This window comes from bacterium, assembly GCA_037147175.1.
In the GTDB taxonomy this organism is placed as follows: Bacteria; Cyanobacteriota; Vampirovibrionia; order Gastranaerophilales; family UBA9971; genus UBA9971.
Map to the genome: position 1 here is coordinate 1 of JBAWVS010000021.1, position 43,733 is coordinate 43,733.

A 43,733-nucleotide genomic window follows, 5' to 3' on the forward strand; every position below is an offset into this window, starting at 1 on the left:
ATTTCTTCATGAAGTTATGTAACCTATGATTGCAAAATATTAAAACAGGCATCATCCATGCAAATAAAGCTTTTCGGTGATTTTTTAAAGTAAAAGTTGGTTTATTAAAGTAAAATTTTGAACTATTCAACAAAACTTGTTACTATAGATTTGTTGAGTAAATTTATTAATTAGATTTTGCACTCAATTTTTTTATTCTTATTTTGATTTTGAAAAGGATATAAAAACTCAGTAGCGAGGAAATATTTTGGTTGGAGAGGGTTGTTTTTCTATGAAGTGGTCTTTCACAAAGTTTGATGATTATTGCATTATTAATTTGCCAAAAGATGTGTTTGAAAAAGAAAATATTGATAAATTAAAAAGTTTAATGGAAGAGCTGGCAGATGACGGAAGTAAGACATTTCTTTTAAATATGGGACAGCTTTCAAAAATCAATGATGTGGGGCTTGGAATGATTTTAGGACTTTATAAATTTTCTTTTTATAATGAAGTTGGTCTTAAGCTTTATAATCTTCAACATCATGTTTCTCAATTAATATTTCAGACCCGTTTAAATATCATATTTGATATTTGTGAGCCAAATGATGAAATTTTGACGAGAATAGAATCTAAAGTTGCGCTTGTTGCTTAATTAGGTAGGTTCTTCCGTTGAGTTGGAAATAATTTTTATTATGGGTTGATTGTGTGCATCTATAAAGTGATTGTATCTCTCCATGCGCAATTTTAGCCAGCCTATCATTGTGGCAGAACCATAAACTTCGATAATTCTTGTTCTTAAATAATTATTAAAACTTTTATTATGGGATTCTTCGAGATAAGTGTTACATCTGCAATTCAATTCGTCGATTAAGTCATAAAGAGTTCTTAGCCATGCGGCTTCTGTGCTGTTTTCGTTTACTCTGAATTCAATAATCATGCTCTTCCGTATCCTCAAGTTTTATTTTGCTGTTTTTATTATATATATTATTATCGATCATTTTTGAAGATACTTTAGACTAATTATGCAGTAGAAGAAAAAAATAATTATTTAAAGTTATAGTGCTTCTATTACTCTCTTTTTTACTATATTATAACAAATTGTTATTGTGATTTAAATCTGTATTTTGTAGAGTATTTATTATGAAATTATTAAATATTAAAAATGAAAAAATACTGGCAGATAAACTGGAAATTGCCAACAATCCTTTTACCAGAATGAAAGGTCTTTTAGGCAGGAAAAGTTTTGCTAAAGGCGAAGCTTTGCACATAATTCCCTGTACAGGCATTCATTCTTTTTTTATGAAATTTAAATTTGATGCTGTTTTTCTAAATAAAAAAAATGAAGTTGTTTATTTGATAGAAAACATGCCGGCATGGCGTGTTTCTGAGATTTGTTTTTCAGCTTACAGCGTTGTGGAATTAAACGAAGGCGTCATAAAAGACACAGAAACTGATATTGGTGATTTTTTGGAATTTGTTAACTAAGACCTATCTCGTTAAAAATATATAAATTAAAAGAGGCAAAGAGTTTTCTCAATGCCTCAGGAGTCTTAGTCTTTATAATAGCCGGTTAAGCATAGCTTAAATCAAATTTATTTGCTCCTTCTTCAGAAAGGTTTCTGTTAATAATATACTGCTGCATTTTTCGCATTAGTATATTTTCTAAGCTCATCTACAGTAAATATATTATCGTTAAGAGTTCTTCTGCCTGAGTTTAAGTTTTCCATTGTGTGAAATTCATTTGGATGGTTATCAAACCATTTTATGGCTGCTCTAAGTTGAGGGTCTGAAGTCTGGTCAGAAACATACTGCATTTCATTCCAACTTGATTGACCATCTACACCGTCTCCCATAGGGCTGTCTATAAGATCAAAGTTATTCATCAAAGTTGATGAAGCCTTAGCAGCATTCATTCTGCCTGTATTATATGGTTGTTGTTGTCCGTTTAAAAGTGTAGAGCAAAGCATCATAACAAGTTTTTGCAAAAATCCTGATGAATTATCCTGTTGTTGCTGCTGTTGATACATCGGTGACGGATATGCAAAAGCATTATTATTAAAAATATTTGTAATGTTTGAATAATTTGATAAAGAATCATAATTTGATCCGGAATTGTTGTAGTTCTTTTGATAAACTGGTGAATACTGTTGGAAAGTTGGAAAATTAATCATAATAAAGACTCCTCCTCTTATTTTTAAAAACCCCTACTCATAATCAACTTGTCATTTTAAAATTCGCATTGTTTTCAGCATTAATAAAGCAATTCTTTAATTTTGAATTAATCATTACAGCTGTTCGTTTTTTAAATCTTGTTTAGACTCCTCCACATAAAATATTTTTTTGTTTTTATCAAACACCCTCTATATTAATATAAAAACAAATAGAAGCTTTCTGATTCAAAAAATAAAAAAAATTTAATATTTTGTAATATTTCACTAAAACCCCGTTGGTCGTTAGTTCAAGCTCTTATTAATCGTTATTGAAAGAAGTATATTTAACTCGAGTTGCTAATTAAATTTACGGGTTATTGAGAGGAAAGGCTTTAGACTCGACGCGGAAATCCATTTTGTTTTTATATATTGCTTCTCTGCGCTCGCAATGACGATTTTTGCGATTTAGCAATTCGAGTTATTTAGTTTTAAAGTTTGCATTTTTACAAAAAAAAAGACCGAGCTCTATGCTCGGTTTAATAGCTGGATCGTGTCTGGGTAAGAGTCGAATATATGCGTGTGTTGATATTATAAAACCAAGTTTGCGTTCAAAGATAAATTCCCCGATTAGGCTATTTGTTACTAACCTTATAACCTAGATAAGCCTGTATATATTGATTTGATGGACGTTTTAGCAAATGTGCAGGCTTTGTCTGTTTTATCAAAAATAAATTCGTTTCAGTATAAAAGGCAACGATTTCGTCTGATACTGGTATAATATTTTTAATTTCTACTCAAGAAAAAGTAGTTTTCTGATTAACTAAAATATGAAAAAATTTGAAAGATAAAAGATGGAATTATTTTTAAGAAAGCTAAAAAGAACATTTGAAAAGCTATTCGGTGTTTCTTTTTTTGTAGGACTGCTGGTTGTTCTTTTTATGTTTTCAGGAATTATTTTACTTAACTTTAAGCGCGTAGGGGCTTTTTGTTATGTTTATATGGGAGATAAGTTCTCGCAAAAACATGAATATCAGGAATCTATAAATTACTATAAACGCGCGTTAGAACTTTATCCGGGGCATGTTAAAGCCAGATATAATTTAGGCAATATATATGTAGCTTATGAAGATTATGACAGTGCTATTGATTGTTATAATAAGGCGCTTTTATATGACCCGAATTATCTTAATGCAAGGATAAATCTCGGCATACTTCTTTCAGAAGAAAGATCTGATATTGATGCGGCTATATATGAGTATAAAAAAGTTACTATGGTGAAAATCCCGTTTATAAGAATCCCTTTTATCTATGATAATGCCGCGTTAATAAAAGATGAAAAGGCAATAGCTTATTATAATATGGGTTTGGCGTATAGAGACAAATCATTGCTTTATGGCTTAGATTCTGTTGAAGCGCATGATTTTCTTATGAAATCGGTTGATTGTTACAAGCAAGCACTTGCTCTTAAGCCAAAGAATTATGATGCTCAATACAATCTTGCTTTGACTTATCATCTTTTGGATATGTATTCGGAAGCACTTGGCGGGTATTGCCATGCTATGCTTATTGCCCCGCTTAATTATGAATCTTATTACAACTTTGCCATTCTTTTAAGACAGAAAGGCAAGTATGATGAAGCGGTCGATGAATTCAGAAGAGCAGGAAATTTATCGAGTTATAATGGAGATACATCCAAGGCAGCGTTTATTTATGATGTTTTAAATGAAGTTAGTGCAATGGCGATAGCACAACACGGTTTTGAGTCTGAAAAAGTAATGGACAGACTAAGCTCTGATTTGACTAAAGAGGCGAAGGATCTTCAAATTGCCGAAGATAAAGCTGTAACTGTAGAGGAACTGGAAAAAATCCTTATTAAGAGCATAAAAACCAACAGTATCTGCAAAGATTATCTTGAAAATAAATAAAAAATATCTTTTTATTTAAAAAGTTGTTCTCTAAAATCATAAATGCGATTATAATAAAAGTTAATTGTTTAATGGAGAAGATTATATGCGTTTGAAAATATTTTTAGTTTTAATTTCAGCAGTAGCTATAGGAAATTTTAACAGCAGTCCGTCATTTGCTTTAGGTTCTGTAGATTATACATCGGAAAAATATTTAATAGATCATGGACATTCTCCGGAACTTGTAAGAATGATAAATCTTCAAAAAGATAGAACTGAAGGTAAGACTGTTGCGCTAAGTAAACCTCATTGGAAAATTGTAAAGTTTTTGAAAAATCTCTGGTTTGAGCAAGATGCAACTTTGCCTTTAACTGATTTTGGTTATAATGAAGTCAAGTCCCCTGAAGCAGCTAAAAGCACAATCCCTGCAACATTGGACTTAATAGAATCCAAGTGTGACCAAATACATAATGATAAAAAAGATTCTAATGAAATTGATATAAAAAATGTTAACGTAAGATAAACAAGATAATAAAAAAAAAGAGGCTACAGCCTCTTTTTTTTATGTAACTCTGATCTTTTTTATACAAGACCTTCTTTCATAGCTGTCACTGCTGCTTGAGTCCTGTCATCAACACATAACTTTTGTAAAATACTGTGTACATGTGCTTTTGCAGTTGCGCGGGTTATAAATAACCGTTCGGCAATCATGGCATTTGAAAGACCTTCCACTATCAAGCCTAAAACTTCCATTTCTCTTTCTGTTAATCCTGCCGCGAGAGCAGCTTTGCTCGGATTTTTTGACGGATAATTAGTGGTTTGGGATTTTTGTGTTAGTTTTCTTAAAACAACTTTTGCTATTGCGGGATCAAGCCATGCTGTACCTTCATTGATAGCACGTATAGAAGAAACAATCTGCTCAGGACTTGCGCCTTTCATTATATAACCTGTTGCACCTGCTCCCAGTGCTGCAAAAATATCCTGCTCATTATCTCTTGATGTGAATACAAGGATATTTGAGGGAATTTTTAAATCTTTTATTTTTTGAGTTGCTTCAATTCCGTCGATTCCCGGAAGTCCTATGTCCATTAAAATTACATCAGGGGTCAATTCTTTTGCCATTTCAACGGCTTTTTCTCCGTCGTCAGCTTCTCCTATAACATTTATGTCTTCAACTTTCTCGAGAACAAGCTGAAGTCCCATTCTTGTCATAGTATGATCTTCTACAAGCAAAACTTTAATAGACATTTGTTAATTTCCTTTTTTTTTGTATTTACCTTGATTATGTTATTTTAATCGACTCGAAGAACTTGTCTCTTTTATACGCAGGATAAAATTACTGCTGCGCTTCGCAGGGACATGCGGCATTTTGTGTTTCTTCGAAAGATTCTCGCGGAATGCTGAATTTGAATTTGCTTCCAACGTTAACTTCACTTTCCAGCCAGACTTTTCCTCCATGCGCTTCAATAATTTGACGGCTTAGATATAGACCAAGCCCTGTGCTGGTTGAACGTTTTGTTCCTGTACCTTGCGAAAAACGTTTGAATAGTTTTGGAATATCATTTTTGGGTATCCCTATACCTGTATCTTCTACGGAAATTATTGTGTTTTCGTCATTAAAATCAGCTATTATCCTGATTTCACCATTTTGATGAGTATGTTTTATTGCATTTCCTAAAAAATTGGCGATAACTCTTTTGATTTCCTGTTTATCTCCGTATATTCGTTCATTTGAAAAACCGTTGATAATTAATTTAAGATTTTTTTGGACTAACAAAGACTCAACTTCTCTAGAACACTGGTCAACTAAGTCTGCAAAAACAAAATTGTCTTTGCAGAGAAATAACTGCCCTGATTCGTATTTGTAAACTTCCAGAAGGGCATTTACAAGTCCGAGCATGTCTTGATTGCTTAGAATCATAGTTTCGAGGAATGTTCTTTGTTTTTCTTTGAGTTCTCCGAGAGTCCCGTCCACGAAAAACTTTAATGTCTGTATAGCCGCTAAAAGCGGAGTTCTTAAGTCATGCGTAAGAGTAGCGATAAAATCATCACGTAATCGTTCAAGTTCCTGCTGTGCAATAAAATCGCTTCTTTCAAGACCATTTTTTATACATAACAGCAGGTCTTCGTTATCCCATGGTTTTTCGAGGTATCTGTACAGCCCGACTTCGTTTATAGCCTTAATAGCATTTTCTTTGTCCGCATAACCCGTGAGTAAAATTAATGTTGAACGTGGAGATGTTTTTTTAACTTCTTTAAGAAATTCGATGCCGTTCATTTCGGGCATAAAAAAATCAGAAATTACTAAGTCTATCTTATTATTTCTGATATATTCAAGCGCTTCTGTCGGAGAATTAAAAGTATTTGGCGACGGATAATTCTCCAGCCTCAATAATGTTTTCAGATTAGACGTTACAATGGGTTCATCGTCAACTATCACAATATTATAATTCTGAGAAATCTTATCCATGACCTATCCTGTTATTTTAGCATTTGGCTTCAATCGACCTTGTAATTGTAGAATATAGGATTTTTTCAGTAAACACAAAAATTTATCAAAATCTTTACAAAAAACTCATCTTCCGAATTATCTAGAGATTCGGGTTAATTAAATAAATGTTTTTACTTATAATTGACAACTGTAAATTTACAGTTTAATATATTAATCATGATAAAAAGTTTTAAAAACAACAAATTAAAGAAAGCCTTTTTGAAAGATGATTTTTCAGGAATACTGCCTGAACATATCGAAAAATGCAGGCTTATACTTTCTTCTATAAATATGGCTACCGATATTGCAGATTTAAATAGACCAAGCTTTAGCCTTCATCGACTTAAAGGCAATAGAGAAGGAATATGGGCTATAACTGTGAGAGCAAACTGGAGAATAACTTTCAAATTTGAAAACGGAAGCGCATATATTTTAGATTACGAAGATTATCATTAATGGAGGTATAAATATATTATGCAAATGAAGAATCCTGCACACCCTGGATTATTAATTAAAGAAGATATTGACGCACTTGAAATAAGTGTTGCAGAATTAGCTTTGAGAATAGGTGTAAGCAGGCAAATATTATTCAGGATAATAAAAGGTCATGCTGGAATAACAGCAGAAATGTCATTAAAACTTTCTAAAGCCTTTAATACTTCTCCTGAATTTTGGGTAAATATGCAAACACAGTATGATTTAGCACAAGCAAAATTAAAAGTTAATGTTGACAATATTCAGGCTTATGGGTAAAGCGATATGAAAAAGTAAAAACCAGAAACACTTTTAGAAGGATTTTTAACACACAATCTAAATAGTCGAAATTTACATGAATAAATGTTTTGAGATTAGACGTTACAATGGGTTCATCGTCAACTATCACAATATTATAATTCTGGGAAATTTTATCCATGACCTGTCCTGTTATTTTAGCATTTGGCTTCAATTGACCTTGTAATTGTAGAATATAGGATTTTTTCAGTAAACACAAAAATTTATCAAAATCTTTACAAAAAACTCATCTTCCGAATAGAAGATGAGTTTTTAATTGTTCGGTTATTTTTATTTTTATGCTTTATATGGAGCGATTTTTGCATCTACTTCAGCTAATTCAGCTGCCTGTTTAGCTACGAGGTTTTGTCTTTTTTGTAATAATTCTAAACCTTCGAATTTTGTACTAGGCTGACCGATTTGAGCTTCATAAACAGCTTGTTTTCCTGCTATTTTTAAGTTGTCTAATGTTTGTGCTCTTTGTTGACCTTTAATTTCGTTTTGTATGACTTTAGCTACTTTAGCAGCACCTTTTAATTGCGCTTTAGCTTCTTGTCTTGCTGCTTTAGCTTCTTGAACAACTTGACGGCCTTGATTATAAGCAGCAACTAATGGTTCTACAACTGCTTTCAGTCCTGCTGTTAAAGTACTTGTTCTTTGTTCTTTAGCTATTGCAACGGCACCATTTGATGATTGCAAAGCTTTAGCTGCGTTTTCAACAAGTGCGCTGGCTTGTTGAAGTGTAGCTTTTTGTCCGTCTCTCAATGCAGGTTTAAAACCGCCTGCGGTAAAAGAAATTGAGTTCATGTTTTTTGTGTCCTTTCTGTGATTTTACGTAAACAATACTAATTAAATTAACTATGAATTTAATTTTTTATTTCTAACTATATAAATGTCCGTAAAAAAAAATGTTGATAGTAACTTTGATAAAAAAAATCAATTTTTTTTAAAAAGATAGAGCGTAAATAGTAATAATAGAAAATTTTTTTTGTTACATTCTTAACATTTAAGATTTCAGATTTGGTTATACCCGAATTGCTTGTAGTCGAAATCTAAATGAATATTGGTATTGTCATTCTGAGGGCTAAAGCCCGAAGAATCTGTCCAAAAAAGTATTTAAGCTTAAAACCCAAAAGGGACAGATGTTTCGCTTTGCTCAACATGACAATAAGAAAATTAATTGGCAATTGAAGTGTTATGTCTAACAAAAAGAAGCTGACGTATTGGCAGCCTCTTTTTATTTTTATTTTAATTTCAAGTTAATCTTGTCTGTGAGTCATCTCTTGTAATGAACTGCCATCAGGTATAGTTTTTGCGATTTTAGATAATAAACCTTTAAAGTTCTTGCTATACACTGAAATACTCTCGCCGTTAACACCAAAATAGTTGTGTATTCCTTTTAATAATCCTCTCCATCCGCCGCCTTTGCATGGCACCGCTTCAATATAATCTGATCTTCCAGTGCGTCTGTAGATATACCAAATCCGAGCTGTTGTTTTCCGTTGTTTATCAATTTAAGGTTTTGAGTGCTGAGTTGAGGAGTGAATCCAACGTTCATATTTTTGCCTTTCCGGGGGTTGCCCTGATTAATAATTAATTTTAGTTTCTTTCTGATACAAGTTTCGTGAAAGAAAAAACAAGCATTTTTTTCTTTAGATTTTTCACATAACTTCATAGAAATTCCAACTGGATAATATCCTTGCTAACAGGGGAATTAGCTCGTTACATTTATTAATAATTAGGGTTTTTCTAAGTATTTGTCTTGTTTTTGTGTTTAATTGGTATCGTACTTATAAATTAAAAAGCTTAATATTTTAATAAAATTTTTAATAAAGGAGAGATATTATGAGAGTTTTACCGCAGGATTTAATGTGGAAAGCTAGAGAAGGCAGAGGCTATATAGATCAGATTAAACAAATGGGAAGCGAATTTGTTATCGGACAAATTCTTAATTTGATAGGGACTTCAAGTAAAAATAATTTAATAGGTTTAACAAAATTATTCGAAAAAATTGCCGGTTCAGAAGGATCAGTAAGACATGCCAGAAGAATGAGATGGCTTTTTGAGACAGAACATGCTCATTTGGGCTGGTGGCAAAAAATTATTAACGAATTAGATCCAAACTGCAGAAATAAATTTCTTCTGAATTTCTTTGTTCATGGCTATTATGGCGATAATCAAAGAAAAAGAGCGCAATTCTTCAAGAAAAATGATTTCTATCCGCCTACTGTTTTGCTGGCAAGCATTACACAGCATTGTAATTACAACTGCGCAGGTTGTTGGGCGCATAATTACGAAGTAAAAGAAGATATGTCTTTTGAACAATGGAAAAAAGTCTTTGACGAAGCCAGAAATGAAATGGGTATCCACATGTTTCCTATAGTTGGCGGAGAACCTTTTATCAGAAAAGATTTTCTGGAATTGTGCGAGCAGTATCCTGACTGCATTTTCCTTGTTTTTACAAACGGTGCTTTGTTAACGGAAGAAAAAATTAAACAAATTAAAAAACTGGGCAACGTTGCGCCTATGTTCAGTCTTGGCGGATGGGAAGAAGCTACAGACAAAGTCAGAGGCGAAGGTGCTTATAAAACAGTAATGGAAAAAATGGATTTACTCAAAAAAGAAGGAGTTTTCTTCGGAGTAAGTCTTGCCGCAACAAGAGAAAGCGCAGAAGAAATAGTTTCTGATGAATATATGAAGATGCTTAGCGATAAAGGAAGCCTCTGGACCTGGGTTTTCCACTATGTTCCTGTTGGAGAAAATCCTGATCCGTCTTTAATGCCTACAGCAGAACAAAGAGAAATGATTAAACAGGCTGTATATAACACAAGAAATACACTTCCTATGATGACAGTTGATTTCTGGGGCGACGGTCCTGAAATGATGGGCTGTATCGCAGGAGGAAGACAATATTTCCACGTTAATGCAAAAGGTGATTGCGAACCATGCACATTTGTTCACCTTGCGACTCATAATGTTAAAACTTCTACTCTTACCGAGGCTCTTGCGAGTCCTTTTATGAGCGCAGTCAGAAAAGGCGCACCTTATGACGGCAATTCACTTCGTCCGTGTATGATTGTTGACAGACCATGGGTGTTAAGGGGCTATTACAAAAAATTCAAGCCTTATGAAACCCATAGAGGCGCGGCTGATTACTTGACAAAACCTGAAATTATGCAACAAATCGATGAATATTCCAAAGATGTTGCCAGAGTTATGGATAAGAATTGGCAAGAAGATTATTATATGACATTATTTCCGCTCCCCGGTGAATATTACCACGACAGAAAGATTCTTTGCAGCAGCAATGTCCCTGTAGATGGCGTTCATGGCGGATGTGAAAGTAATGGAGGCTGTAAATGCGGAAAAGATTTGACAGCGCTTCAAAAAAATGTTGAAGCCGTAAGGGATCTGACAGAAGAAAAATTAGAAGTGTAAAATTTTTCGTTACATTTCAGGTGTTAATTTTTTCTTAGTTTGGTTTTTATATAATCGTAATCAATAATTTGTTTTTCTCAAAAACGTAAAAATAAATAAACGAAAGGTACTTAAAATGCCAAGAAGTATAATTCAGGATAGATGCGTTTCATGCGGAGTTTGCTATAATTCTTGCCCTGTAGACGCTGTTGTAAAAAATGAAAATAAATATTCAATCGTACAAGAAGAATGTGTAGATTGCGGAACATGCAAGCGTATCTGCAAAGCAGAAGCTGTAGAAGGTCAAGATCCTATTTATGCCGATATTAGATAACAATAATAAAACTGAAAAAGAAAAAATCGTAGCATTTCCTCAAATGGGAAATATTAGGATTCCTGTAACCGCTGTTTTAAAGGCTATGGGGGCCAATCTTTATCTTTCACCCGAAAATAATAAAGAAGCTCTTTCTCTGGGAACCAGACACAGCACCGAAACAGTTTGCCTGCCTTATAAACTCAATTTAGGAAATTATATTCAGGCGTTGGAGGGCGGAGCTAATGTTTTGTTGATGTTTTCCGCGCCGGGAACCTGTCGTCTAGGAAATTATACAAAAATGGCTGAAGCCAAGTTAAAAGAGCTTGGATACGATTTTGAAATGGTCGTTTTTGATATGTATAAAGGAAAATTTCTGGAAATCGTCAAAAAATTCGGTTATGCGACTGGAAATAAAAGTATTTCCAATGCATTTAAGGGCATAAAAATTGGTTTGGCTAAATTTGATGCTATGGACGAAATTGAAAGAAAACTTTTTTATCTTAGACCACGCGAAATAGAAACAGGAATGGCAGAAAAGATTTATTTCTCCGGCAGAAGCTCAATAGACAGTGCTGTTACTGTCGAGGAAGTTAAAAACGCAGTTCAGGAAACGATGAACAAATATAATTCAATAAAAATTGATTCTAATAAAGAGGTTTTAAAAGTTTATATAACCGGAGAATTTTTTGTTCTCCTTGATCCGTTTACAAATATGAACATTGAGAAGGAATTGGGGCTTTTAGGCGTTGAAGTCGAAAGGCAGATAATGCTTTCTGACTGGACAAATCAGACACTTATTCCTAAATGGTACAGAAAAACCGAAACCCACAAAGAAAGAGCAATTCGTACCGCAGGTAAATACCTGACAAGACCTATTGGCGGTGAATGCATAGAAACAGTCGGAGATACTGTATATGCAGCCGAACGCAATATCGACGGAGTGGTTCATGTCGGACCATTTAACTGCATTCCGGAGATTGTAAGTCAATGTATACTTCCGAATGTGAGTAAAAAAGAAAATATTCCCGTAATTTCCCTTCTTATGGACGAACAAACAGGAAAAGCGGGTCTGGTTACAAGACTTGAGGCTTTTGTAGACCTTATTCGCAGACAAAGAAAAAACAAGTCATACTGTCATTCAAGCATTGCGTTATGCGCTTGCACAAAATGACAAATAATTTAAACGTAAAATACAGCCGTACAAGGAGAATATATAAATGAAAATTGGTATCCCCAGAGCGTTAGGTTATTATAATTACTACCCGTTCTGGTTCGGGTTTTTTGGAAGTCTCGGCATTGAGATTGTTTTATCCGATAATACAAACAAAAAGCTTGTTTCAGAAGGAAGTGCGCTTGTTGTTTCCGAGACATGTCTTCCTGTAAAGATATATATGGGGCATGTGCTTAATTTAATAGAAAAAAAAGGTGTGGATATTATTTATTCACCGAGTATTCAGTCAATAGACCATAAAATTTATAATTGCTCAAAACTCAGAGGTCTTCCTGATCTGGTAAGAAATGTTGTCAAAAAGGATTTTCTGCTTATTGAGCCGACTTTAGATAAGTCAGAAAAGAATCAGGGGCTTTATCAATATTTGTACGAATCAGTTGCGCCTCTTGGAATAACTGATAAAAAAGCTATTAAGCAAGCTTCAAAGGTTGGATGGTCATATCAAAATAATTATGTCGGTATGGCTAAAGACGGAATGCATCCGATGGAAGCAATGGAAACTGCTATAAAAGGAAAAGTCGTAATTAAAAGCCGTAAAAATGACTATCCTATAAGTATTGCTGTTCTTTCACACGGATATAATCTTTATGATGACCATGTGAGTATGAAAATATTTAAAAAACTTGAGAATCTCGGAGTAAAAGCTTACGTTTCAGAAAATCTTTCAAAGGCGCAGATGCAAGAAGGCTTAAAAGTTTTAAATACCAATCTTTACTGGGCAAATGAGCTTGAAATCTCAGGAGCGGCAGGCAGTTTTATGAAAAATAAAAATATTGACGGTATTCTTACACTTACCGCATTTGGTTGCGGGCCGGATTCTTTGATGATTGAAAGAATTACAAGATATTCAAAACGCCTTCAAAAACCGCTTCTTAACCTTACAGTTGACGAGCATACAGGCGAAGCAGGGTTTATAACGAGAATAGAAGCCTTTACCGATATGCTTTTCAGGAAGAAAAGAACCAGTATCATTGATAATCTTAATAGACAGGTTCAAATCGACATTGACAGACACGAAATTGATACACAGGATTCAATTATAAAAGTCGGATAATATTTTGTAAAATTGAAAATTCTTTGTTATCAAGAGATTTTTCGGGTTAAAGCACTCGGAAAAACAATTAAATAATAATAGGTGTTAACCGGAGGTTTAATTGAAAATTTCCTTTCCTCATATGGGAAATCTCGCAATTGGAGTATCAGGAGCCATTAGGGTTCTTGGTGGCGAAGTTGTGCTGCCTCCTTATACAAGCAAAAGGACTCTGTCTTTGGGGGCAAAATACAGTCCTGAAGCTATTTGTCTTCCTTACAAATTAGTGCTTGGAAATTATATCGAAGCAATAGAGGCCGGTGCTGAAGCTATACTTATGATAGACAGCCCGGGAACGTGCAGGCTGGGGCAGTATAGTGATATTGCAAGAACCGCTTTGACCGATCTGGGATATAATAATGTCGAATTTGTTAATTTTGATCTTTACAAAGGAAAATTATTTGAGATTTATTCCGGATTTAAATACGTAACAGGCAACGGAAACCCTTTAGATCTTATTTATGCAGTAAGAGTAGGTGTTTTGAAGATTAAAATTGCTGATAAATTTGATAAATTGCTCAGTTATTACAGGGCCAGAGAAGTTATAACAGGCAGTGCCGACAAACACTATAAAAAGGCTATAAATCTTGTTGATCAGGCTCTAACTATTAAAGAATGCAATGAAGCCCTTAAATTTGGTGTTGAATCCATTTCAAGTGTAGAAATAGATTCAACAAAACAAGTTTTGAATGTTGATATAACAGGCGAAATTTATATTGTACTGGATAGATTTTCCAATATGGAAATAGAAAAAGAACTTGGCAGGCTCGGTGTGCAGGTTCACAGGCAAATTAATTTATCAGACTGGATTGACAGAAGTATATATCCGTCCATATTGAAGTTTAGTGAGTCACACAGCGAAAAAACCCATAGATTCGCTCAGGAATTTATAAAAAGAGATATTGGCGGTGATGCTGTTGAATCTATAGGTGATGCCTCTATAGCCGCATCGTCAAATACTGACGGCATAATTCATCTTTCCCCGTTTACCTGCATGCCGGAAATAATTGCTCAAAATATACTTCCAAATGTAAGAAGAGAAAAGGATATTCCTATTTTATCTCTTGTTATGGATGAATATACAGGAAGAGTCGGTTTTGTAACCAGACTGGAAGCTTTTGTTGATTTGATAAAAAGAAGAAGCCCCTCGAAACAACTTTTATGTCCGTCATAATAAACTTTTAAAATTATAAATAAGCTTGTTTTATTGTTGTTTGACTTGTTGTTCTGTAGTTTTGCTTGATGCTTGCTGTTTTTGGTAGCTTCTTAAGAAATCAACTATATCAACAGCTTCGTTTGCACCGATTACAACTTCCCAATCAGGCAATTCGTCTTCAATTTCTTCTTTTAAAGAATAAACATAGCCGGGAATTATAAGTTTTCTATGTTTAACAATATTTTCAATTTCGTAATTTTTTATGGCTTTTGCTATTATTTCACCGTTGAATTTGTCGGCAGACCACGCTGTAAGTACGCTCATCCCGTCTGATGGAGTAATTACAAGATATGACGGAATATTCGAAGCTTCAATTTCGCCAACCACGGTAAAATAGGTCAAAGCAAAGTTTGTTGTAGCTATTACCGGAGAGTTTTCATCAGTTTCGCCTATTGGGTAGAGTTTTGCGTCTATTTGAAGTGGTTTTTCTGGGTCTGTGTAGATATTTTGTCTTAGCGTAAGCAAAGAATAAGCTATAGCTTCATCAAAGTTTTCTAAAACTATTAAATTTGCGTATTTACAAAGTAAAGCAGATGCCCATATACCCTGCTCTATCAAATCGTCTGATAAATCCGTAATATCTTCTGTAAACATCATTACAGGGAAGCCTAATGGTTTAAATTTGTCATCAATAGCAGACCGTCTTATATGAGTAAGATTTTCTATAAGGCTTTTCTGTGACTGGTTGTTAAGGCTTAAAACTATGTTTTGTGCATTGACTTCAACAAGTTTAGAAGAAATATCTGCTAATTCCTGTATAGAACTTCCCGATACAACTACAGGAACATTATATTTTTTTTCTATTTCGGCTATTTCCTGAGGTAAAGCGTTTTTTATTGAGATTAATGGTTTTGAATCCTTAATCTCATCGAGTATTTTTTTTATTTTTTCAATATTTTCACTCACCAAAATCATCGGAAATTTGGATTCAGCAAGTTTTTTAGCTTTGTTTTCATAAGTTTCATCGGAGTCAATAAGAGCTACAGCGCTTATTTTTAAATCTTCTCCAACCCGTTCAACGCAATAATTAGAAATTTTATTAAGTTTTTCATCAAAATTTTCATCTGAACTTTCAAGCTTTACAGCTATACAGGTGGAATTTACAAATTTTTTGTCATGCCGGAACATTACTGTTTCATTTCCGATTTTAAGAAGGTTCTCTGAGCTTCCAAACTCTATTTCTGCCTGTTGTATCTGATTTGCTTCTTCAAAAGTTGAACGCAATTCGTCTGTTATAAATTCGCATTTATCGATAGACGTTTCGTTTTTGGCAAGCTTCATCGCAAAAGCCATACAGGTCGGGAAGCTGCATTTTTTGCAGTTTGCATTCGGTTCTTTTTTTCCGCCTGGCAGGTATTTAAATATTTGTAATCCTGTAAGTTTCATCGTTTTTAGTCCTGATATGTTTTGTCAATAAAGCCTTGAACATAATTAATTGCTTCAGGATGACGCATAACGGTAATATTTGCTCCTGAAACCAGCATTGATGTTGCTGTTATGCTTTCCCAAGATATAGCCCTTGTCGTTAAGTCGCCCCATTCTGAAGGAACGTTATTTGATTTCGCTTCTTTAGTTTTCCAGGCTTCTTCTCCGACAAATGCAATTACCGGCATGTTGAGCATTGTATCGCCCTGGAGCGCTGCCTGTTTAATTCTTTCAATAATACTGTATGCATAATCTAATCCGTAGCCAAGACCGCCTGTATTTGGATCAATTATTATTTTATCAGCATCAAACCCAAGTTCTGTAAGAAGAATATTGAGCTGTTTTGTCAAATTTATGTCTATTGGGGTTCTTGCAATAATATTGTGACCGCATTCTTTTATAATAGGGGCGATTTGCCTGAAATTTTCTTCTTCTACAGCGCCTATTGTGCATTTTCTGTCGGCAGTTTTTGCGAGCTCGGGTAAAAGCTTTGCATCTACTTCACGCCTGAATGTTCCGATTAAAAATAGCGGCAAATCTGTCAATTTTAGGATTTCTTTGAGCTGTTCTTTACTTTTTTCGATCTCAAAATCAATATTCTCGCAGTTTTCTATATTAAATTTAACAGCGAGTGCAGAAAAATCTTTTTTTAAAGCTGATTTAACGCATTCAACGGGATTATAGATATTTTCTCCCCAGAAATTTTTTAATAAAGTCGGATAATTTGGAAGGATATTAGTCGGAATTTCGCAAACTATAAGAGGCTTGGAGGTGTTATTAGTTTCCGAATGCAAAAAATTCAGAGAACTTTCTCCTCCGACTTTCAAGCCGTTTAAATCAACTTCTCTTATAGCTGTTTTGTATTCTTTTTTAGTTGGAGTGTAAGTGTTCATAATATATATTTTACTACACTGAAAAAATTTGCATGAAAAAATATATAAACAATTTTTTTGATAAGCTTAATTATTTAATTCGAATTGCTAAATCGCCAAAATTGTCATTGCGAGCAGAGCGAAGCAATCTATAAAAAATAAAATGGATTGCTTCGTAGAGTGCTTTGGCTGCCCCCTCCTTTTTTGATAATTAATCAAAAAAGTGGGTACCCTTCGCAATGACGTGTAAATTTAATTAATCACGGTCGCCAATTAATTTATCTATACAAATTGTCATTCTGAGGGTTTTAACCCGAAGAATCTGTCCAGCAAGCATTTTTAGCTAAAATCATAAATTGGACAGATCCTTCGCTTTGCTCAGGATGACATTCTCAAAAATCAATATTTGCAATAATTTTAGCTAAGCAGGCGACTCGAGTTAATTGGCAATTCGAGTTATTTGATTTTCGCACCCATGCTTTGACGGTATTTTTCGTATAAATATTGCGGCATAATGCGGAAGAGTTTTCCGTTTGTATCCGTAGTTACTATGGTTGAGGCTGCCGAAAGTATAACCATGCCGGTATTTAAGTTTTTGATTTCATGTCCAAAGACAGCGCTTGTTTTTTTGAGGTCTTTTAAAGTTGTTTTTATTTCCAGTTCATCAAAAAGCACTGCGGGGTGTTTGTATCGTATATTAAGCTCTACCACAGGAAGTTTGATATTCATTTTTTCCAGTTCCTGAAATTTTATGCCTATTTTCTCGGAAAACTCTATGCGTCCTGATTCCAGCCATTTTGCGTAGGCACCATGCCAGACCACATTATAGCAATCAGTATCACTGTGATAAATTTTTACTTTTTGTAAGAATTCCATGTCTTTCATTAATTTTTCCTCATGCGTTTTTTCTTTATTTTAAGTGAAGATGTTAGAAAAAATCTATAAAATTTTCTCATCATAACTTTTTTAATTATGGACAATATCCGCTTGGCAAGTGTGAAGTTAAGTAAATATTAATGTAAAAAAATTTTATATTTAAGCCTTCTTGAAAATACTTATTTTACTGGTAAAATTCTAATAACTGTCATGTAACAGCTAATAATTTGTTAAATGCGTTAATGCGCAAAAAATTTAATTAAATGGTAAACTGTCTTTAGTAATAATAGTGAAAGAACAATTTATGGTATTCGCCCCTTTAAAATTTAATAATAATTTAATAGCTCAAAAACCTATAATTCAAGGGGGAATGGCAATCAGAGTAAGTAGAGCGCCATTGGCAGCAGCGGTTGCTAACTGTGGTGGTGTTGGTGTAATAGCCGCATCAGGATTGCCTGAGACTGAATTAAGAGAACAGATCAAACTTGCAAGAAGCTTGCAGACTAATAAAAGCGGTTTAATTGCAGTAAACATAATGTTTGCCGCAACTGAATTTCGTAAGCTTATTGAAATATCCGTAGATGCCGGCATTGACCTGATAATTTCAGGTGCTGGATTTTCCAGAGATCTTTTCAGTATTGGCAAGGAGGCTGGTGTTCAAGTCGTCCCTATCGTAAGTTCTGTTAAACTTGCGAGAATTTCAAAAAAACTGGGTGCTTCCGTCATCATCGTTGAAAGCGGCGAAGCCGGCGGACATCTGGGAACAGATGAGCCTATCAGAAAATTAATACCGGAAATAAGACATGTTTTGGACTCAGAACCTGATTTGCCGGGAATTGGCAGAGTTTCTCTTGTGGCAGCAGGCGGAGTTACATCCGGCGCTGATATTATGGAAATGATTTCACTCGGTGCAAGTGGCGTGCAAATGGCAACAAGATTTGTGCTTAGTAAAGAATGCGATGTACACGAGAGCTTTAAAAACCTGTTTTTAAATAAAGAAGAAAAAGATGTAATAATGATGCAAAGCCCTGTAGGTCTGCCTGCAAGAGCTTTGATGACACCTCTTATCGAGAGGCTTCAAGACGGAACTATCGAAAAACCTAAAACTTGTGACAGCTGTTTAAAACACTGCTCGCATGCTTTTTGTATTATCAAAGCACTTGAAGCTGCAAGAGTAGGTGATATTGAAAATGGTCTTTTCTTTACAGGTGCAAATGTTAAAAAATATACAGAAATCCTTTCTGTAAAAGAAATATTTGATAAATTAGAATCAGAAGTACAAGAATATATTAAAAATAATAATATTAATTGCGGAAAAGAAAGCTGTGTTTTCTAAAAGATAAAATACTTAACACTTTTCCTGATTTTGAAACAAAATTTAAGAAGTTCAATATTTATCAATATTGAGCTTCTTTGTTTTGCAATGACAAAACAAAATCAAATTAACCTAATCGAATTGTTAAATCGTCAAAATCGCCATTGCGAGCATAGCTAAGAAATAGATTGCCTGCGTCGAGTCTAAGCCTCTCATCGAAAAGATGCGTAAATTTATTTATAACCTGTTTCTAGTAAGGAATCATTTTTTATCCAAATTGGTTAGGCTAGTCGAATAATATTCGGATAGCCATATATATTTCTTAATAAAGGCTTTCAGCTTTTTTATTTTGTTGTTACAATTGAAATTGGTTATAGAAAGAGAAAGGTAAAATTTATAATGAACAAATGTGAAATGTTAAGAGAAAATCATGGAATGGAAGTTGACAACTGCAATATGTGTATTAATTCCGATGAAATGCAGATGCTTTATTGTTGCAAAATGATGATGAATAATTGCGAATCTATTATGAAATCAATGAGAATGGATGACTGTTGTCCTGAAATGATTTCACACCAATGTGAATTGATGGTGTGCAGTTGTGAAATGATGATGAAAAACTGCGAAATGATGATGAATTGTCCTGAAAAATCAAAAAATTGTGATCTAATGTGCAATTGTCAAAATATGATAAGAAATTGTCAAATTATTATGAACTGTTGCGAAATGATGATGAAAAATTGCGAAATGATTATGAATTGTCCTGAAAAAATGAAAAATTGTGAAATGATGATGAATTGCTGCGAAATGACGGCAAAAAATTGTCAGATCATGATGTGTAATTCTGAACAAATGATGAAAAATTGCAATGTAACAATGAAGAACTAGTTTTATTTAAAAAAATTAGTTCTTTTTGTTTAAAGTGTCCTAAAAAAGAAATCAATCAATAAAAGCTTTGTTTTTGTTATAAAACAAAGCTTTTATATTTTAGTTTATAAATAACTCGAATTGCCAATTAATTTTCCTATTGTCATGTTGAGCAAAGCGAAACATCTGTCCCTTTTGGGTTTTAAGCTTAAATACTTTTTCGGACAGATTCTTCGGACTAAATCACTTGGAATGACAATAACAGTATTCATGTGGATTTTTGCTATCCGGCGATTTACTTTAAGCGGCAATTTGTGTTAACTAATATAAAAATTATTTTGTCATTCCGCAGCAATTTTTATTGCTTAATTCAGGTTCTTCCCGTTTTTTACTGATGCAATTTACGCATTTTTCGCTCAGTTTTTCATTTTGGGAAAAATGTTTAAAACTTTTTGTCCATTTCGGTTCTTTGCAGGAGCATGTGTCCATAAAAGTTAAAAACATAACAAATTTTTTCATAACTTCATCAGGGATTACATGCTCGACCTGAGAAGCACTCTCTTCGGATAGTTCAGAGCTTACAGACAGAACGTTTTCAAAAAAATTTTTAATAATGTCATGTCTTTTTAATAGAGCTTCAGCTTTATCAAGTCCTTCCTCTGTTAATGTAATTATTCCGTAAGGTTCATAATTAATTAAATTTCTTTCTGAGAGGGTTCTTAATGCTTCAGATACAGAGGAAGCTCCAATATTTAGCTGTTTTGAAACATCTTTAACTCTTGCAGCTTTTTTTTCTTTAACAATGTTAAAAATAGCTTTTAAATAATTTTCTAAACTTGCTGTTAAATTTTTGTTGTTTTGCATAAGCTTACCTATTGACTTTCTGTAATTTTTTGGATTAACTATAAACATACGGGAAGCCGAAGTTATTTTTAATCCCCAAATATATAGTGGAGTTCCTAATGAATAATTTTATCATTAAAACACAAAATAGTTCACAGAAACATTCAACAACAACAATGATGATGTGTTGCTGCTGCATGATGCGAATGAGGTCTGCCGGTAACTTTTGTTGTTTTTAAATAAGGATAGAATTATTCAATAAAAAACCCGCCGGATCTTAAATGAACAGGCGGGTTTTTTATTAGAGAAAGATATAAAAATGATAGATATTTATAATAATACAAACCATAATAAATCAAGAAACATAGCTTTTAAGGGCAACTTACTAACCAAAACAGCCGATGTGGTGAGTAAAGGAATTAAAAAAATAGAAACAGGCGGCGTTCTTGTTGATTTTTGTCTTGTGGATACTATCAGCATGATTATCCCCAGAACTTATCAGGCTTATCACAGAAATGAAGAGGACCTTGGGCATCCAAACGGAAAAGCAGGATTTGAAGAACTTATAAGAGAAGTCTTTAGTGGACCTAGCATGTTTGTTATCCCTATGGGGTTTATAGCTCTTTCTAAAAAACTTTTTGGAGAAGCTTCGAATATTCAATTTAAAACTCTTGATTCTTTTACCGACTCCTTTAAAGGTCTTTTAAATAAAGGAAATGTCTCGAACGATAAAACAAAATTGAAAGAAAATTTTTATAGAAGTGTTTTGAATGAAGCTTTCGAAAATCATAGACAGATTAAGCTTGATACACCCGTAAATATTGATGAACATATAGAAAAAATCGTTAAAACTCTATCTGAAGCTGAAAAAATTAAAAATACAGATGGGCATATAAAAGAAATAACTGAAATAGTTTCTGATTTAAATAAAGCTTACAGTCTGCATTTGGATAATTCTCATAATGTTATCTTAAAAGGCGGAGTAACAAAAAACATTGGTGCTTTATCAACAGATTTAATAAATTATTCAAAAGATATTGTGGAAAAAGTCGGGGATAGCCTTTCAAAAGAAGTAAAAAGCAGTCAAATTAACGGGCTTGTCGAAAAACTTCACAACACCAAAGTGAGTGGAAGAAAATCTATACTTGCTTCGACATTTCTTGCTACAGTAGCGTTTTTGTATAGTATTCCTATTATGTACAAAAGAAATAAGCAATTCCCCGGCATTGACGGACTTGTAGACGAGAGAAAGAAGCCCGGGTCTGAAAAAAATAAAAATAACATCTCGTTCGGCAGCAATTCAGCTATTGCTAACAAAATTTTCAGAAAATTTGATTTCAACGGGCACAGCGTGCCATATACAATATTAGGTATTTATACTCTGGGGCTAATGCTGGGAGCAAGGTTTATTCAGGCAAGAAATTCCGATGAAAGAAGAGAAGTTTTAACAAGAGATTTTAGCGGTCTTATGACAATTGTCTTTGCGGTGCCGGTCTTTAGAAATATAACTTCAACACTGGCAAAAAAAATCAGCGGATTTCCTATATCAAAATCAATTAAATCATTGTCTGCACATTTAAAACCGACAAATAAACCGTTTTCTTTTGAAAATATTAACGATGTTTACTCGGGAATAAGCAAATATAAAAACGGAATAGTTGATTTCAGCGAAAATATAGCAAATCATGACGGTGATTTGAGAAAAGTATTTAACTTTTTAACGGATGACTCAAAACATGCGCTTAACCAAATCGCTGCAACTCTGTCAAATAAAAATGAACCCGTCAAAACAGAAAAGATTTTTGGTTTCTTCACAAAATCTTTCAAAGGCGGAAATGCTGATTTGTCTTTGCCTTCAACAAATAAAGAAATCATAAATATCTTTAAACAGGCGCAGGCGGATAAAAAACTTAAACCTTTGCTTGATAAAGTAACAAAAGAAATAGACAAAGAAGGAAATCATCTTGTTAAATTTGCAGAAGGATTAAAAAGTGTTCCGGAAGCTGCAAGTATGGTGGCAATATCTGCTTTTCTCGGATGGTTTTTGCCCTGGTTTAATATTAACTACACTAAAAAGCTTTATAAAAATAAAGAAACCAAATAATTAATTCAAAATAATAGAAAGTTATACAGAAGAAAAAACAGAAAGGTAAAATTGTAAAAATGCTTAATTCAGTTCAATTCAACCAGACAAAAAACGACATAGGATTTGGATCAGTTAAAGTTTTGCTGGATCATACAGGGTCATTAAACGGAAAAGGTTCGGCTGCTGAACAAGCTTTTAATTCTATTACGGAAGTAATTGAAAATAAATTTAAAGGAACTGTGATAGAAAAATTAGAAAATCCACATAAGTCTTACCCGAATCTTATCGGGATAGTTACCTCACCTATTCATTGGGCTTTAGAGAAAAAAAATAATTTTGATAAACAAATTAGTCAATTATTTGAAGGCGTAGACATATTTAAAGGCAAAACCGATCAAATAGCCAATACAGAAATTAAAGGATTATCTGAAACTATAAAAACGGCCGAAAAATTAAATATAAAAGGGTAGGCGATAAATGGAAAAAATAAAAATTATTATAAACGGAATTCAAAAAGATGTTTTTCAAAATTCTAATTTGCTTGAAATTCTAAACACTCTTTTTGCGCCTAATTCGGAATTTGTTGTAGAAAAGAATTCACAAATAATAACAGATTTTTTTGACAGCGTAAAAATCGAAGAAAATGACATTTTAAATATTGTAAGCTATTCAAAAAATCAATTTGCGAATTCAAAAAGGCAATACAAATTTAAGAATATATAAAAATAAGCCTCAGGAAAGGAAAAAAATGAACTATTACGAAAATATTCTGGAAAAAATCGGGCATACCCCTTTAATAAAACTTTCAAAAATTGCAAAAGACTTAAACGTAAATATATTTGCAAAAGTAGAATATTTTAATCCGGGCGGAAGCTCTAAGGATAGAATTGCACTCAAAATGATAGAAGAAGCAGAAAAACAAGGCTTGCTAAAACCGGGAGGTACTATAATAGAAGCAACCGCCGGGAATACAGGGGCAGGCTTGGCATTGGTAGCTGCAAGTAAAGGTTATAGGTGCATTTTTGTTCTTCCTGACAAAATGAGCGAGGATAAAGTAAATCTTCTGAAAGCTTATGGGGCAGAAATTGTTATTACTCCGACATCTGTAGCTCCTGACTCTCCTGAAAGCTATAACGGAGTTGCAGACAGGCTTGCCAGAGAAATTTCCGATTCTTTCAGGCCGGGTCAGTTTACAAATTTGAAAAATCCTGAAGCTCATTATTTAACTACAGGTCCGGAAATTTGGGAAGATCTGGACGGAAATATTGATGTTTTTGTCGCTGGCATGGGGACAGGCGGAACAATTTCCGGTACAGGCAAGTATTTAAAAGAAAAAAATCCTGATATAACTGTAATAGGAGCAGACCCTGAAGGTTCTATTCTTTCGGGAGATTCACCAAAATCATACAAGGTGGAAGGTATTGGAGAAGATTTTGTTCCGATAACTTTTAACAGGCAGGTTATAGATGAAATGATACGTGTTTCTGATGCGGAATCATTTGAAATGACAAGGAGATTGGCGAGGGAAGAAGGGATTTTGGCAGGCGGATCGGCAGGTACAGCTTTAGCTGCGGCATTAAAATATGCCGAACGTTTACCTGCCGGTAAAAATATTGTTGTTCATCTGCCTGATTCAGGCAGAAATTATTTAACAAAAATCTTTTCGGACGACTGGATGTATGAAAACGGTTTTCTTTCTCAGGCTCCTGAAAAAGTTACTGTCGGTGAAATACTTAAAACAAAAGAAAAAATGCCTTCTATAATAGCCATAAATGCTGATGATACAGTAATTAATGCGGCAAATATTATGAGAGAAAACGGTATTTCGCAGCTGCCTGTTCTTGAAGATAAAAAAGTCGTTGGCGGGTTAAATGAAGTTACTTTGATAAAATTATTATATGATGGTATAAATTTAAGTGAAAGCAAGGTGGCAACTGTAATGGGAAAAGCTCTTCCACAGCTTGATGAGTCTGTAAATATATCCGAGTTATACAGAATTTTGCTGGCAGGTTACGGAGGAGCAATTATTACAAAAAATAGCCATGCAGAAGGCTTTTTGGCCAGAATAGATCTTGTTAATTTTTGGATAAAAAGAATAAAAATAAGGAGTACAGTAGTATGAAATTTTCAACAAAAGCAATACGTGTAGGGCAAAGTTCAGACAAGTCCACAGGTGCAACGATTGTGCCGATTTATCAAACAGCAACTTTTACTCAGGATGAAATAGGTATTTTTAAAGGATTCGAATATACCAGAACAGGCAATCCTACAAGATCTGCTCTTGAAGAATGTCTGGCTTCTGTTGAAAACGGAAATTACGGTCTTGCCTTTTCTTCAGGACAGGCTGCATCAACAGCAGTTCTTTCTATTCTTAAGCCAGGCGATCATGTTGTTACGGCAAACGACCTTTATGGTGGTACTTACCGTTTATTTGAACAAGTATATTCACCGTTGGGAATTTCATTTACATATGTTGACGGGACGAACTTAACAGAGTTTAAAAATGCAATAAAACCCGAAACAAAGCTTATATGGATTGAGACACCAACTAATCCGCTTTTAAAACTTTATGATATCTCAGGAATTTCAGAAATTGCGAAAAATAATAATGTTTTGCTTGCCGTAGATAATACGTTTGCTACTCCTTATTTTCAGCAGCCGCTGGAATTAGGTGCTGATATTGTAGTTCACAGTACTACAAAATACATTAGCGGTCACTCTGACGTACTCGGCGGTGCTGTAATAGTTAAAGATACCGACCTGTACGAAAAAATAAAGTTTTATCAGAATGCAACAGGTGCGGTTCAAAGTCCATTTGATTCATGGCTGACACTCAGAGGTCTAAAAACCCTTGCTGTAAGGATGAGACAACATGAAGAAAATGCATTGACCATAGCAGCTGCTTTGTCAAATAATAGACAGGTTTTGTCAGTAAGCTATCCGGGGCTTTCTAACCATCCGCAGCATGAGCTTGCCAAACAACAAATGAACGGTTTTGGCGGAATGATTTCATTTTTTATTAAAGGCGGATTTGAAGAAGCAAACAGTTTTGCAAAAAACCTGAAGATTGTTTCCCTTGCTGAAAGTCTTGGCGGTGTAGAATCTCTCGTCTGTTATCCTCCTGCAATGTCACATGCTTCTATTCCTCAGGAAGAGAGAGTAAGAAGAGGAATTACAGATAATTTAATCAGGCTGTCTGTTGGTATTGAAGATGTTGAAGACATTCTTGCAGATTTGGAGCAGGCGTTATCAAAAATCAATTCTCCTGTTTCAGTCGGTTAAGAAATAGAATCAAGTATTTTATCGGAGAAAGTAATATTAAATGTTCACAAATGTTTTAGCCTATAAAAATGCAAATCCGTTTATTCAACAAAAAAAGCAAAATAACCAAGTTTGTTTTACAGGAAAAGAGAAAATTTTAACTCTTTCTTCTGAAGTTTTAAAAATTGTTGATAAAGTTTCAATTTCAAGATTGGAAGAGCATTTAAATAAGCTTACTTCTCCTGAGACGGAAGGACGCGGCGTTGGACAAAAAGGTATAGAAATTGCCAAAAAATACATAGCTGATAAATTTGGAGAGTTTGGATTAAAGCCTGTTGAAAATTTGGGATTAAAAGATTATTTCCAAAATTATATAACACCTCAATATTCAACCTCTTCATTTGGCTACGGGAATTATGTTAAAGGTCGTGTAGCCGCATGGGGGTCAAATCTTGAAGTAATAACATCTAATGTTCTCGGAATGATAAAAGGCGCAGAAAATCCTGATGAATTTCTTGTTATAAGCGCTCATTATGACCATTTGGGAAAGGATGAACGAACAAATATTTTTTTCCCCGGAGCAGATGACAATGCCAGCGGTGTCGCTGCTTTGATGGAAGTATCAAGAATTCTGGCAAAAGAAAAACCTCCTAAAAAATCAGTAATATTTGCTGCTCTTTCTGGTGAAGAAGCATCTAAAACCGGAGCTGAAAAGTTATCTAAAGAATTACTGGCAAGAGGAATTGCGAACAAAACAGAAGTATTAAATCTTGAAATGCTTGGAGGCATCGGGGGAGATAGTTTGGATATTTGGTCCCGAAGAAATACTTTGGCTAAAAATCTTATTGATAAGTTAGAAGAAGCCGGCGAAATTGTACAAACAAAAACACGGGTGCATCTTGGAGCTGATCCGGATTCAGATGCGCTAAAATTTAACGCAAAAGGTATTCCCTCTGTTTGTGTGGCATGGGACTACACTTTAGCAGGAAATCATCCTTATTATCATACTTCTCAGGATACTGCGGACAAAATCAATAAAAATGGGTTTAAGGAAGCAGTCAGGCTAATCACTGCTTCCAGCTATCTTTTAGCACATAAATTATCAAATAAAACTATCTCATTTACATCTAAAAGAATAAAGTCTAATAAATTAAAAGAAACCGGAGAACGAGCATGGGTAAGCTAAAAGTCACTATAAACGGTAAAGAAACAGAAATAGCTGAAAATTTTACTATAACTAATCTTCTGGAAGATTTAAAGGTTACAGGTTCAATGTTTGTTGTTGAGAAAAATCTGGAAATCGTGCCTAAAGAGAATTTTCATGTAAAAATTAATGATGGTGATAAACTTGAAATCGTTGGATTTTTTGGAGGCGGTTAAAAAACTTAATTTAAGAGGTGAGCATGAAAATTTTGGTCGGAATGAGCGGTGGAGTAGATTCTTCGGTAGCTGCATTATTATTAAAAGAAGCCGGTCATGAAGTCATAGGCGCTACTATGTCAATATGGGGAAAAGGGGATTTGGCAGGGTCGTCAGGAAAAAACGCATGTTACGGTCCTGATGAAAAAGAAGATTTAGTAGAAGCTGAAAGAGTTTGCAAAGAGCTGGGGATTCCTTTTCATGTGTTTGACTGCGTTGAAAAATATGAAGAAATCGTTCTTAAAAACTTCAAAAATGAATATCTTTCGGGAAGAACTCCAAATCCCTGTATATGGTGCAATAGTCTGATAAAATTTGGCGTTTTGCCTTTGTTGGCAAAAGAACACGGAATTGAATTTGATAAATTTGCAACAGGACATTATGCAAAAATAAAATATGATCTGGAAAATAATCGTTATTATCTGAAAAAATCTTTGGATGAAAAGAAAGATCAGACTTATTTTATTTACAGGCTTACTCAGGAACAGCTTTCACAAATTATATTTCCGTTGGGCGATTATTTAAAAGAAGATGTAAGAAAATTGGCTGAAACAAGCGGGCTTCATGTATTTGACAAAGAAGACAGTCAAGATTTTTACGGTGGTGATTATAACGAATTGCTCTGCGTAAAAGGGCAATCAGGAAATATTGTCGACAAAGAAGGAAATGTTCTCGGAACACATGAAGGTATCTGGAATTATACACTGGGACAAAGAAAAGGTATAGGCATTGCACATACTGAGCCTCTTTATGTAATTGCCCTTGATAAAAACAAAAACGAGGTTATAGTTGGCACAGAGAAAGATACTTACAGCGATTCTCTTATTGCAACAAACCTGAACTGGATTGCGTTTAATGAACTTCATTCTGAAATGAGGATTACGGCAAAAATTCGTTCTTCTCAATCACCAAAAGAAGTTTTTATTAAAAACAATGATACAAAAGATATTCTTGTAAAATTTAGTGAACCGCAAAAAGCTGTTACTCCGGGCCAATCAATAGTTTTTTATCAGGGAGATATTGTTTTGGGCGGTGGAATAATAGATGAGGTTCTATAGTAAAAATGTATAACAAAGAACGCTATAACAGAAATATCCTCGTAAATGATATTGGAGAAGAAGGTCAGCTCAAGCTTCTTGGCTCAAAAGTTTTAGTTGCAGGAGCGGGAGGACTGGGTTCTACTGTGATTGCAAATATTGCTTCTCTCGGTATAGGCAATATCGGTATTGTTGATAATGATAAACTTGAATTGTCTAATCTTAACAGGCAATATATCCATAAATTCGATAATATAGGCAAAAACAAAGTTGAATCCGCAAAAGAGTGGATAAACAGTTTTAATCCTGATATTAATGTTGAAATCTACCAAACAAGGCTCGATGAAGACAATTATAAGGATATTATAAGCGGCTATGACATTATTATAGATTGTTTTGATTCTTACAAGTCCAAATTTTTGCTCAATAAAATAGCTGTTCAAAATAATAAAACATTAATTCATGGAGGAGTTACAGAATTTTACGGACAGGTTCTTGTTATTATTCCTGACAAAACCGCCTGCTTAAGCTGTTTAATTCCTGATGCAAATACTGATGCGTATGTGATAAAAGGTGTATTGAGTCCGGCAGTTACCACAATAGCGTCAATACAATCAATGGAAGCGGTAAAAAATCTTCTGGGAATCGGTAATCCTCTAACAAACCAGCTTTTGACTTATAATGGACTAAAACAGGAATTTAAGAAAATTGCTGTTTCTAAAAATACCAGTTGCCCTTTATGCAGCAGTGTTAGCCTTTCATAAATTAAAATTCAAGCCTGGACTTTGCGTTCGGAATACCGTATAATCTTAGTTTAGTGGAACATTTTGATGTGATAGGGATTTGAATTTTGAAAATTAAAATAACAAAAAAACTTTTTATTTGTTTCTTTTTAATTTCATACATCTTTTTTGCGGCAGGGTTAAATGTTTTTGCAAAATGTTTTGATTTTTTAAATCAGCCTTGTTCATGTTGTCATTCAAAAATTATTTCCGCTTCTGTAATAGATTTAGATGAAAATCAGTGTCAATGTTCCGTAAAAACAAAAACTCATTCCGCTTTTATAATTCAATCATTGCCAAACCTGCAACAACTTGCAGAATGGGAAAAAACATTTAATTCGGTTAACGTTTTATCAGATTTGATAATATTTACGGATACTAATTACAGCAAAATCCCGCTAAGACCTAAAATAGCTTTAAATAAAAATCTTGATATGCTTCGAACAGTGATACTCCTGAACTAAAAATCCTGAAAAAACAGGAAAATTAGTTATTTAATATTTAAAAGGAGTAAAAAAATGAAAAATAAAGCTAAAGTTTTATTAATTAGTTTAGTTATGGTTATTTTATCAGGATTGTTTTTTGCAAACTCAGCTTATGCAAAGTGCTGTCAGGTTGAAGTTAAATGCGTAAATTGTTTGGAGCATAAACAGGGCTGTTGTAAGCATTGTTTATGCTGCGAAAAATGTAAAGATTGCAAACAGTGTTGTAATAAAGAGGAAAAACCTGTTCTGGAGCAACATGACTCTTGCGTAAAAGAAAAACCTGCTAATTAAGCTGTTTTTTTAAATCGGTATAGCGAAAAAGCCGAAGAGAAATCTTGTAAGATGGCTCTTCGGCTTTTTATATGTCATTGTTAATTTTTAACGACGCACATTCCTGCATTGTTAACTAATTGAAGATCTTCATCAGGATTTATTCCTGTTGTAGTTAAATAATTGCCCACTAAAAGAGCATTTACACCGGCTTTTATGCCTAAAAGCTGATATTCTTTTGAAAATCTTGTTGATCTTCCTCCGGCATATCTTATTAAAGATTTTGGGAGGGCTATTCTGAATATTGCAATGGTTTTAAGGATTTCTTCTTCGTCAATTTCAGACTGAAGGTTTTCCAGAGGAGTTCCTTCTATTGGATTTAAGAAATTAATAGGCACAGAAGTCGGATTCAATTCCGCAAGCTCAAGGGCCATTTCTATTCTTTGCTGTCTTGATTCGCCCATTCCTATAATAACACCTGTACAGGCTTCTATGCCGTATTTTTGAATAAGTTTGACTGTATTAATTCTGTCCTGAAAATCATGAGTTGTGCAAATATTTTCGTGGAAAGACTTTGAGGTGTTTATATTATGGTTATATCTTTCTATCCCTGCTTCTTTAATCTGTTTAACCTGTTCTTCTTCAAGAATACCAAGAGAACAGCACGAATGAATACCTTCTATTGCCGAAACAGTTTTTATCATTTCTAATATTTTTTGAAAATCTTCTTTTTCGGGGCTTCTGCCGGAAGTTACCACGCAAAACCTTGTCGCACCGTTTTCTTTAGCGCTTTCTGCCGATTTTTTAACTTCTTCAACGGAAATCAAAGGATGAACAGTTATTTTTGCTTTGTGATGTCCGCTCTGGGAACAATATTTGCAATTTTCTTCGCATTTACCTGTTTTAGCACTTATAATACTGCAAAATTCCACTTCATTATTCTTAAAATTTTCCTGTGTTATTTTTGATGAAATTTCTATCAACTCATTAACAGGTAAATTATATAATTCCATTAATTCATTTATTCTTTGTTCGTTATTCATTTTTTTTAACCTTTTAAAAAAATTGCGCATCAGACATTGGTTTTTAGGATGCAGTACAATTTTATTTTATCAGAAACATGTTGAAGTTAATAACCATAATATTAACAATTCAAGCTATAGTGAGAGATGCGAGTTATTCTAAATAGCATAAAGGTAATGAGATATAAAAAGTTGTTCCGTCTTGAGGTCTTGTTTTGAACCAAATAAAGCCGTTATGCGCTTCTATTATTTTTTTTGCCAGAAAAAGCCCTGTTCCTGCACCAATTTTTCTTTCTATTGCCAGTGCCATTTCATAACGTTTGAATATTTTATCTTGCATTTCTTTAGAAATAGCTTTTCCTCCATTATGAACAGAAGTTATAACATAATTGTTTTTTTCATAATATTTAATTTCTACAGGTTCACCTGAGGGGCTATGGTCAATAGCATTTTCAATAACTGTAAAAAAGGCTTTCATTATTTCTGTTTTATCAAGGCTGACAAATAAAGAATCTTTTATTTTATGGAGTTGGATTTTAACAGATTTTGAACTGGCATAATCTGTTAATGTTTTGATATTTTCTTCCAAAATTTTTGATATTTCGTATGTTTCAAAATCGAGTTTTTGTTTTCCTGCTTCATAGTTATAAATATCAACTGATTTGTTTAGCATAATTGAAATATTGTTATTATTATCAATAATTTCTTTTATAATTTCTTTGTTTTTCTCGTTAGCTGTCTTTATAATGGCTTCAAGTGCTAATTTTTCCCCGATAAGCGGCACATTAATATCATGTGCAAGCATTAAAACAAAAGTATTACGCATTTCTTCGGTTTCAATAAATTTTGATATTTCCCAAATAACAGATACGACAGAATCGCTGATTGTTTTTATCAGATTTATTTCATATTTTGACCATGTTCTTATTTCTTCCGCGCAAAGTACAATAAACCCGAATACTTTTATGTCTTTATTGTATTTAACAAGCGGAACTGCTAATAATGCTTTTATTTTATATTTTTCAAAAAAGTCGGAAATATATTCGGGATAACATTCTTGAATATCGTTTATAATAAAAGTTTCAAGATTATGAATAAGATTTAAAAATTGATTTGTGCAGACTCTCGGAAATACAAGATTATTTACTGATAAATCTGCTCTATCTATTACATATTCATATTTTATGTTTAATTCATCAGGATTTATAGTCGAAGACTCAAGAAACAAAGCCCTGTTTAATCCAAATATCTCGGTAATTTTCTTTAAAAGCTTATTATATGCTTGCTTTAAATTCGTTGTTAGTTTTATTTCCGAAATTATTTCTTTTAAAATTCTTTCTTTTTCTGCTGTTTCTTTTTCTTTTTCGTAGAGTTTCGCTTGATAAATACCTATTTCTGTTTGTTTAACAAGGGTTTTTATTAAATCATATTCTTCTTCTGATATAGGATTTGTTTTATTAAAATGAAGAACAAACGCACCTATAACTTCATTTTCACTTATTAATGATATAGCGATAACACTTTTAATATTAAATTCCAGTATATGTTTTTCGACAGTTGTTCCGAATTTATTATTTTCTTTCAGATATTTTTGGGTATCCGGAATGTAAAATCCTTTTTTTTCTATTATATTTAAAGATATCCATTCCAGATCAGAGGATTTGAATAAGCGATTACTGATACTTTTTTCTTCAGGTGATTGAAGATATTCTCCATAATTATAGACATAGCCTTCGAGTTTACCGGTCTCTAATTCATAAATAAAACATCTGCCCGCATCAAAAGTTCTTCCGATTTCAGTAACGCAATTGTGTATTATTTCTTTCCTGTCAAGTGTGCTTCGTATTATTTCAATGATTTTTCTTGATAAAACTTCTCTTTTTGCTGTTTGTTTTTCTTTTTCATAGGTGTAAGCTTGATTTAAAGCTATGCCGAGCTGGTTTGAAATTGTTCTGAAAAAATTCAGCTTTTCACTGCTTAAAGTTTGGGGGGCTTTTGTATAATGCAAAGCAATAACACCTATAATTTTATTGGCAAAATATATTTTCATTGTCAGAGTGGATTTTACGTTATATTCCCGAACATGTTCATAAGCGGGAGTGCCTTGAAGATTATGCTCTTTTATATACTCATTGATATCTGTGAGCAGCAAATCTTCTTTAAGCGCCTCAGAAAGCCAATATTTTTCTTTTTGTTTATCAAAGCTTATGATGCTTTTTACATCAGAAGATGAAAGGTATTCTGTGGTGTTATGAATTTTTTTATTTTCATCTAATTCAAAAATAAAGCATCTGTCAGCATTAAAAAGTTTTCCTATTTCCGTAACAAAGATTTTTTGTATTTCATTAACATCAATAGTTGTTCTAATGGTTTCTATTATTTTTCTTAAAAGTTTTTCTCTTTCTGCTGTTTCTTTTTCTTTTTCGTATAGTTCTGCCTGATTAATTGCTATTGCTGCTTGATCAGCGATACTTTTTAAAAAAATAAGATCCTCTTCAGAAAGAACGACTTGTTTCTTTATGTAATGCAATACAAAAGTAGCAGCAAACCTTCCCTCAATAATAATTGGAACCCCGTAACCGGATTTAACATCGATTAGGTGTAGCTGCTCTGAAACGCCCTGTTCTGCCATTAACTCGCTTATGTCTTTAACAGTTACAATCTTTCCTTCTTTATGCGCAGGTTTTATCCAATTATCAAAGCGTTTGTCAAAAGTATAGCCTATTATACTTTTTACTTCCGGTGATGATAAATATTCTGTATCGGTTGTCAAAAATTCGTCTTTTTCAGCATCAAAAAATCTCATAAAGCATCTGTCCGCATCAAACATCTTTCCTGTTTGAGTTACAATATTTTTTTTAATTTGTTCTATATCAAGAGAGCTTCTAATAATTTCAAGAGTTTTTCTTAAAAGATTTTCTCTTTCGACTGCCTGTTTTTCTTTTTCATAAAGTATTGATTGATAAATTGCTATTCCGACAGCAGAAGCAACATTTTTTATAAAAGTTATATCAGTTTCATTGAGTTTAACGGCTTTTTTTCCGTACATAATGATAATAGCTGCCATTAGCTTGTCTGAGTGAAAAATCGGGAAACCGTAAAACGATTTAATGTTAAACATTTCAAAAACTTCTGTTACAGGTTTAAGGGCATCTTTGTCCAAAGTGAGAAAAGCTTCTTTATCAGGAATAACAAAATCTTTGTTTGATTCAAATGCATTTTTAAAATATTTTAAAAATGCTGTTTTTTCTGTTATTAAGCCTATTATGCTTTTATCCTGAGTAGAGGATAGATATTCGCTGTGTTCATCAATCGGTAAAAATTCATTTTTTTTCTGATCAATTAATCTTATATGACACCTGTCAGCATTAAAAAGTTTGCCAATTTCATTGGCGATACTGTTTTTGACCTGATTAATATCAATATTCCCTCTGATTGTTCGAATTATTGTTCTTAATAAAGCCTCTTTTTGTGCTGTTTCCTCGATTTGTTTAATTGCCTTGCTTTGTTTAAGAGCAATATAAATTTGTTCAACAAAAGTTCGAATAAACTCAATTTCTTTGCTTGAATAAAGTTTTGTCTTTTTAAAATCGACAACAAACAGCATTTTAATTTTATTTTCTTCAAAAAATGCATATCCAACTCCTGATTTCCAGTGGAAATCTATGCAAAATTTTTCAAGTTTAGTACCGTAAAGATTATTTTCTTTCAAGTATTTATGGCTATTGCCGACAAATAAGATGGTTTCATTTTTATTTAAATACAGGTCAATTAATATTTTTGTCCAGTATTCAAAGTCATAGTCTTTTTCAAGATCTACGCCTATCATACTTTTTTTTTCTTTTGCGGATAAATATTCGGAAAATTCGTCTATAAGCAGCGGTTTTTGGTTTTCATCGTATTCAAGAATAAAGCATCTGTCCAGATTCATAACTTCTGATAAGCCGTATACAGAAGATTTTTTTATTTCATTTATATCAATATTATTTCTAACATTGGCGATTAGTTGCCAAAGAAGTTTTTCTCTTTTAATCTGATTAATATTTTCTTTTGTCATGAATACGCCCCGGTTTGAAAAAATTTCAAATCGAATTTGTATGCAATGTTTTTGCAATAAGCCGGTAACAAAAAATTAAACCCGTAATATTGAGGGAAGATTTTAGCTGTTAAGTAGTTATTGCACTTATTTTGCACATAAATATATTTTTATGGAAAAATACATATTTTGCTATAGCACTGTTGGATATGACTTTATTACGTAAAATAAGAATTAATTACTTTTAAATCAAAAATAGACCGTCTTTGTATATTAATTTATCGTCAGCATAAACTTCTGAGCCGTTTTTCATGTTTTTAATAATATCCCAGTGAAGTCCGGAAGTGTTTTTGCCGCCTGTTTCAGGATAAGAAGCTCCTAATGCCAAGTGGATAGAACCGCCGATTTTTTCGTCAAAAAGAATGTTTCCTGTTACATCCTGAATCATATCGTTTGTTCCAAAGGCCACTTCTCCTAAAAATTTTGCGCCTGCATCCTGATTAATCATATTGAGAAAAAAATCTTCGCCTTTTTCAGCAGTAGCGTGGACAACTTTGCCTTTTTCGAATTTCACATGAATATTATGAGATTCGTTACCTCTGTAAAGAGCGGGGAAGTCAAAGAAAATTTCGCCTTCAGCGCTGTCTTCCACAGGAGAAGTAAACACTTCGCCATCAGGGAAATTATTGCTTCCGCAGCAGTTAATCCATTTTCTTCCGTCAACAGAAAGCGTTAAATCTGTTTTTTCTCCGACAATTCTCAGAGTTTTAGTGCCGTTTAAGCCATTAACTAGCCTGTCTTGGCTTTGACCGATTTCTTTCCATTTGGCGACAGGGTCGTCAAGATGGAGATAGCAAGCTTTTATAAGAAATTCTTCATAGTCGTAAATTGACATTTTAGCTTCCTGAGCGAGCGCATTTGTCGGGAAATCGCATATAACCCAGCTTAAAGTTCCTTCTGCCGCTCGACCAAGCATTTTTTCACTCAAAGGTCTTCTTGCTGCGGAAACTTTAGCGAGTTTCTCGGAGGGTACTCTTGCCGCGTTTTTGACATTATAAGGAGCGCCAATAGAAATATACCTGTCAACTTTATCGTATTCCATTGTTGTAAAAGGATCTACAAACTCTAATTGCTTATCATTTGCGAATTTAAAGAAAGTTTCTGACTGTCCGTCCAGTCTTGTTCTTATTATCGGGAATGCCCCTCTTTTCAGAACTTCTTCATAAACCGCCAAAATAAGCGGTTTTGCCTGTGCTTCCGCACTAATTATTACCAGATCGTTTTCTTTAACGTTTGTACAGTAATCAACGAGAACATTCGCGTATTTTTTCCATAAAGTTTGCATTTCTTATACTCCTTATTTACATACTTAGTTTTATTTAAATAAAAATTGAAAAATACTTAAAATTATTGAAACAATAATTAAAATAATAATTAATAAAGGTCCTATTAGTCCAATAAGAAAAAATTTTGATTTTTTAATATTTCCAATGATTATTGCAAAAAGGAAACATACAGGCGTCAATAATATTGAACAAACGAAAACCCAAGTAATAACATTGTTCGTTGAACCGGGGGCATCAAAAAGCATAGGAGACATAACTACAAAAGGAAGTGAGCAAACAATTCCTAGCCCATATATTATCGATATTATTAAGGGGAATGAACTCTTCTTTTCTTTCAACTTTTGCAATCCTTATTTACATACTTTTTTGAGATTGTTTTATATTAACATTTATTCTCTAAATTGTCTTTATCAGCCGAATTATGAATTAGGCTAACTCGAGTTTTAACATAATTAACTAACCTGTCATTCTGAGGCTTGTTCAAAGAGCGTTTCCAAAAAAGTATTTAAGATTAAAAAGCAAAAGGGACAAAGATTTTGCTTTGTCCAATATTACAATAAGAATATTAATTGGAAATGGGGGCTATTTAGAAAGAATTATTTGGACAAATTCAAGGGTAGAGGCCAAATTAGCGGCTGCCGGCATGTAATTTATGCGTTAGATACCGTTTCAATAAGGACTTCTATAGAGTTAATTTTTTGCTGTTCGCCTGTTGTCATGTTTTTAAGCGTATAGAACCCTGAAGAAATTTCGTCTTCGCCTAAAATCACCGCAAATTGTGCTGTTTTGGAAGCTTTTTCAATCTGTTTTTGGAATTTTCTGTTTGCAAGGTCAAAATCACAGGGAATCCCCTCTTTTCTTAGTTTTCCCGTCAGTTCAAAAGCTTGTTTAATATTATTAGTAACTATAAAAGCTTTCAACTGTTTGGACTCAAGAGGAGGCAATAGAGAAATAACTCTTTCCATGCCGAAAGCCCAACCAACAGCAGGAGTGGGAGAACCTCCAAGCATTTCTACAAGGGGATCATATCTTCCGCCGCCGCAAACAGCATTTTGCGCTCCAAGATTGGTGCTTGTGATTTCAAAAACAGTTCTGTTGTAGTAATCCAGACCCCTTACGAGTCTTTTGTTAATTACATAATTTATATTTAAAGCGTTTAAGTACCCTTGCAGGTCAGAAAAATGCTTAACGCAATCTTCGCAAATAAAGTCTTTATTTATTACAGAATCGATTTCGGGACTTAAAAAAAGCTCACCGCATTTTTCATTTTTGCAATCAAGCATTCTGAGAGGATTTTTTTCAAATCTTAAATGACAATCAGTACAAAATTCTGCCAGTTTAGGTTTTACTGCTTCTTTTATCTTTTCTTTATAGGCATTTCTGCATTTAGGACAGCCGATATTGTTTATTTCAAGCGATAAATTCTTTAAACCGAGTTCATCAAGAAGAGTCATTGCAATATTTATAACTTCCGCATCGGCACTGGCATTTTCTATACCGAAAAGTTCAACGCCTAATTGGTGAAACTGTCTTTGTCTGCCTGCCTGCGGTCTTTCATAACGAAACATCGGACCTTTGTACCAGAGTTTTACAGGAGTCGGATATCTGTGCATTCCGTTTTCTATGAAGGCTCTAACCACTCCTGCCGTATTTTCAGGTCTTAAAGTCAGGCTTCTTTCTTTTTGGATGAAAGTATACATTTCTTTATTGACAATATCGGTCGAATCCCCGACACCACGGGTAAAAAGTTCTGTGGTTTCAAAGATGGGAGTTCTTATTTCCTGATAATTTGCGTTATTAAAAATATTTTTGGCTTTTTCTTCAACGTACTGCCAGATGTAGGAATCGCCCGGAAGTATATCTTTTGTGCCTTTAGGGGTTTTAAAGTTCATTAGTTTTCTCCTATACCTAAAGACTGTTTTTGAATTTTAACTATTTCTTTTATGCCTTTTTCTCCCAGATCAAGAATTTTCATCATATCTTCTCTGGAAAAAGGTGCTTCTTCACTGGTTGTCTGAAATTCAAGAATCTTTCCCGATTCTGTCATTACAATATTAGCATCGGCATCAGCGCTTGAATCCTCTGAATAATCAACATCAAGCATTATCTCTCCTTTGATGATGCCTACACTAACCGCAGCAACAGGTTCGATAATGGGAATCTCTTTAATTGCTCCCGAATTTTTTAATTTTGACAAAGCATCATAAAGAGCTATGAAACCGCCTGAAATACTTGCTGTTCGAGTTCCGCCGTCTGCCTGGATTACATCGGCATCAATCGTTATAGTTCTTTCTCCGATTTTGGTCAAATCCACACAAGCTCTCAAGCTTCTGCCTATAAGCCTTTGGATTTCTTGAGTTCTTCCTGAGATTAAAGTTCCCCTGTCACGGTTTACTCTTGAGTGGGTAGAACCGGGAAGCAAAGAATATTCTGCCGTCAGCCAGCCTTTTCCGCTGTCATGAAGAAATCTTGGCACTTTGTTTTCAACAGTTGCCGTTACTATGACTTTTGTATCTCCAAATTCCACAAGTACAGAGCCGTCTGCATGTTTTGTGAAATTTCTTGTGAATTTAACGGGTCTTAATTCTTCAAGCCCTCTGTTATCTTTGCGTGAAATTATTTCCTGCATTAGTCCTTCTCTTTCTCAATAAGATAAGTAATAAAAAAATATTTTAAATTTTTATCATTTATCACTGTTTTTTATGCTAAATTAATCTATAAATATAGTATCTGAAAAACATACTTTGATGTATATGTAAACAATTAACTTTTAGGTTATTTAAGATGAGTGAACTTAATATAAGTCAAGCTGAAGCGGATTTTTTGTTTAAAATGGAAAAAATCTCTGAAGATGATAAAGAATGGGAACTGCCAATTAGCGGAGGTAATATTATAGTTCCGTTAGTATCTAAAGATAAAAAAGAAAATTTTTCTTTAGATATTTATCAAGGTCGTATTGATTTATCAAGAAGAAAGTATCAAACGCGAACCAGACAAGTTATTATTTTGGCGCGTCTTGATTTTAGCAGTCCTCATCGAAATCCTGATGGAAACGATATTGGTGTTCCTCATTTACATTTATATAAGGAAGGTTATAATCATAAATGGGCATATCCTGTACCTAATGATATTTTTGTTGATATAAATGATAATTGGCAAACTTTATTTGATTTTATGAAATTTTGTAATATTTCAGAATCGCCAAATTTTAAAAAAGGTTTATTTTCATGATTAAAGATGTTAAAAATTTATTGGATGATTATTATAAGTGGTTAAAAGATAAAACTGTTTTAAAAGAATTAGGGGAATATTGTGAAATTACCACTCCTTATCTTGATAGACATAATGATTACATTCAAATTTATTTAAAAAGAAAAGATAATAATTTTATTTTAACAGATGATAGTTATACAATAACCGATTTGGTTCAGACAGGGTGCTCTTTGGATAGTCCTAGGAGAAAACTGCTTTTACAGGCTACTTTAAACGGCTTTGGTGTTAAGCTGGAAAAAGATGCATTAATAGTTAAATCTACTGTTGATAATTTCCCTCTTAAAAAACATAATCTTGTTCAGGCTATTTTAGCCGTAAATGATATGTTTTATCTGGCCACGGCAAATATTAAAAGCCTTTTTTATGAAGATGTAAGAAATTGGTTGGATATTTCGGATATTAGGTATTCTGAGAGAATTACATTTTTAGGACACTCAGGTTATCCTAGAACGTTTGATTTTCTTATTTCAAAATCTAAAGAAGCTCCGGAAAGAATTATTAAAACAATAAATAATCCAAGTAGAGGTAGTGCTGATAATTTAGCATTTGATTGGCTAGACACAAAAGATAATAGACCTGAAAATTCAAAAGCTTATGCAATTATTAACGATTTAGATAGAAAAGTTTCAAGTTCAATTATTGATGCTCTTGAAAATTATAATATTAAACCTGTTTTGTTTACAAAAATTGATAAAATGAAACAGGAATTAGCTGCTTAAAACATGATAATCTAGGGGTAAAAATGTGGAAAAATTTTATATAACGACAGCTATTGACTACGTAAATGCGCCTCCGCACATAGGACATGCCTATGAGAAAATCGCTACGGATGTTTTAGCCAGACACTTCAGGCAAAGAGGAATACCTGTCTTTTTTCTTACCGGATCGGATGAACATGGAATTAAGATAGAAAGAACTTCAAAAGAAAAAGGTCTTACTCCTCTGGAATTTTGTGATGAAATTGCGCAAAAATTCAAAGAAGCGTGGGAATTGCTGGATATAAAATACGACAGGTATATAAGAACAACAGAAGCTGACCATAAAAAAGTAGTTCAACATATCTTTAAAACCCTTGTGGAAAAAGGCGATATTTATAAAGCTGCTTACACAGGGATTTACTGCGCAGGCTGTGAAAGTTTTTTAAACGAAAGAGACCTGACAGAAGACGGTTTGTGTCCTGACCATAAAACAAAACTTCAGGAAGTGAAAGAAGAAAACTATTTTTTCAAACTTTCAAAATACAAAGAAAAAATTATCGAACATATAAAAACAAATCCGAGGTTTATTCTTCCTGAATTTAGAGTAAATGAGTTGTTAAACCAGCTTAAAGATATGGAAGATTTTAGTGTTTCCCGCTCGAAAGAGGCTGTTTCATGGGGAATTCCTGTTCCTGATGACGATACTCAGATTATTTATGTGTGGATTGATGCTCTTTCAAACTATCTTACAGGCATCGGATATCTTAAAGATGAGGCATTGTTTAATAAGTTCTGGTCTGCAAATGTTCATATGATTGGAAAAGATATTCTGAAATTCCATTCAATCTATTGGATAGCAATTCTTATGGCATTAAAAGAAGTTGAAGAAAAAATTACTCTGCCTGAAACAATTTTTGCGCATGGCTGGATTACTGTCGACCAAACCAAGATGAGCAAAACTCTCGGTAATGTCATAGCTCCAAAAGCAGTTCTTGATGCATATAATATGGATAAGCCGGATGCTCTAAGATATTTTCTGATGACCACGACACCTTTTGGAAGAGACGGCAATTACAGCGATGAGGACTTCAAAAACAAAGTAAATGCTGATCTGGCTAATAATCTTGGAAATCTTCTCAACAGAACTTTGAGCATGCTGATTAAATATTTTGACGGTGAGATAAAACCCGAACATATAACTGAATCAGAGAGTAATTTGCTTGCAGAGCTTACCGAAAATAGACAAAAGATTATAGTACAAAATTTTTATATATATGAAATTTCTAATGCTGCTGAAACAATTATTAAATTAGCTGATACAGCAAACGAATATTTACAAAACAAAAAACCTTGGAGTTTAGCAAAAGAAGGAAAAATGATCGAATGCGGACAAGTTTTATACAATGTTCTTGAAACTTTAAGACATATAAGCATTATGATTTATCCTTTTACGCCCAATATTGCTCAAGATATGTGGATTCAACTTGGACAGCCAGATAACATTGAAGATGTTAAATATGCAGAAATATCTGAACTAGAAGATTGGGTAGAAGAAGAGCATGAACATGAAATAGGTGGTGCATCTACTAAAAGATTTTATACACCTACAAAAGAAAAGAATCACTCTAAGCTAGAATGGGGCGGACTGCAAGCAGGAAAAATAGCTTCTGTCGAAACGGTTAAACCCGTATTTCTCCGCCTTGACTCAGAGATTGCCGGCGAAGATAAAAAAAGAAATAAATAAAATAAAATTTAAAGGTAAATAATGAAATATAAAAAACTTATAAAAAATATTTTTATTGCTTTGTTTATAACTTTTTTACTTAATGCCTTGTATCTTCCTGCTGTCTGTGAGGTTCTTAACGGAGAAGTGTCTTTTGATTGGACGTTTAAAAATCAGGAAGAAAGAAACAAAACTATTAATTATTATTACAAACTTCTCTTTGAAAATGTTCAGAAAACTATTGATAAACAAACATTCGCCGAAAATAAAAAAGATAAAGACAGAATTTCAAACGAATATTTCCTCAAAAACAATCTGCTTTCTATGCAGGACAGAAAACTTGCAGGATTTTATATTTTTAAGAAAATTTTATATATCTACGCAATAAAATATGAAAATAAGAAAAAAAATATTTATTATTATGATGCGATGGGCAATTTAAGGTATTTTGACGTACTGGAAAAGCCTTATGATGAGTATCCCTATAAATCATACCAGTATAACGACAAAGGAAACCTTGTCGGCGTAACTTATTATATTTCTGAAGATGACCAGTATGCTTTTAAGGCAAACGGGGAATTTTATTGCCGCTGGTATGAGGACAAATGTTATGATAAAAAAGCAAAAATGATAATAACAAGAAAATTACAGGAATAATTTCAGCTTTTATGTAAGGTTACTATTTTTATGAATTACAAACTTATAGACACACATGCTCATCTCGATTTTAAGGATTTTCAGGATAATATTGAGGAGATTCTCGAAAATTCAAAAGCTGTCGGCGTTGAAAAAATAATTATCCCCGGTGTAACGCTTGAAGATATGCATAAAATAATAAACTTAATAGAAAAATATGATAATTTGTATGGTGCAGCAGCGATTCATCCTTCTGAAGCGAAAAGCTGGCAGGAAGAATATTATGAACTCTTTAAAGAATATGCCCAACATGACAAAGTTGTGGCAATTGGGGAAACCGGGCTTGATTATTATCACGATGCGACATTTAAAGAAACCCAGCAGCATGTGTTTAGAAGGCATCTTGAACTTGCAGAAGAATTAAATATTCCTGTAATTGTACATGACAGAGAATCCCATGACGATGTTCTGGCTATTTTAAAAGAGTTTCCCGAGGTAAAAGGAGTTATGCACTGTTTTTCGGGAGATGCCGATTTTGCAATGAAGTGTATAGAACTCGGATATTTTATTGCGCTTGGAGGACCTGTAACTTTTAAAAATGCAATAAGTCCTAAAGAAGTTGCTCAAATAATTCCCATTGAAAAACTTGTTCTGGAAACAGATTCACCGTTTTTAGCGCCGCATCCGTTCAGGGGGAAAGAAAATGACCCTTCTAAAATCATTCTGGTTGCCGAAACTATAGCGGAAATAAAGGGTTTAAGTGTTGAAGAAGTTGCGAATATAACTTCTTCTAATGCTGAGAGACTTTTTGGAATCTAATAATCGGCTTGAGAATCAAGTTAATATAATATGCCGTAGAAATCGGACAGAAAAAAATATAAGTTATCATCCTTTCA

Annotated in this window: 44 protein-coding genes; 29 read left to right on the plus strand and 15 right to left on the minus strand. The window is 33.5% G+C overall.

All coding sequences use genetic code 11. The features are described from left to right. The first annotated feature begins 271 nt into the window (after positions 1-271). Positions 272-631, plus strand: a complete 360-nt coding sequence (locus WCG23_06490) for an STAS domain-containing protein (GenBank protein MEI8389518.1) — start codon at positions 272-274, stop codon at positions 629-631. Here WCG23_06490 and WCG23_06495 read toward each other — a convergent pair whose 3' ends face one another. Beyond that, positions 632-916, minus strand: coding sequence for a hypothetical protein (locus WCG23_06495; GenBank protein ID MEI8389519.1), 285 nt, complete (start codon positions 914-916; stop codon positions 632-634). A gap of 203 nt (positions 917-1,119) precedes the next feature. Between WCG23_06495 and WCG23_06500 the strand changes: the two genes are divergently transcribed. Continuing rightward, positions 1,120-1,464, plus strand: a complete 345-nt coding sequence (locus tag WCG23_06500) for a DUF192 domain-containing protein (protein MEI8389520.1) — start codon at positions 1,120-1,122, stop codon at positions 1,462-1,464. 137 nt (positions 1,465-1,601) lie between these two features. Here WCG23_06500 and WCG23_06505 read toward each other — a convergent pair whose 3' ends face one another. Further along, positions 1,602-2,150: a hypothetical protein gene (locus tag WCG23_06505; protein ID MEI8389521.1), complete on the minus strand. Its 549-nt coding sequence runs from the start codon at positions 2,148-2,150 to the stop codon at positions 1,602-1,604. Between the two features lie 830 nt (positions 2,151-2,980). Between WCG23_06505 and WCG23_06510 the strand changes: the two genes are divergently transcribed. Both WCG23_06510 and WCG23_06515 read left to right on the plus strand, forming a co-directional pair. Further along, complete coding sequence (locus WCG23_06510; GenBank protein MEI8389522.1) at positions 2,981-4,054, plus strand: tetratricopeptide repeat protein; 1,074 nt, start codon at positions 2,981-2,983, stop codon at positions 4,052-4,054. Between the two features lie 85 nt (positions 4,055-4,139). Continuing rightward, complete coding sequence (locus WCG23_06515; protein MEI8389523.1) at positions 4,140-4,556, plus strand: hypothetical protein; 417 nt, start codon at positions 4,140-4,142, stop codon at positions 4,554-4,556. Between the two features lie 59 nt (positions 4,557-4,615). Here WCG23_06515 and WCG23_06520 read toward each other — a convergent pair whose 3' ends face one another. Together WCG23_06520 and WCG23_06525 are read right to left on the minus strand one after the other, a co-directional pair. Beyond that, positions 4,616-5,281: a response regulator transcription factor gene (locus WCG23_06520; GenBank protein MEI8389524.1), complete on the minus strand. Its 666-nt coding sequence runs from the start codon at positions 5,279-5,281 to the stop codon at positions 4,616-4,618. An 88-nt stretch (positions 5,282-5,369) separates the two neighbouring features. Next, positions 5,370-6,503 carry a hybrid sensor histidine kinase/response regulator gene (locus tag WCG23_06525; GenBank protein ID MEI8389525.1) on the minus strand — a complete coding sequence of 378 codons (1,134 nt, stop codon included), beginning with the start codon at positions 6,501-6,503 and terminating at the stop codon, positions 5,370-5,372. Positions 6,504-6,701: 198 nt separating this feature from the next. Here WCG23_06525 and WCG23_06530 point away from each other — a divergent pair, with 198 nt between their 5' ends. Together WCG23_06530 and WCG23_06535 are read left to right on the plus strand one after the other, a co-directional pair. Continuing rightward, positions 6,702-6,980 (plus strand): type II toxin-antitoxin system RelE/ParE family toxin, encoded by a 279-nt coding sequence (locus WCG23_06530; protein ID MEI8389526.1) that lies wholly within the window; start codon positions 6,702-6,704, stop codon positions 6,978-6,980. Positions 6,981-6,998: 18 nt separating this feature from the next. Then, the gene (locus WCG23_06535) at positions 6,999-7,277 is read left to right on the plus strand and encodes a HigA family addiction module antitoxin (protein ID MEI8389527.1); all 279 of its coding nucleotides are present in this window, start codon (positions 6,999-7,001) and stop codon (positions 7,275-7,277) included. A 315-nt stretch (positions 7,278-7,592) separates the two neighbouring features. Here the strand turns inward: WCG23_06535 and WCG23_06540 are convergent, their stop codons facing one another. Further along, on the minus strand, positions 7,593-8,102 hold the full coding sequence (locus WCG23_06540) for a hypothetical protein (GenBank protein ID MEI8389528.1): 510 nt from the start codon (positions 8,100-8,102) through the stop codon (positions 7,593-7,595). Positions 8,103-8,694: 592 nt separating this feature from the next. Beyond that, on the minus strand, positions 8,695-8,853 hold the full coding sequence (locus tag WCG23_06545) for a hypothetical protein (protein ID MEI8389529.1): 159 nt from the start codon (positions 8,851-8,853) through the stop codon (positions 8,695-8,697). A gap of 287 nt (positions 8,854-9,140) precedes the next feature. On the opposite strand from WCG23_06545, the gene WCG23_06550 reads away from it, so the two are divergent. The 5 genes from WCG23_06550 to WCG23_06570 all read left to right on the plus strand — a co-directional run bounded on the left by WCG23_06550 (position 9,141) and on the right by WCG23_06570 (position 14,523). Continuing rightward, entirely contained in the window at positions 9,141-10,733 is a 1,593-nt protein-coding gene (locus WCG23_06550; GenBank protein MEI8389530.1) for a radical SAM protein, read from the plus strand. Positions 10,734-10,848: 115 nt separating this feature from the next. After that, a complete protein-coding gene (locus tag WCG23_06555) occupies positions 10,849-11,046 on the plus strand; it encodes a 4Fe-4S binding protein (GenBank protein MEI8389531.1) in 198 nt (65 codons plus the stop codon). After that, a complete protein-coding gene (locus WCG23_06560) occupies positions 11,030-12,199 on the plus strand; it encodes a 2-hydroxyacyl-CoA dehydratase (GenBank protein MEI8389532.1) in 1,170 nt (389 codons plus the stop codon). Before WCG23_06555 ends, WCG23_06560 begins: the two co-directional genes overlap by 17 nt. Before the next feature lie 46 nt (positions 12,200-12,245). Further along, positions 12,246-13,313 (plus strand): acyl-CoA dehydratase activase-related protein, encoded by a 1,068-nt coding sequence (locus WCG23_06565; protein ID MEI8389533.1) that lies wholly within the window; start codon positions 12,246-12,248, stop codon positions 13,311-13,313. Positions 13,314-13,413: 100 nt separating this feature from the next. Beyond that, the gene (locus tag WCG23_06570) at positions 13,414-14,523 is read left to right on the plus strand and encodes a CoA protein activase (protein ID MEI8389534.1); all 1,110 of its coding nucleotides are present in this window, start codon (positions 13,414-13,416) and stop codon (positions 14,521-14,523) included. Between the two features lie 30 nt (positions 14,524-14,553). On the opposite strand, the gene acsC is transcribed toward WCG23_06570, so the two are convergent. The 3 genes from acsC to WCG23_06585 form a co-directional block, all read right to left on the minus strand. Beyond that, entirely contained in the window at positions 14,554-15,951 is a 1,398-nt protein-coding gene (gene acsC, locus WCG23_06575) for an acetyl-CoA decarbonylase/synthase complex subunit gamma (GenBank protein MEI8389535.1), read from the minus strand. A gap of 5 nt (positions 15,952-15,956) precedes the next feature. Continuing rightward, complete coding sequence (locus WCG23_06580; protein MEI8389536.1) at positions 15,957-16,883, minus strand: acetyl-CoA decarbonylase/synthase complex subunit delta; 927 nt, start codon at positions 16,881-16,883, stop codon at positions 15,957-15,959. Between the two features lie 435 nt (positions 16,884-17,318). After that, positions 17,319-17,747 (minus strand): thioesterase family protein, encoded by a 429-nt coding sequence (locus WCG23_06585; protein ID MEI8389537.1) that lies wholly within the window; start codon positions 17,745-17,747, stop codon positions 17,319-17,321. A gap of 295 nt (positions 17,748-18,042) precedes the next feature. On the opposite strand from WCG23_06585, the gene WCG23_06590 reads away from it, so the two are divergent. Together WCG23_06590 and WCG23_06595 are read left to right on the plus strand one after the other, a co-directional pair. Continuing rightward, a complete protein-coding gene (locus tag WCG23_06590) occupies positions 18,043-19,074 on the plus strand; it encodes a nitronate monooxygenase (protein MEI8389538.1) in 1,032 nt (343 codons plus the stop codon). Positions 19,075-19,452: 378 nt separating this feature from the next. Then, positions 19,453-19,941: a hypothetical protein gene (locus tag WCG23_06595; protein ID MEI8389539.1), complete on the plus strand. Its 489-nt coding sequence runs from the start codon at positions 19,453-19,455 to the stop codon at positions 19,939-19,941. A 312-nt stretch (positions 19,942-20,253) separates the two neighbouring features. Here WCG23_06595 and WCG23_06600 read toward each other — a convergent pair whose 3' ends face one another. After that, positions 20,254-20,784, minus strand: a complete 531-nt coding sequence (locus tag WCG23_06600; GenBank protein MEI8389540.1) for a metal-dependent transcriptional regulator — start codon at positions 20,782-20,784, stop codon at positions 20,254-20,256. A 298-nt stretch (positions 20,785-21,082) separates the two neighbouring features. Here WCG23_06600 and WCG23_06605 point away from each other — a divergent pair, with 298 nt between their 5' ends. From WCG23_06605 to WCG23_06655, 11 genes are all read left to right on the plus strand, one after another. Beyond that, on the plus strand, positions 21,083-22,867 hold the full coding sequence (locus WCG23_06605; GenBank protein ID MEI8389541.1) for a hypothetical protein: 1,785 nt from the start codon (positions 21,083-21,085) through the stop codon (positions 22,865-22,867). 59 nt (positions 22,868-22,926) lie between these two features. Then, positions 22,927-23,319 (plus strand): hypothetical protein, encoded by a 393-nt coding sequence (locus WCG23_06610; protein MEI8389542.1) that lies wholly within the window; start codon positions 22,927-22,929, stop codon positions 23,317-23,319. 7 nt (positions 23,320-23,326) lie between these two features. Continuing rightward, complete coding sequence (locus WCG23_06615; GenBank protein ID MEI8389543.1) at positions 23,327-23,572, plus strand: hypothetical protein; 246 nt, start codon at positions 23,327-23,329, stop codon at positions 23,570-23,572. Positions 23,573-23,597: 25 nt separating this feature from the next. After that, positions 23,598-24,971 (plus strand): cystathionine beta-synthase, encoded by a 1,374-nt coding sequence (locus WCG23_06620; protein ID MEI8389544.1) that lies wholly within the window; start codon positions 23,598-23,600, stop codon positions 24,969-24,971. Continuing rightward, entirely contained in the window at positions 24,968-26,131 is a 1,164-nt protein-coding gene (locus WCG23_06625) for a cystathionine gamma-synthase (protein MEI8389545.1), read from the plus strand. The genes WCG23_06620 and WCG23_06625 overlap by 4 nt, the downstream gene beginning before the upstream one ends. 40 nt (positions 26,132-26,171) lie before the next feature. Next, on the plus strand, positions 26,172-27,296 hold the full coding sequence (locus WCG23_06630) for a M20/M25/M40 family metallo-hydrolase (GenBank protein MEI8389546.1): 1,125 nt from the start codon (positions 26,172-26,174) through the stop codon (positions 27,294-27,296). Next, on the plus strand, positions 27,284-27,490 hold the full coding sequence (gene thiS / locus WCG23_06635; GenBank protein ID MEI8389547.1) for a sulfur carrier protein ThiS: 207 nt from the start codon (positions 27,284-27,286) through the stop codon (positions 27,488-27,490). The genes WCG23_06630 and thiS overlap by 13 nt, the downstream gene beginning before the upstream one ends. Before the next feature lie 23 nt (positions 27,491-27,513). Then, positions 27,514-28,587, plus strand: a complete 1,074-nt coding sequence (gene mnmA / locus WCG23_06640; protein MEI8389548.1) for a tRNA 2-thiouridine(34) synthase MnmA — start codon at positions 27,514-27,516, stop codon at positions 28,585-28,587. A gap of 5 nt (positions 28,588-28,592) precedes the next feature. Beyond that, on the plus strand, positions 28,593-29,330 hold the full coding sequence (locus WCG23_06645; protein MEI8389549.1) for a HesA/MoeB/ThiF family protein: 738 nt from the start codon (positions 28,593-28,595) through the stop codon (positions 29,328-29,330). 86 nt (positions 29,331-29,416) lie between these two features. Further along, on the plus strand, positions 29,417-29,812 hold the full coding sequence (locus tag WCG23_06650) for a hypothetical protein (GenBank protein MEI8389550.1): 396 nt from the start codon (positions 29,417-29,419) through the stop codon (positions 29,810-29,812). Between the two features lie 54 nt (positions 29,813-29,866). Beyond that, the gene (locus WCG23_06655) at positions 29,867-30,124 is read left to right on the plus strand and encodes a hypothetical protein (protein ID MEI8389551.1); all 258 of its coding nucleotides are present in this window, start codon (positions 29,867-29,869) and stop codon (positions 30,122-30,124) included. 80 nt (positions 30,125-30,204) lie between these two features. Here the strand turns inward: WCG23_06655 and bioB are convergent, their stop codons facing one another. The 5 genes from bioB to rph form a co-directional block, all read right to left on the minus strand. Further along, a complete protein-coding gene (gene bioB / locus WCG23_06660) occupies positions 30,205-31,146 on the minus strand; it encodes a biotin synthase BioB (GenBank protein MEI8389552.1) in 942 nt (313 codons plus the stop codon). A gap of 133 nt (positions 31,147-31,279) precedes the next feature. After that, entirely contained in the window at positions 31,280-35,182 is a 3,903-nt protein-coding gene (locus tag WCG23_06665) for a GAF domain-containing sensor histidine kinase (protein ID MEI8389553.1), read from the minus strand. A gap of 223 nt (positions 35,183-35,405) precedes the next feature. Further along, a complete protein-coding gene (locus WCG23_06670) occupies positions 35,406-36,506 on the minus strand; it encodes an aminopeptidase (GenBank protein ID MEI8389554.1) in 1,101 nt (366 codons plus the stop codon). A gap of 651 nt (positions 36,507-37,157) precedes the next feature. Next, positions 37,158-38,399: a histidine--tRNA ligase gene (hisS, locus tag WCG23_06675; protein ID MEI8389555.1), complete on the minus strand. Its 1,242-nt coding sequence runs from the start codon at positions 38,397-38,399 to the stop codon at positions 37,158-37,160. Further along, complete coding sequence (gene rph / locus WCG23_06680) at positions 38,399-39,136, minus strand: ribonuclease PH (protein ID MEI8389556.1); 738 nt, start codon at positions 39,134-39,136, stop codon at positions 38,399-38,401. The genes hisS and rph overlap by 1 nt, the downstream gene beginning before the upstream one ends. Before the next feature lie 155 nt (positions 39,137-39,291). On the opposite strand from rph, the gene WCG23_06685 reads away from it, so the two are divergent. From WCG23_06685 to WCG23_06705, 5 genes are read left to right on the plus strand one after another with little or no spacing between them, the layout of a single operon-like run. Continuing rightward, positions 39,292-39,738: a hypothetical protein gene (locus tag WCG23_06685; protein ID MEI8389557.1), complete on the plus strand. Its 447-nt coding sequence runs from the start codon at positions 39,292-39,294 to the stop codon at positions 39,736-39,738. Further along, positions 39,735-40,499 (plus strand): DUF1829 domain-containing protein, encoded by a 765-nt coding sequence (locus tag WCG23_06690; protein MEI8389558.1) that lies wholly within the window; start codon positions 39,735-39,737, stop codon positions 40,497-40,499. The genes WCG23_06685 and WCG23_06690 overlap by 4 nt, the downstream gene beginning before the upstream one ends. Before the next feature lie 25 nt (positions 40,500-40,524). Beyond that, positions 40,525-42,222, plus strand: a complete 1,698-nt coding sequence (gene metG / locus WCG23_06695) for a methionine--tRNA ligase (protein MEI8389559.1) — start codon at positions 40,525-40,527, stop codon at positions 42,220-42,222. 21 nt (positions 42,223-42,243) lie between these two features. Then, a complete protein-coding gene (locus tag WCG23_06700; GenBank protein MEI8389560.1) occupies positions 42,244-42,858 on the plus strand; it encodes a hypothetical protein in 615 nt (204 codons plus the stop codon). A 30-nt stretch (positions 42,859-42,888) separates the two neighbouring features. Next, positions 42,889-43,656 (plus strand): TatD family hydrolase, encoded by a 768-nt coding sequence (locus tag WCG23_06705; protein ID MEI8389561.1) that lies wholly within the window; start codon positions 42,889-42,891, stop codon positions 43,654-43,656. The last annotated feature ends 77 nt before the right edge of the window (positions 43,657-43,733 follow it).

What these genes read in the sequence shown, in the direction of transcription:
- WCG23_06685 (MEI8389557.1), top strand. Translation starts at nt 39,292, where the DNA reads ATGAGTGAACTTAATATAAGTCAAGCTGAAGCGGATTTTTTGTTTAAA.
- bioB (MEI8389552.1), bottom strand. Translation starts at nt 31,146, where the DNA reads ATGAATAACGAACAAAGAATAAATGAATTAATGGAATTATATAATTTA.
- WCG23_06510 (MEI8389522.1), top strand. Translation starts at nt 2,981, where the DNA reads ATGGAATTATTTTTAAGAAAGCTAAAAAGAACATTTGAAAAGCTATTC.
- WCG23_06595 (MEI8389539.1), top strand. Translation starts at nt 19,453, where the DNA reads ATGAACAAATGTGAAATGTTAAGAGAAAATCATGGAATGGAAGTTGAC.
- WCG23_06560 (MEI8389532.1), top strand. Translation starts at nt 11,030, where the DNA reads ATGCCGATATTAGATAACAATAATAAAACTGAAAAAGAAAAAATCGTA.
- WCG23_06555 (MEI8389531.1), top strand. Translation starts at nt 10,849, where the DNA reads ATGCCAAGAAGTATAATTCAGGATAGATGCGTTTCATGCGGAGTTTGC.
- WCG23_06525 (MEI8389525.1), bottom strand. Translation starts at nt 6,503, where the DNA reads ATGGATAAGATTTCTCAGAATTATAATATTGTGATAGTTGACGATGAA.
- WCG23_06530 (MEI8389526.1), top strand. Translation starts at nt 6,702, where the DNA reads ATGATAAAAAGTTTTAAAAACAACAAATTAAAGAAAGCCTTTTTGAAA.
- WCG23_06625 (MEI8389545.1), top strand. Translation starts at nt 24,968, where the DNA reads ATGAAATTTTCAACAAAAGCAATACGTGTAGGGCAAAGTTCAGACAAG.
- WCG23_06535 (MEI8389527.1), top strand. Translation starts at nt 6,999, where the DNA reads ATGCAAATGAAGAATCCTGCACACCCTGGATTATTAATTAAAGAAGAT.
- WCG23_06630 (MEI8389546.1), top strand. Translation starts at nt 26,172, where the DNA reads ATGTTCACAAATGTTTTAGCCTATAAAAATGCAAATCCGTTTATTCAA.
- WCG23_06550 (MEI8389530.1), top strand. Translation starts at nt 9,141, where the DNA reads ATGAGAGTTTTACCGCAGGATTTAATGTGGAAAGCTAGAGAAGGCAGA.
- WCG23_06515 (MEI8389523.1), top strand. Translation starts at nt 4,140, where the DNA reads ATGCGTTTGAAAATATTTTTAGTTTTAATTTCAGCAGTAGCTATAGGA.
- WCG23_06490 (MEI8389518.1), top strand. Translation starts at nt 272, where the DNA reads ATGAAGTGGTCTTTCACAAAGTTTGATGATTATTGCATTATTAATTTG.
- WCG23_06645 (MEI8389549.1), top strand. Translation starts at nt 28,593, where the DNA reads ATGTATAACAAAGAACGCTATAACAGAAATATCCTCGTAAATGATATT.
- WCG23_06655 (MEI8389551.1), top strand. Translation starts at nt 29,867, where the DNA reads ATGAAAAATAAAGCTAAAGTTTTATTAATTAGTTTAGTTATGGTTATT.
- WCG23_06605 (MEI8389541.1), top strand. Translation starts at nt 21,083, where the DNA reads ATGATAGATATTTATAATAATACAAACCATAATAAATCAAGAAACATA.
- WCG23_06690 (MEI8389558.1), top strand. Translation starts at nt 39,735, where the DNA reads ATGATTAAAGATGTTAAAAATTTATTGGATGATTATTATAAGTGGTTA.
- WCG23_06615 (MEI8389543.1), top strand. Translation starts at nt 23,327, where the DNA reads ATGGAAAAAATAAAAATTATTATAAACGGAATTCAAAAAGATGTTTTT.
- WCG23_06495 (MEI8389519.1), bottom strand. Translation starts at nt 916, where the DNA reads ATGATTATTGAATTCAGAGTAAACGAAAACAGCACAGAAGCCGCATGG.
- WCG23_06540 (MEI8389528.1), bottom strand. Translation starts at nt 8,102, where the DNA reads ATGAACTCAATTTCTTTTACCGCAGGCGGTTTTAAACCTGCATTGAGA.
- WCG23_06590 (MEI8389538.1), top strand. Translation starts at nt 18,043, where the DNA reads ATGGTATTCGCCCCTTTAAAATTTAATAATAATTTAATAGCTCAAAAA.
- WCG23_06600 (MEI8389540.1), bottom strand. Translation starts at nt 20,784, where the DNA reads ATGCAAAACAACAAAAATTTAACAGCAAGTTTAGAAAATTATTTAAAA.
- WCG23_06705 (MEI8389561.1), top strand. Translation starts at nt 42,889, where the DNA reads ATGAATTACAAACTTATAGACACACATGCTCATCTCGATTTTAAGGAT.
- rph (MEI8389556.1), bottom strand. Translation starts at nt 39,136, where the DNA reads ATGCAGGAAATAATTTCACGCAAAGATAACAGAGGGCTTGAAGAATTA.
- WCG23_06610 (MEI8389542.1), top strand. Translation starts at nt 22,927, where the DNA reads ATGCTTAATTCAGTTCAATTCAACCAGACAAAAAACGACATAGGATTT.
- WCG23_06620 (MEI8389544.1), top strand. Translation starts at nt 23,598, where the DNA reads ATGAACTATTACGAAAATATTCTGGAAAAAATCGGGCATACCCCTTTA.
- mnmA (MEI8389548.1), top strand. Translation starts at nt 27,514, where the DNA reads ATGAAAATTTTGGTCGGAATGAGCGGTGGAGTAGATTCTTCGGTAGCT.
- WCG23_06565 (MEI8389533.1), top strand. Translation starts at nt 12,246, where the DNA reads ATGAAAATTGGTATCCCCAGAGCGTTAGGTTATTATAATTACTACCCG.
- WCG23_06545 (MEI8389529.1), bottom strand. Translation starts at nt 8,853, where the DNA reads ATGAACGTTGGATTCACTCCTCAACTCAGCACTCAAAACCTTAAATTG.
- WCG23_06500 (MEI8389520.1), top strand. Translation starts at nt 1,120, where the DNA reads ATGAAATTATTAAATATTAAAAATGAAAAAATACTGGCAGATAAACTG.
- thiS (MEI8389547.1), top strand. Translation starts at nt 27,284, where the DNA reads ATGGGTAAGCTAAAAGTCACTATAAACGGTAAAGAAACAGAAATAGCT.
- WCG23_06580 (MEI8389536.1), bottom strand. Translation starts at nt 16,883, where the DNA reads ATGAACACTTACACTCCAACTAAAAAAGAATACAAAACAGCTATAAGA.
- WCG23_06700 (MEI8389560.1), top strand. Translation starts at nt 42,244, where the DNA reads ATGAAATATAAAAAACTTATAAAAAATATTTTTATTGCTTTGTTTATA.
- hisS (MEI8389555.1), bottom strand. Translation starts at nt 38,399, where the DNA reads ATGAACTTTAAAACCCCTAAAGGCACAAAAGATATACTTCCGGGCGAT.
- acsC (MEI8389535.1), bottom strand. Translation starts at nt 15,951, where the DNA reads ATGAAACTTACAGGATTACAAATATTTAAATACCTGCCAGGCGGAAAA.
- WCG23_06505 (MEI8389521.1), bottom strand. Translation starts at nt 2,150, where the DNA reads ATGATTAATTTTCCAACTTTCCAACAGTATTCACCAGTTTATCAAAAG.
- WCG23_06585 (MEI8389537.1), bottom strand. Translation starts at nt 17,747, where the DNA reads ATGAAAGACATGGAATTCTTACAAAAAGTAAAAATTTATCACAGTGAT.
- WCG23_06670 (MEI8389554.1), bottom strand. Translation starts at nt 36,506, where the DNA reads ATGCAAACTTTATGGAAAAAATACGCGAATGTTCTCGTTGATTACTGT.
- WCG23_06665 (MEI8389553.1), bottom strand. Translation starts at nt 35,182, where the DNA reads ATGACAAAAGAAAATATTAATCAGATTAAAAGAGAAAAACTTCTTTGG.
- WCG23_06520 (MEI8389524.1), bottom strand. Translation starts at nt 5,281, where the DNA reads ATGTCTATTAAAGTTTTGCTTGTAGAAGATCATACTATGACAAGAATG.